Annotated in this window: 42 protein-coding genes and 1 tRNA gene; 29 read left to right on the top strand and 14 right to left on the bottom strand. The window is 71.1% G+C overall.

Annotation, left to right across the window (positions count from 1 at the left end; all coding sequences use genetic code 11):
* The 3 genes from ACTIE5_RS17825 to ACTIE5_RS17815 all read right to left on the bottom strand — a co-directional run.
* Positions 1-1190, bottom strand: a 1190-nt coding sequence (locus ACTIE5_RS17825) for a hypothetical protein (RefSeq protein WP_439551057.1), incomplete at its 3' end; no start/stop codon positions are given.
* A gap of 126 nt (positions 1191-1316) precedes the next feature.
* Positions 1317-4601, bottom strand: a complete 3285-nt coding sequence (gene treS / locus ACTIE5_RS17820) for a maltose alpha-D-glucosyltransferase (RefSeq protein WP_439551056.1) — start codon at positions 4599-4601, stop codon at positions 1317-1319.
* Between the two features lie 335 nt (positions 4602-4936).
* Positions 4937-5647 (bottom strand): response regulator transcription factor, encoded by a 711-nt coding sequence (locus tag ACTIE5_RS17815; protein WP_439551055.1) that lies wholly within the window; start codon positions 5645-5647, stop codon positions 4937-4939.
* Positions 5648-6005: 358 nt separating this feature from the next.
* Between ACTIE5_RS17815 and ACTIE5_RS17810 the strand changes: the two genes are divergently transcribed.
* The 3 genes from ACTIE5_RS17810 (at position 6006) to ACTIE5_RS17800 (ending at position 9420) form a co-directional block, all read left to right on the top strand.
* The gene (locus ACTIE5_RS17810) at positions 6006-7190 is read left to right on the top strand and encodes a response regulator (protein ID WP_439551054.1); all 1185 of its coding nucleotides are present in this window, start codon (positions 6006-6008) and stop codon (positions 7188-7190) included.
* A 217-nt stretch (positions 7191-7407) separates the two neighbouring features.
* On the top strand, positions 7408-8148 hold the full coding sequence (locus ACTIE5_RS17805; RefSeq protein ID WP_439551053.1) for a hypothetical protein: 741 nt from the start codon (positions 7408-7410) through the stop codon (positions 8146-8148).
* 54 nt (positions 8149-8202) lie between these two features.
* On the top strand, positions 8203-9420 hold the full coding sequence (locus ACTIE5_RS17800; RefSeq protein WP_439551052.1) for a glycosyl hydrolase family 8: 1218 nt from the start codon (positions 8203-8205) through the stop codon (positions 9418-9420).
* A gap of 34 nt (positions 9421-9454) precedes the next feature.
* Here the strand turns inward: ACTIE5_RS17800 and araD are convergent, their stop codons facing one another.
* The gene (gene araD, locus ACTIE5_RS17795; RefSeq protein WP_439551051.1) at positions 9455-11185 is read right to left on the bottom strand and encodes an L-arabinonate dehydratase; all 1731 of its coding nucleotides are present in this window, start codon (positions 11183-11185) and stop codon (positions 9455-9457) included.
* Positions 11186-11374: 189 nt separating this feature from the next.
* Here araD and ACTIE5_RS17790 point away from each other — a divergent pair, with 189 nt between their 5' ends.
* From ACTIE5_RS17790 to hemN, 21 genes are all read left to right on the top strand, one after another.
* Positions 11375-12622, top strand: a complete 1248-nt coding sequence (locus ACTIE5_RS17790; protein WP_439551050.1) for a glycosyltransferase family 4 protein — start codon at positions 11375-11377, stop codon at positions 12620-12622.
* Between the two features lie 182 nt (positions 12623-12804).
* Positions 12805-13416 carry a dTDP-4-dehydrorhamnose 3,5-epimerase gene (gene rfbC / locus ACTIE5_RS17785; RefSeq protein WP_439551049.1) on the top strand — a complete coding sequence of 204 codons (612 nt, stop codon included), beginning with the start codon at positions 12805-12807 and terminating at the stop codon, positions 13414-13416.
* On the top strand, positions 13416-14324 hold the full coding sequence (rfbD, locus tag ACTIE5_RS17780) for a dTDP-4-dehydrorhamnose reductase (RefSeq protein WP_439551048.1): 909 nt from the start codon (positions 13416-13418) through the stop codon (positions 14322-14324). Before rfbC ends, rfbD begins: the two co-directional genes overlap by 1 nt.
* A complete protein-coding gene (gene rfbA / locus ACTIE5_RS17775; RefSeq protein ID WP_439551047.1) occupies positions 14321-15199 on the top strand; it encodes a glucose-1-phosphate thymidylyltransferase RfbA in 879 nt (292 codons plus the stop codon). The genes rfbD and rfbA overlap by 4 nt, the downstream gene beginning before the upstream one ends.
* Positions 15199-18642, top strand: a complete 3444-nt coding sequence (locus ACTIE5_RS17770; protein ID WP_439551046.1) for a glycoside hydrolase family 99-like domain-containing protein — start codon at positions 15199-15201, stop codon at positions 18640-18642. Before rfbA ends, ACTIE5_RS17770 begins: the two co-directional genes overlap by 1 nt.
* 392 nt (positions 18643-19034) lie before the next feature.
* On the top strand, positions 19035-19598 hold the full coding sequence (locus ACTIE5_RS17765) for a calcium-binding protein (protein ID WP_439551045.1): 564 nt from the start codon (positions 19035-19037) through the stop codon (positions 19596-19598).
* 157 nt (positions 19599-19755) lie between these two features.
* Entirely contained in the window at positions 19756-21882 is a 2127-nt protein-coding gene (locus ACTIE5_RS17760) for a glycosyltransferase (protein ID WP_439551044.1), read from the top strand.
* A 134-nt stretch (positions 21883-22016) separates the two neighbouring features.
* Entirely contained in the window at positions 22017-23330 is a 1314-nt protein-coding gene (locus tag ACTIE5_RS17755; RefSeq protein WP_439551043.1) for a glycosyltransferase family 4 protein, read from the top strand.
* Positions 23314-24003, top strand: a complete 690-nt coding sequence (locus tag ACTIE5_RS17750; RefSeq protein ID WP_439551042.1) for a hypothetical protein — start codon at positions 23314-23316, stop codon at positions 24001-24003. The genes ACTIE5_RS17755 and ACTIE5_RS17750 overlap by 17 nt, the downstream gene beginning before the upstream one ends.
* Positions 24003-25754 (top strand): ATP-binding cassette domain-containing protein, encoded by a 1752-nt coding sequence (locus ACTIE5_RS17745; RefSeq protein WP_439551041.1) that lies wholly within the window; start codon positions 24003-24005, stop codon positions 25752-25754. Before ACTIE5_RS17750 ends, ACTIE5_RS17745 begins: the two co-directional genes overlap by 1 nt.
* The gene (locus ACTIE5_RS17740) at positions 25751-27436 is read left to right on the top strand and encodes an ATP-binding cassette domain-containing protein (protein ID WP_439551040.1); all 1686 of its coding nucleotides are present in this window, start codon (positions 25751-25753) and stop codon (positions 27434-27436) included. Before ACTIE5_RS17745 ends, ACTIE5_RS17740 begins: the two co-directional genes overlap by 4 nt.
* Entirely contained in the window at positions 27433-28785 is a 1353-nt protein-coding gene (locus tag ACTIE5_RS17735; RefSeq protein WP_439551039.1) for an HlyD family type I secretion periplasmic adaptor subunit, read from the top strand. Before ACTIE5_RS17740 ends, ACTIE5_RS17735 begins: the two co-directional genes overlap by 4 nt.
* Positions 28786-28809: 24 nt before the next feature.
* Complete coding sequence (locus ACTIE5_RS17730; protein ID WP_439551038.1) at positions 28810-30012, top strand: FAD-dependent oxidoreductase; 1203 nt, start codon at positions 28810-28812, stop codon at positions 30010-30012.
* A gap of 101 nt (positions 30013-30113) precedes the next feature.
* The gene (gene ugpB, locus ACTIE5_RS17725; protein ID WP_439551037.1) at positions 30114-31472 is read left to right on the top strand and encodes a sn-glycerol-3-phosphate ABC transporter substrate-binding protein UgpB; all 1359 of its coding nucleotides are present in this window, start codon (positions 30114-30116) and stop codon (positions 31470-31472) included.
* 101 nt (positions 31473-31573) lie between these two features.
* Positions 31574-32455, top strand: coding sequence for a sn-glycerol-3-phosphate ABC transporter permease UgpA (ugpA, locus tag ACTIE5_RS17720; protein ID WP_439551036.1), 882 nt, complete (start codon positions 31574-31576; stop codon positions 32453-32455).
* The gene (ugpE, locus tag ACTIE5_RS17715; RefSeq protein WP_439551035.1) at positions 32455-33348 is read left to right on the top strand and encodes a sn-glycerol-3-phosphate ABC transporter permease UgpE; all 894 of its coding nucleotides are present in this window, start codon (positions 32455-32457) and stop codon (positions 33346-33348) included. Before ugpA ends, ugpE begins: the two co-directional genes overlap by 1 nt.
* A 16-nt stretch (positions 33349-33364) precedes the next feature.
* Positions 33365-34429, top strand: a complete 1065-nt coding sequence (ugpC, locus tag ACTIE5_RS17710) for a sn-glycerol-3-phosphate ABC transporter ATP-binding protein UgpC (protein ID WP_439551034.1) — start codon at positions 33365-33367, stop codon at positions 34427-34429.
* Positions 34430-34466: 37 nt separating this feature from the next.
* A complete protein-coding gene (locus tag ACTIE5_RS17705; protein WP_439551033.1) occupies positions 34467-35426 on the top strand; it encodes a bifunctional helix-turn-helix transcriptional regulator/GNAT family N-acetyltransferase in 960 nt (319 codons plus the stop codon).
* Between the two features lie 11 nt (positions 35427-35437).
* Positions 35438-37615 carry a glycosyltransferase gene (locus ACTIE5_RS17700; RefSeq protein WP_439551032.1) on the top strand — a complete coding sequence of 726 codons (2178 nt, stop codon included), beginning with the start codon at positions 35438-35440 and terminating at the stop codon, positions 37613-37615.
* A 305-nt stretch (positions 37616-37920) separates the two neighbouring features.
* Positions 37921-39885: an ATP-binding protein gene (locus ACTIE5_RS17695; protein ID WP_439551031.1), complete on the top strand. Its 1965-nt coding sequence runs from the start codon at positions 37921-37923 to the stop codon at positions 39883-39885.
* 230 nt (positions 39886-40115) lie between these two features.
* A complete protein-coding gene (gene hemN / locus ACTIE5_RS17690) occupies positions 40116-41477 on the top strand; it encodes an oxygen-independent coproporphyrinogen III oxidase (protein ID WP_439551030.1) in 1362 nt (453 codons plus the stop codon).
* 191 nt (positions 41478-41668) lie between these two features.
* On the opposite strand, the gene ACTIE5_RS17685 is transcribed toward hemN, so the two are convergent.
* The 8 genes from ACTIE5_RS17685 to ACTIE5_RS17650 form a co-directional block, all read right to left on the bottom strand.
* Positions 41669-42025 carry a response regulator gene (locus ACTIE5_RS17685; protein WP_439551029.1) on the bottom strand — a complete coding sequence of 119 codons (357 nt, stop codon included), beginning with the start codon at positions 42023-42025 and terminating at the stop codon, positions 41669-41671.
* 147 nt (positions 42026-42172) lie between these two features.
* Complete coding sequence (locus ACTIE5_RS17680) at positions 42173-42517, bottom strand: gamma-glutamylcyclotransferase family protein (RefSeq protein ID WP_439551028.1); 345 nt, start codon at positions 42515-42517, stop codon at positions 42173-42175.
* Positions 42518-42527: 10 nt separating this feature from the next.
* Positions 42528-43940, bottom strand: coding sequence for a phosphoglucomutase/phosphomannomutase PgmG (pgmG, locus tag ACTIE5_RS17675; RefSeq protein ID WP_439551027.1), 1413 nt, complete (start codon positions 43938-43940; stop codon positions 42528-42530).
* A gap of 24 nt (positions 43941-43964) precedes the next feature.
* Positions 43965-44834, bottom strand: coding sequence for a UTP--glucose-1-phosphate uridylyltransferase GalU (gene galU / locus ACTIE5_RS17670; RefSeq protein ID WP_439551026.1), 870 nt, complete (start codon positions 44832-44834; stop codon positions 43965-43967).
* A gap of 66 nt (positions 44835-44900) precedes the next feature.
* On the bottom strand, positions 44901-45590 hold the full coding sequence (locus ACTIE5_RS17665; RefSeq protein ID WP_439551025.1) for a hypothetical protein: 690 nt from the start codon (positions 45588-45590) through the stop codon (positions 44901-44903).
* Positions 45591-45606: 16 nt separating this feature from the next.
* A complete protein-coding gene (locus tag ACTIE5_RS17660) occupies positions 45607-46305 on the bottom strand; it encodes a VWA domain-containing protein (protein WP_439551024.1) in 699 nt (232 codons plus the stop codon).
* Between the two features lie 25 nt (positions 46306-46330).
* Positions 46331-47014: an endonuclease/exonuclease/phosphatase family protein gene (locus tag ACTIE5_RS17655; protein WP_439551023.1), complete on the bottom strand. Its 684-nt coding sequence runs from the start codon at positions 47012-47014 to the stop codon at positions 46331-46333.
* Complete coding sequence (locus ACTIE5_RS17650; protein ID WP_439551022.1) at positions 47014-47571, bottom strand: hypothetical protein; 558 nt, start codon at positions 47569-47571, stop codon at positions 47014-47016. Before ACTIE5_RS17650 ends, ACTIE5_RS17655 begins: the two co-directional genes overlap by 1 nt.
* 56 nt (positions 47572-47627) lie before the next feature.
* Here ACTIE5_RS17650 and ACTIE5_RS17645 point away from each other — a divergent pair, with 56 nt between their 5' ends.
* The 3 genes from ACTIE5_RS17645 (at position 47628) to ACTIE5_RS17635 (ending at position 51301) form a co-directional block, all read left to right on the top strand.
* On the top strand, positions 47628-48122 hold the full coding sequence (locus ACTIE5_RS17645; RefSeq protein ID WP_439551021.1) for a hypothetical protein: 495 nt from the start codon (positions 47628-47630) through the stop codon (positions 48120-48122).
* Entirely contained in the window at positions 48107-48853 is a 747-nt protein-coding gene (locus ACTIE5_RS17640) for a metallophosphoesterase family protein (RefSeq protein ID WP_439551020.1), read from the top strand. The genes ACTIE5_RS17645 and ACTIE5_RS17640 overlap by 16 nt, the downstream gene beginning before the upstream one ends.
* Positions 48854-49219: 366 nt before the next feature.
* The gene (locus tag ACTIE5_RS17635; RefSeq protein WP_439551019.1) at positions 49220-51301 is read left to right on the top strand and encodes a methyl-accepting chemotaxis protein; all 2082 of its coding nucleotides are present in this window, start codon (positions 49220-49222) and stop codon (positions 51299-51301) included.
* A 60-nt stretch (positions 51302-51361) separates the two neighbouring features.
* Here the strand turns inward: ACTIE5_RS17635 and ACTIE5_RS17630 are convergent, their stop codons facing one another.
* Both ACTIE5_RS17630 and ACTIE5_RS17625 read right to left on the bottom strand, forming a co-directional pair.
* Positions 51362-53641, bottom strand: a complete 2280-nt coding sequence (locus ACTIE5_RS17630) for an NADP-dependent malic enzyme (RefSeq protein WP_439551018.1) — start codon at positions 53639-53641, stop codon at positions 51362-51364.
* A gap of 163 nt (positions 53642-53804) precedes the next feature.
* Positions 53805-53890, bottom strand: a tRNA-Leu gene (locus ACTIE5_RS17625).
* A gap of 29 nt (positions 53891-53919) precedes the next feature.
* Here ACTIE5_RS17625 and lipB point away from each other — a divergent pair.
* Both lipB and ACTIE5_RS17615 read left to right on the top strand, forming a co-directional pair.
* Positions 53920-54603, top strand: coding sequence for a lipoyl(octanoyl) transferase LipB (gene lipB / locus ACTIE5_RS17620; RefSeq protein WP_439551017.1), 684 nt, complete (start codon positions 53920-53922; stop codon positions 54601-54603).
* 373 nt (positions 54604-54976) lie between these two features.
* A partial coding sequence (locus tag ACTIE5_RS17615; protein WP_439551016.1) for a leucine-rich repeat domain-containing protein occupies positions 54977-57257 on the top strand: 2281 nt, incomplete at its 3' end.

The raw sequence follows: 57257 nt of genomic DNA, 5'->3' as shown, positions 1-57257 counted from the left end.
GCGCCGCCCGCCAGCGCATCATCGCCCGCCGTGCCGGTCAGCGTCAGGTTGGTGATGACGGGCGTCGGCGTGACGGGCGGGGGCGTCACTGTCGTGCCGATCTTCAACCCATCGGCGGCGACCCAGATGGGCATTCCCTGGTCGTCGTAGACCGCGTTGCCCCGGCCCGATCCATCCGCCCCCGCCAGGCGGCCATAGCCGTAGCCGTAGAACAGCGTGCCGCCGGCCGGGACGGGGCCGGAGAAGGTGACGAGCAGCGTATCCCCATCCACCAGCGTCGCCGCCGTGCCGTACACGGTCCCGCCCGCGCCCTGCACGCACCAGCCCAGCCCCTTGGCCGCATCGGCATCCAGCGCCTGGAAGCCCGTGGCGTGGTCATGCGCGACATCGATGCGCAGTTGGTTGGCGGCAGCGAGACTGGCGCGGATGACCTGCGGCCCCTTGTCATCGATATCGCCACCGGATTGCGCGACGATGGACCCCGACTTCGCGTAGTCCGCAAGGCTTTCGGCGATGCCGAGCGCGGCGCGCAGCACGGTCTGCGCCGCATCCCCGCCATCGATATGGCCGCCACCATATTCGATGGTGTTGGGGTTGCTGTCCCAGTCATCCGTCGTCGCGTTGATGTCCTGCATGCGGGCCGCGATGCTGGCATTGAAGGACGCATCCGCCGCCAGCTGTTCCATGCCGCGGCGGATCGCCTGGTGGCCTTCCTCCGTGCCCCAATAGGGCATGGCGGAGACGAAGTTGTAGGAGACGGTGGCAGCGCCCTGCCCCAGCGCCGCGCGCACCAGCGCCGCGTCGTAGCGCACGGCGGAGACCCATTGCTCCGTCGTCAGGGACGCATTCGCGCTGTCGTATTCGCTGTGCAGCCACAGCACCGCGGTCGGGTCGGCGCGCTGAGCGGCGGACAGGTCCGCGATCTCGTTCAGCAGGGCCTGTTCCTGCGACCCCACCTGCCAGCCGGACCCGTTCGGCTTCAGCCAATCCCCGATCAGCGAGGTGCCGCCGAAGGCGGTGCTGCTGTTGGCGTCGAACCGGTCATAGACCAGCGACACCGTGTCCTTCACCCCATCGAAGCCGAGCAGCCGCTGGACTTCCTGGGTGATGGTCCCGGCACCAGACCAGCCATTGCTTTCCATCAGCAGGATCGCGTTGGACTGGCCGCGGACGAGCAGGTTGATGTTCATGGCGGGCTCCCGGCCTGGATGCAGGGACGCCGCGGGACGGGAGCGGCGCCAGCGCCTCACGGGAATGAGAGGCGCCGCGCTCACGTCTAAGTGTATACTTTAATCACGTCAAGGTGAGTCTTCCCGTCAGGGTTGCAAATCCTCCATCGGTGGCACCAGCCGGTCGAGAACCGCGGCCAGCCCGAGCACCGGCACCGGCAGCCAGGGCGGCCGGTTCGCGAGTTCGTACCCGACCTCATAGGCCGCCTTTTCCACCAGGAAGAGGTCGAGCAGCGTCGCCGCCCCCGCTGGCGCCGCACCCGCCTCCCCCTCCCACGTCGCGCGATAGGCGGCGAGGAAGGCGGCCTCCGCCGCGCTGCGCCAGCGCGTGATCAGCGCCGCGCGCCGGGTGGAGGAGGCGGCCGTCGCCGTCCCGCTTTCCTCCGTCGCGGCCGCCACCGCCGCCGCGTAGTCCAGGCTGCGCAACAGGCCCGCCACGTCCCGCCAGGGGCTGGACTTGGCGCGGCGGGCGGCGAGCGGCCGCGCGGGCTCGCCCTCGAAATCCAGGATCACCGCATCGCCGGTCGCGACCAGCACCTGGCCCAGGTGGAAATCGCCATGGCAGCGCGTGGCCAGCAGCCCGGCCGGGTCCGGCGCCAGGGCGCGGATCGCCTCCACCAGCCGGGCGCGATCCGCCACCAGCCGACGGGCGGCATCGGCCGCCGGCCCCGGTGGCAGAAGGCCGGGACGGTCGAGCCGCCCGAGCGCGCGATCAAGGCTCGTCGCCGCTTCCGCCGCGAAGCCGCGCCCCATGGCGGCGTCGAGCGGCACGGGGGCGAAATCCGGATCGTCGCTCGGCCGTGCCAGCACCAGGTGAAGCTGCGCGAGCCGCCTGCCGATGGCCTCCGCCACGGGCAGGTAGCCAGCCAGCGGGTCCTCCGGCTCGGCTTCCGTCAGCGCGGCGTCGTCCACGCTGCGGGCCAGCCAATCCAGCGTCCAGGCCCAGGCATCGCCCTGGTTGCGGGCGAAGGCCTGCAGCAGCATCAGCGTATGGGGCGTGCCATCCGGCGCTACCCGCACCACCTGGCCGAGCAGGGCGGGCGTGCCGGGATAGGCAGCTGCCGTCAGGTGGCGCGCCATCTCCGCTTCGGGGTGCAGCCCGGGCTGGACGCGGCGCAGGAGCTTCAGCACCACCGCCTCCCCCAGGATGACCGTCGTGTTGGATTGCTCGACGCCGAGGCGCCGGACCTCCGGCGGTTCGGGCAGGACCAGGTCGGCCAGGGCCGGGGTCGGCTGGAAGCGCAGCTCCCCTTCCGGGGTCGCCAGCACGCGCCCGGCCCGGCAGGCCGCCAGCACGGCGCGGGCGAAGCCATCGGTGGCGACGGCATCCGTCAGCAGCCCGATGCGCGATCCGTGGCGCAGCCGCGCCAGGGCCAACTGCCCGGCGGGTTTCGCGGCATCCTCCTCCCCGATCCTCGCCAGCGGCAGGGCCCAGCTTTCGCCCGCGGCCTCCACCTCCGCCAGCAGCAGCGGTTCCAGCCCCGCTTGCAGCGGCACGGCATAGGCGAAGCGGGCGACGAGGCCGGCGGGCTGGGCATCCTTCGATCCGAACCAGCGGCGGAGCGGCAGCCAGGCGGGCAGCACCTCCCGCTCCAGCACCTGGCGGGCCTCGGCGGGCAGCCAGTCGCCGCCGGGGCGGCCGACCAGGGTGCGGAGTTCCGGCAGCGGTTCCGGCGGCGGCACGTGCCAGGCCGGCAGCGCGGCGCCTTCCGCCAGCAGGAACCAGTGGAAGGCATAGGGCGGCAGCGTCAACTGGTAGGGCAGCGGGCCAATCGGCGGGAAGGGCGTGCCGCCGAGCATCTCCACCGGCACGCGGCCGAGATGGGCGGCGAGATCCAGCTCCACCGCCTGGGCGGCGCGGGAGAGGTTGAAGACGCAGAGCGCGACCTCCCCCTCCCATTCCCTCACATAGGCCAGCACCTTCCGGTTGCCGGGATAGAGAAGGCGCATGACGCCACGGCCGAAGGCGCGGGTGCGGCGGCGCACGGCCAGCATCCGGCGCGTCCAGTTCAGCAGGCTGTGCGCGTCGCGGGATTGCGTCTCCACATTGACGGCCTGGTAGCCATAGGTCGCATCCTGGATGACAGGCAGCACCAGCGCCGCCGGATCGGCGCGGGAGAAGCCGCCATTGCGGTCGGGCGACCATTGCATCGGCGTGCGCACGCCATCGCGGTCCCGCAGATAGACGTTGTCGCCCATCCCGATCTCATCGCCATAGTAGATGACAGGCGTGCCGGGCATGGACAGCAGCAGGCCGTTCATCAGCTCGATCCGCCTTCGGTCGCGCTCCATCAGGGGGGCGAGGCGCCGGCGGATGCCCAGGTTGATGCGCGCGCGGCGATCGGCGGCATAGACGGACCAGAGCGTGTCGCGCTCCGCATCCGTCACCATCTCCAGCGTCAGTTCATCGTGGTTGCGGAGGAAGACGGCCCATTGGCAGCCATCGGGCACATCCGGCGTCTGACGCAGGATGTCGGTGATGGGGAAGCGGTCCTCCTGCGCCACGCCCATGTACATCCGCGGCATCAGCGGGAAGTGGAAGCACATGTGGCATTCGTCGCCGGCGCCGAAATAGGCCTGCACATCCTCCGGCCACTGGTTCGCTTCCGCCAGCAGCATCCGGTTCGGGTAGTCGGCATCCAGCGCGCTCCGGATGCGCTTCAGGATGTCATGCGTCTCCGGCAGGTTCTCGTTGTTCGTGCCGTCGCGTTCCACCAGGTAGGGCACGGCATCGAGCCGCAGGCCATCCACGCCGAGGTCGAGCCAGAAGCGCATGACGCGCAGCACCGCTTCCAGCACGCGGGGATTGTCGAAGTTCAGGTCAGGCTGGTGGCTGTAGAAGCGGTGCCAGAAATAGGCCTTGGCGACCGGGTCCCAGGTCCAGTTCGATTTCTCGGTATCGATGAAGATGATGCGCGTGCCGTCATAGCGCCTGTCGTCATCGGACCAGACATAGAAGTCCCGCTGCCAGGACCCGGGCGGGGACCGGCGGGCGCGGCGGAACCAGGGGTGTTCGTCGCTGGTGTGGTTGATGACGAGTTCGGTGATGACCTTCAGGCCACGCGCATGCGCTTCCCGCACCAGGCGCTTGAAATCGGCGAGCGACCCGTAATCCGGGTGGACGGCGCGGTAGTCGCTGATGTCGTAGCCATCGTCCCGGCGGGGTGACGGGTAGAAGGGCAGCAGCCAGATCGCATCCACGCCAAGCCCGGCGGCATGGTCCAGCCGCGCGATCAGCCCCGCGAAGTCGCCGACGCCGTCGTCATTCCCGTCCATGAAGGATTTGGGGTGGAGCTGGTAGATGACCGCGTCGCGCCACCAGAGCGGCTCCCGCGCCGTCTCCTCGCCCTGCTTCCTGCGTCGCCTCGGCATCCGGATCCCCCTTCGGTCGCGGGGGGCAACGCCGCTGGCGGCGTGCCGTTCCGGTTGCAGGGGTGCCCGCACGCCCGGAAGGGGCGAAAATCATCACCAGGAATATCGCCGGAATGTTGAGCGGATTGTCGCCGCGCCCGGTGATTGTCGCCGCGGGGCCGGAATCCGGGGCCGGGCGGGGGGATTTGTCGTCCCGGGACCGACGGTGCGCGCTTTGTCGCCGCCCGTCCCCCCGCGGCCCCGCCGTTCAGCCGGCTTTGTCGCGCCGTGTCGCGTTGGGCGCGACGCCCCACAACCCCATGGCGAATATCAACATACTGATAACCTGAGAAAAATCAGGAATTCGGGAAGCCGATGAAGACGTAGCCGACCTGACGGATGGTGACGATGCAGCGCTCCCCCAGCTCCGGCGCCAGCTTCTGGCGGAGGTGCAGGACGGCGTTGTCCACCGCCCGGTCGCCTGGCCGCCAGGGACGGCGGAAGACCAGTTGGGTCAGCGCCTCCCGCGTCTGCACCTCCCCGGGCTGGGATGCCATGACGGCCAGCAGGTCGAATTCCGCCGTCGTCAGCTCCAGCACCGTCCCATCGGGGCGCAGCAGGCGCCGCTCCACGGGCTGCAGGCGCCAGCGGTCCCGCCGCGGGGCTGCGGCGGCGGCGTTGCCGGGCCGGCGGATGCGGGCGCGCAGCCGCGCCACCAATTCGCGGCCGGAGACCGGCTTCACCAGGAAATCGTCGGCGCCGAGTTCGAGGCCCAGCACGCGGTCCGTCTCCTCCCGGTTGCCGGTGACGATCAGGATCGGCGCATCGGTCAGGGCGCGCAGTTCCGGCAGATGCGGCAGCGTGTCCACCGGACCCAGGCGCTGGTCCAGGATGATGGCATCCGGCCGATGGGTATGGAGGATGGCGAGCGCCGCCTGGAAGGAATTGGCGACCAGCGTGCGCAACCCATAGCGCTGCAGGTAGGCCGCCATTTCATCCGTGAGTTCGCGTTCGTCGTCGGCCAGCAGCACCAGCGGCGTCAGCGCCGTGCCCGCGGATTCCGTCATCGCGGCATTCGATTCCGTGAAGGATGCCTGGCCTTCGGCGAAGCCTCGGCCAGGCGCGCCGCGCCCTAGGCCTACCGGCGCGGGGCGCCCTGGCCCGCCAGGCCGACCCCCTGTCTGCGACGTCATCCTTCGTCTCCCCAGACGCAGGATGTCTCCGCCGATGGAGACCCTCCTCGACATTGAGGTTTACCGGAAGACGCTGGCTGACGTCGAGAGACCGTCTCAATCAGTAGGCGATTAGTTAACACGAAAGGCGACAACACGGCGACGCGGCCCTGTCCCATTCATCGGTCCGACACCACGGGACGGCGCCGGACCACCGGCCCCCGCCCCACCCGATGAAGAACGGAGCCGCACGATGACCATGCCGATCGGACGATGCAGCGCCACCGACCAACGAAGCTTCGCGCCGGGCGTCGGCCTCCGCCTTCCCTTCGCCACCCCCGCCCGGGAAGCGCTTTCCGTCCTGGTGGTGGATGACGAGGCCGAGGTGCTGGAGGAGCTGACGGTCGCGCTGGGGCGACGGGGCCTTTCGGTGCTGTCGGCGGGTTCGGCGCGCATGGCGCTTTCCATCCTGGCCAGCCGGCCGGATGTGGGCGCGCTGGTCACGGATATCCGGATGCCGGGCATGGATGGCATCGCGCTGGCGGAAGCCGCGCTGTCCGGCAGGCGGGATGCCGATGCGCTGGAGGTGCTGCTGGTGACCGGCTACGCCTCCGTCGCCCAGGGGCTGGCGGCCAGCCGGATCGGCGCCTTCGGGGTGCTCCGCAAGCCGATGCGGGGTGCCGACCTGGCCCAGTTGGTGGCGGAGGCGCTGGCCAGCGCCGCCCAGCGCCGCGACGCCGACCATCCCCGCACGCCCCAGACGGTGGGAGCCCTGGCCGCGGCGCCATCCCCGATGGCGATGGCCGGCCTGCCGCTGGTCCATGCCCAGGCAGGGCAGGCCTTCCCGTCCCTGTCGATGGGCAAGGCCGAGCCCCGCACCCATCCGGCGGAACGCCGGGCCACGCCGCGCCCCGCCCAAGATGGCCGGGCGGATAGCCGGGGGGACGGCCAATGGGATGATCAGTTGGCCGACGGCCTGGCCGATGACCTGGCGGATGCGCGGGCGCTGGAGGACGGGCGGGACCGCCCGCGGCGGGATCCGGTCTCCGCCCACGCGCTGATGGGGGCGGTGGCGGCGCAGCTTCGGGCCCGCGGCGCCGCCTGTTCGCGCCGTATCACGCTGCAGCCCGATGCCGACCTGGCCTTCTACATCGACAGCGCCCGGCTGCTGCGCGTGATAGACCTGCTGGGCCGCCGCGCCTTCGGCAGCCAGCCGGGAACGGCGGTGCTCTCGCTGGATGCCGGGGCCGGGCAGGCGCGGCTCGACCTGCTGCTGCGGCCTGACGCGCCCGAACCGGTGGAGCCGGAGCCGAGGCCGGAACGCGGCCTGCCCGTTGCCGTGGCGCGCCGCCTGGTGGCCGCGCTCGGCGGGCAATTGGATGCCTGGACCATCCCGACTGGCGGGCTGCGCGCGCGGCTGCTGCTCCACGCGGAATAGCCGCCAGCCCCACGCGGGGCCGCCCCCACCACCACCGCATCGATGACGACGAGGGAGAACACCCATGTTCGCCGACGCCCTTTCCATGTCCGCCACCCCAGCTTCCCTGGCATCCTCTTCCCTTCCTCCCGCTTCCCTGGCCCCCGCTTCCCGGGCCCCCGCTTCCCTGGCCCACCCGTCACCCGCATCGGATGGCGCCGGTTCCACTCAGCCCGGGTTGCTGCCGCGCCAGGCGCTTCACCCGGCCCGCCCCACCTATGGCCGGCGCCGGTCGGACGGGCCGCGCCTCGGCTGGGTGGAACCGCCGCCCGGCGACCGCCGCGTCCAGCTGCCCATGCCGCGGACGGGGTCCGAACCCGGCCTGCAGGCGATGATGCAGCGGCTGCGGGGGGAGATGGCGGCAGTGCTGGACGCCGCGGGGCGTGAGGAAGCCGAGCCTCTCGCCATGACGGAATGGGACCAGGAGGCGCCCCGCCCCAGCCTCTTCTCGCTGGTCGAGGACCTGCTCGGCGCCGCCGTCGATGCCGCGGCAGAAACGCCCCTGGCGGTGGTGCCGACCCTGCTGCGCGTCCTGGCCTGGGACGTGGTGGCGGGGCTGGCGGACCAGGGCATCCGCTGCGGCCTGCGCAACCTGGCACCGGCGGAACAGAGCTGCGGCGTCGATGCCACCCGCGTGCTGCGGGCGCTGGAAATGCTGGCCCTGCACGGCCAGGCGAATTGCGCCGGCCCCGCGCGGGCGGAGCTGTGCATCACCGCTGGCCGGGACGAGACGGTGATGGACCTGGTCATCCAGCGCGTCTCCGTCGGCACGCTGGAACAGGGCCACCGGTCGCGGCTTGTCCGCGAACTGCCGATGGCGATCGGCCGCCGCCTCATCCAGGCGCAGGGACACCGGATCGACATCTGGGCCCCGCCCGGCACCGGGCTCCGCGCCCGCATCAGCTTCCGCGTCGCCTGACGCGCCCCCGACGCACGCCACCCCCCCCCACACGCCATCCCGAGGATCGACCCCATGCTCAGCGAAGCCCTGACCCTGCCCGACCAGGATGCGGCGCCGCCGGCGCCCATGTCCCGCCTCACCCGCCGCCTGGCCCTGGCCGGCGCGACCGCGGCGCTGGTGCTGACGCCCGCCTGCGGCGCCGCGACCAGTGGGGAGGAGGCGGCGACCGGGCCGGACGATCCCGCCGCCCAGTACCGCGCCTTCCGCGACCGCTACGTGCTGAGTGACGGGCGGGTGGTGGATACCGGGAACCAGGGCATCTCCCATAGCGAGGGCCAGGGCTACGCCATGCTCTTCGCCGAGGCCTTCGACGACCGGCCGACCTTCGACCGGGTCCATCAATGGGCACGACGCACGCTGCGGCGCCCCGACGGCCTGCATTCCTGGCGCTTCCGCCCGGATCAGCGGGTGCGGGTGGATGATCCTAACAATGCGACGGATGGCGACCTCTACATCGCCTGGGCGCTGCTGCGCGCGGCGGATCGGTGGCGGGAGCCCGAGTACCGGCGCGACGGCATCGCCATCGGCCAGGCGATCCTGTCCCGCCTGGTGATGGAGGTGAATGGCCGGATGGTGCTGCTGCCGGCGGCGCAGGGCTTCAACCACGGCGACCGCGTGGTGGTGAACCCGTCCTACTACGCCTTCCCCGCCCTGTTCGCGCTGAGCCGCGCGGTGCCGGACCGGGCCTGGCAGCGGGTGATGGGCGATGGCGTGCAGATGCTGCGCGGCATGCGGTATGGCCGCTGGGGCCTGCCGGCGGATTGGGTGGAGATCACCCGCGGCCCCGGTGGCCAGGCGCGGCCTGCGGCAGGCTGGCCCACGCGCTTCAGCTACGATGCGGTGCGCGTGCCGCTGCACCTGGCCTGGGCGGGGATGACGGACGAACCCGCCGTGCGCGCCGCCAACAACTTCTGGAACGACCCGGGCTTTTCCATCCGCCCGGCCTGGACGGACCTCCGCACCGGGCAGGTCGCGCCCTATGCCGCGCCATCGGGCATCCATGCGGTGGCGGAAGTGACGACGGCCACCGGCTGGCATCGCGGCATCTCAAGGCAGTTGCCGACAGTGGCGCGGAGCCCGGACTACTACTCCGCGGCCCTCGCCATCCTGTCCCGCATCGCGCTGCGGGAGAATCCCCGCAACCTGATGGCGGGCGGCCCGCCGCCGCCCGCACCACCCCCGCGCAACTCCGTCGCGGGCGGCCTCAGGCGGATGTGGAACGGCGCGTGAGGCGCCGTGCCAACCGGGCGCCCGGGGATGGGCTTCAGTAGATGTCGGGCTCCGGCGTCGGCGCCCCGGCTTCGAGGAAACGCAGGTCGCATCCCTCATCGGCCTGCGTCACCTGGTCCAGGTACATGGACGTCCAGCCGCGCTCATAGCGGCGCACGGGTGCCGTCCAGCCGGCCCGGCGGCGTTCCATCTCCGCCTCATCCACCAGCAGGTCGAGCGTGCGGTTCGGCACGTCGAGGCGAATGAGGTCGCCATCCCGCACCAGCGCCAGCGGCCCGCCGACATGCGATTCGGGTGAGACGTGGAGGACGCAGGTGCCGTAGCTGGTGCCGGACATCCGGGCATCGGACAGGCGCACCATGTCCCGCACCCCCTGCTTCAGCAGCTTCTGCGGGATCGGCATCATCCCCCATTCCGGCATCCCCGGCCCGCCCTGCGGCCCCGATGACCGCAGCACCAGCACGCTGTCCGCCGTCACGTCCAGGTCCGGATCATCCAGCCGCTTCTTGAGATCGGCGTAGTTGTCGAAGACCACCGCCGGCCCGGTATGGGTCAGCAGCCTCGGGTCCGCGGCGGAGGTCTTGATGACCGCCCCCTTCGGCGCCAGCGTCCCCTTCACCACGGCAAGCCCGCCTTCCGCCTGGATGGGCTTGTCGAGCGGGCGGATCACGTCGTCGTCGAACACCTCGGCATCCGCGATGTCGTCACCCATGGTGCGGCCGCTGACCGTCTTCGCCGTCAGGTCCAGATGCGGGGACAGGCGCTTGAGGAAGGCGCGGCTGCCGCCGGCGTAGAAGAAATCCTCCATCAGCGCCTCACCCGCATTGGGGCGGAGATTGGCGATCAGCGGCACGCGGCGGCTGATGGTGTCGAAGCGTTCCAGGTCCAGTTCCAGCCCGGCGCGGCGGGCCATGGCGATGATGTGGATGATGGCGTTGGTGGAACCGCCGAAGGCCATGGTGGCGGCCACCGCATTGTCCACGCTGCCCTGCGTCAGCATCGCGGAGGGCGTCAGATCCTCCCACACCATGTCGACGATCCGGCGGCCGGAATCGGTGGCCATGCGCGGGTGGTTGGCGTCGGGGGCGGGGATCGAGGATGCGCCGGGGAGCGTCAGGCCCATCGCCTCGCAGGCCAGCATCATGGTCGCCGCCGTGCCGGCGGTCATGCAGGTGCCGAAGGACCGGGCGATGCCGGTTTCCATGTCCTTCCACTGGGATTGCGTGATGTTCCCGGCGCGGAGTTCCGCATTGTACTTCCAGACATCGGAACCCGAGCCCAGCGTCTTGCCGCGCCAATTGCCGCGCAGCATCGGCCCGGCTGGGACGAAGATGAAGGGCAGGCCCATGGACAGCGCGCCCATCACCAGGCCCGGCGGCGTCTTGTCGCAGCCGCCCAGCAGCACCAGGCCGTCACAGGGCTGGCTGCGCGCCAGTTCCTCCGTCTCCATGGCCAGCATGTTCCGGTACAGCATGCTGCTGGGCTTCATGTACTGCTCGGTGACCGGGTGCGCCGGCAGTTCCACCGGGAAGCCGCCGGCCTGCCAGACGCCGCGCTTCACCTCCTCCGCCCGGGTGCGGAAGTGGAAGTGGCAGGGGCTGAGTTCGGACCAGGTGTTGATGATGCCGATCACGGGCTTGCCGCGGAAATCGGCCTCGGAGAACCCCATCTGCAGCATGCGCGACCGGTGGCCGAAGGCGCGGAGGTCATCCACCCCGAACCAGCGATGGCTGCGGAGTTCCTCCGGCCGCTTGCGAGTGCCCATGATGCTGCAATCCCCCCTTGGTCGAGCGGCGCGCAGCCTGCCATCCACCGTCCGGCCCGACCAGCCCGCCAGGCGGTGGCGGGGTTGCCCGTGGCGCGCCTTGACCGGGGACGGATGCTCCACCACCGTCCCGCCACCGACACCGGAGACATGATGGCCGCGCTACCCCTGAAACGCCCCCTCCGGGTGATGTTCATCCATCAGAATTTCCCCGGGCAATACGCCCACCTCGCCCCGGCCATGGCGCAGCGGGAGGGGGTGCAGGTCTGGTGCGTGGGGGAGAAGCCTGGCTACGAGGCGCCGGGCGTCACCTACATCGCCTATGGCCCGCCCAAGGGCGCCGGGGAGCAGACGCATCGCTATCTCCGCCCCTTCGAGGGTTCGCTCCGCCGCGGGCAGCACCTGACGAATGCACTGGTGAAGGCACGCGATGCCGGGGTGCGGCCGGACATCATCGTCTGCCATCCCGGCTGGGGCGAAGGGCTGTTCCTGAAGGACGTCTTCCCGCAGGCGCGCACCCTGTTCTACTGGGAGTTCTTCTACAACGCGCTGGGCCAGGATTTGGGCTTCGACCCCGCCCAGCCGCTGACGCTGGACGATGCGGCGCGGGTGCGGGTGCTGAACGCGGCGCAACTCGTCTCCCTCCAGGTCGCCGATTGGGGCGTCTCCCCCACCCGCTGGCAATGGAGCCGCTACCCCGCCTGGGCGCGCCGGCGCATCTCCGTGCTGCATGAGGGGGTGGACACCGACCGCTGCGCGCCCCGCGCCGGGGCGGTGTTCCGCACGCCGAAGGGGCGGGAATTCCGCCGGGGCGATCCCGTCATCTCCTATGTCGGGCGCAACCTGGAACCCTATCGCGGCTTTCCGAGCTTCATGCGTGCCCTGCCGCGGATCCAGCGCGAAAGGCCGGACCTGCACACTGTCATCGTCGGCGGGAATGAGGTCTCCTACGGCAAGAAGCCGCCAGACGCGGAGAACTGGAAGGCGCTGCTGCTGGAGGAACTCCACGGCCAGCTCGACCTCAGCCGCATCCACTTCACCGGGCGCGTCGCGCATGATGCGCTGCACGATCTGTTCCGCGTGACGCAGGCGCATGTCTACCTGACCTACCCCTTCGTCCTGTCCTGGTCGATGCTGGAGGCGATGGCCTGCGGCGCGCTGGTGGTGGGCAGCGACACGCAGCCGGTGAGCGAGGCAATCCGCCACGGCCATAACGGCCTGCTGGTGCCCTTCTTCGATCCGGATGCGATCGCGCGGACGGTGCTGTCGGTGGTGGCGGACCCGGATGCCCATGCCCCCCTGGCGGCGGCGGGCCGGCAGAGCGTGATCGACCGCTACGACCTGAAGACGATCTGCCTGCCCCGGCAGATCGAGCTGCTGGAAACCATCGCGGCCGGCGGGGAACCGGCGCCGGAGCCCGATGCCGGCCGCTGGTGACGCCCCCCCTGGCAGCCTGCTTACGGAGTTGAAAGACTTTCTGGTCATTCCACCTGCGGCACGCCGCGGGCCGACGGCCTTTCGCGGGGCTCTACCTTGGATTATGCAGGGGCCGGAGATTTCAGCCCCTGGGGGTGACCCTGGGGGGTGCCCCTGGGGGCGATATCGGAATGAGGGCGGGGATGACGGCGATGCTGGATGAGCTGCGCGCGCCGGCCACGGAGATCCGCTGCGCCGGCAATGTGGAGGCGCAGGGCTTCGCCATCGCCGGACCGCTGTTGCTTTCCGTCCGCCGCTTCGAGGATTCCCGCGGCGTCTTCATCGAGACCTACAACCGCCGGGACTTCACCGCGGTGGGGATCGCGGAAGAGTTCGTGCAGGACAACCAGTCCCTTTCCGTCCATCCCGGCACGGTGCGCGGCCTGCACTTCCAGGTGCCGCCGGCGCCGCAGGCCAAGCTGGTGCGGGTGCTGCGGGGACGGATCATCGACATCGCGGTGGACCTCCGCGCCGGCTCCCCCAGCTTCGGCCGGCATGTGGCGGCGGAACTGTCGGCCGAGAACGGGCTGATGTTCTACATCCCCGTCGGCTTCGCCCATGGCTTCGCCACGCGGGAGCCGGATACGGAAGTGGCCTACAAGGTCTCCGCCCTCTACGCCCCGGGCTGCGACAGGGGCGTCGCGTGGGATGACCCGGCGCTCGGCATCGATTGGGGGATCGACCCCGCCACGGCCCGGCTTTCCGACAAGGACCGGGTGCTGCCGCGCCTGGCCGACCTCGGACCCTGCTTCTGATGCGCCTGCTGATCGCGGGGCGGGAGGGACAGGTGGCGCGGGCCCTCGCCGCGCGCTTCGCGGGGCATGACGTCACCGCGCTGGAACCGCCGGCGCTCGACCTGACCGATCCGGCCTCCATCCGGGCGGCCCTGGATGCCGCCGCGCCCGAGCTGGTGGTGAATGCCGCGGCCTATACGGCGGTGGACCGGGCGGAGGATGACGCGGCGCTCGCCTTCGCGGTCAACCGGGACGGGGCAGCCCGGCTGGCGGCCGAGGCCGCCGCGCGCGGCCTGCCCTTCATCCACTTCTCCACCGACTACGTCTTCGATGGCCGCAAGGGCGCGCCCTATACCGAGGATGACGCCCCCTGCCCACTCGGCGTCTATGGAAGCAGCAAGGAGGAAGGGGAGAGGGCGGTGCTGGCGGCCAATCCCCGCAGCGCCATCCTGCGCACGGCCTGGGTGTGCAGCGCGACCGGCGGCAATTTCCTGAAGACCATGCTGCGCCTGGCGAATGAACGGGAGGAGTTGCGCGTGGTGGCGGACCAGCACGGTGCCCCCACCTTCGCCGCCGACCTGGCCGATGCCGTCTTCGCCATGGCGCCACGGCTGCTGGCCGCCAACCCGGGTGACGACGCCTTCGGTCTGTTCCACCTCTCCGGCGCGCCGCACACGACCTGGCATGGCTTCACGGCGGAGATCCTGGCGCAGGCGGCGTCGCGCGGCCACAAGCGGCCGCGTCTGACGCCGATCGCCACCAGCGACTATCCGACGAAGGCGGCGCGCCCGGCGGATGGGCGGCTCGATTGCGCGAAGATCACGCGCGTGCATGGCATCGCGCCCGCGGATTGGCGCATTTCGCTGTCACGCTGCCTCGACGAACTCATCGGGCCCCCTGAAGCGGGGCTGAAGGAACAGACGCCATGAAGGGCATCGTCCTGGCCGGAGGATCCGGCACGCGGCTGCATCCCGCGACTCTCGCGGTCTCCAAGCAGCTGCTGCCGGTCTTCGACAAGCCGATGATCTACTACCCGCTGTCGGTCCTCATGCTCGCGGGCATCAGGGAGATCATGATCATCTCCACGCCGCATGACATGCCGCTGTTCCAGCGGCTGCTCGGCGATGGCGCGCGCTGGGGGCTGCGCTTCGGCTACACGGTGCAGGAGAAGCCGGACGGCATCGCCCGCGCCCTGACCCTGTCGGAGGATTTTCTCGAAGGCGCGCCAAGCACCCTCGTCCTCGGCGACAACCTGTTCCATGGGCACGATCTGGAACAGCGACTGAAGGAAGCGCGCGAAGCGGCCAACCATGGCGCCGGCGTCTTCGCCTATCGCGTCGCCGATCCCGAACGCTACGGCGTGGTGGAATTCGATGCCGATGGCCGGGCGCTGAGCCTGGAGGAGAAGCCGAAGGCGCCGAAATCCAACTGGGCGGTCACGGGCCTCTATGTCTATGACGGCCGCGCCCCCGGCATCGCGCGCGCGCTCAAACCCTCCGCGCGCGGGGAGCTGGAGATCACGGACCTCAACCGCGCCTATCTGGATGAGGGATCGCTGCGCGTCACGCGGCTCGGCCGCGGCTATGCCTGGCTGGATACGGGCACGCATGACAGCCTGCTGGAAGCCGGCGAATTCGTGCGCGCGATCGAGAAGCGGACAGGGCAGAAGGTGGCCTCGCCGGAGGAGATCGCCTGGCGCATGGGCTTCATCGATGCGGAGCAGCTGCGCGCGCTGGCCAAGCCGCTGCGCAACAGCGGCTACGGCACCTACCTCGAGGCCCTGCTGGCGCGCGAGGACCAGTGATGGACGACGCGCCGGCTGGGGAAGGGCTGGCGCCGGACCTGCAGGCGCTGGTGGATAGCGGCATCCTGGATGCCGAATGGTATGTCGCCAACAACGCCGATGTCGCCCATGCCGGCGAAGACGCGGCGCTGCATTTCCTGACGCGCGGATGGCGGGAAGGGCGGCGGCCTAACTACTACCTCGACCCCGCCTGGTACCTGGCGCAGAACCCGGATGTGCGCGACGCCGGCTTCGACCCCGTGCTGCACTACGTCATGCACGGGGACCTGGAGAATCGCCAGCCAAGCCCGCATTTCGACCCGGGCTGGTACCGCGTGCGCAACGGGCTGGACCCCGCGGAGCCGGCGCTGGCGCATTACCTGCGCAGCCGCCCCTATGGCGCCGCGCCGATCCCGGAATTCGACGCCGAATTCTATTTGGCCACCTACCGCGACGTGGCCCGCGCCGGCGCCGATGCCTTCGAACACTACATCACCATTGGCTGGCAGGAAGGGCGCGAACCCTCGCCCGATTTCGAAAGCCGCTACTACGTCAAGCGCCACATGGGCGGCGCGGCGGAGATGGCGCCCCTGCTGCACTGGCTGGCGCATCGGCATGAGCCCGGCGTGCACCCGCGCATGCCGCAGGAAACGCCGACCATCCCGCGCATGGTCAAGCGCAACACGCGCCCCGGCGAGGATTTCGAGGATGCGAAGCCACTGCCGGATGGGGCCAGGCCGCGCGCCAAGGTGCTGACCTACTACCTGCCGCAATTCCATGCGATCGCGGAGAATGATGCCTGGTGGGGCAAGGGCTTCACCGAATGGACCAACCTGCCCCGCGCCCTGCCCCGTTTCGCCGGCCACTACCAGCCGCGCATCCCGCGCGACCTCGGCCCCTATGCGCTGACGGACATGAACGTCATGCGCCGCCAGATCGAGATGGCGAAGCGCGGCGGCGTGCATGGCTGGATCTTCTACTGGTACTGGTTCAACGGCCACCGCCTGCTGGAAAAGCCGGTCGACGCCTTCATCGGCGACCGCAGCCTGGACATGCCCTTCGCCCTGATGTGGGCGAATGAAAATTGGACCCGGCGCTGGGACGGCGCCGAGAACGACGTGCTGATGAGCCAGGACTACCGGCCGGAGGAGGAGGCGGCGCTGATGGCCGAACTCGCCCGGCACTTCCGCGACCCCCGCTACATCCGCGTGCAGGGCCGCCCGCTGCTGATGATGTACCGCGCCGGGCTGATGCCGGAGCCGAAGGAGATCGTGGCGGGCTGGCGACAGCGCTTCCGCGACGACCACGGGGAGGACCCGGTCTTCGTCATGGCGCAGAGCTTCGACGACATCGACCCGCGGGAGGTCGGCTTCGACGCCGCCATCGAATTCCCGCCCCACAAGGTGACGAAGCGCGCGATGCCGATCAGCGCGTCACTCGACTACCTCGACCCCGACTTCACCGGCACCGTCTTCAGCTATGACGACATCGCCCGCGTGTCGCTGGAGGAGCCGGAGCCGCCCTTCCCGCTGATCAAATGCGCGGTGCCGGGCTGGGACAATGACCCGCGCAAGCAGGGCACCAACACCGTCATCATCCATGGATCGACGCCCGCGAGCTACGAGGCCTGGCTGGGCGAATTGGTGGAGCGCGCAGCGGCGAAGCCCTTCATGGGCGCGGAGCCCTTCGTCTGCGTCAATGCCTGGAACGAATGGTGCGAGGGCGCCTATCTGGAGCCCGACCTGCATTACGGCCACGCCTTCCTGAACGCGACGGCGCGCGCGGTGGTCGGCCGCGCCTCGCAGGAAGCGCCGGCCCTGCTGCTGGTGGCCGGCGATGCGGAGGAGCGGGAGGAGACGCGCCGCCTGATCGCCTCCCTCCAGGCCATCGCGCGGCGCACGGGGCTGCGGATGGAGGTGCTGCTGCTGGCAGGCGGGCCGCTGGAGGCCGATTTCGCCCGGCTCGGCCCCGTGGGCGTGGCGACGGCGGCGCCCGAGGCGGCGCTGGCGAATGCCCGCGCCGCCGGCATCCGCCACGCGGCGATGGATGCGGCGGCCGCTTCGCGCCTCGCACGGGCCGCCCGGCGCGTCGGCATCCACACCACCCTGCTGCTGGAGGAAATGCCCGCTTCCCTGCGGGCGCGCGGCCTGACCGGCGGGCTGCGGACGGCACTCGGCCTGGTCGATGCCTGCCTGGTGCCGGCGGCGGCGGTGCGGGACGCGCTGGCGGAGGAATGGCGCGGCGCCGGGACGCCGGAAGTGCTGGAACCCGGCCTGGCGGAGGCCACCGATGCCAATGCCGATGCCAATGCCGATAGTGGCGCCGCCGCGGCGGCGCGGGAGGCGCTGGGCATCGCGCCCGGCGATCCCCTGCTGCTGGGCGCCGGGCCGGGCGACCTGCGCCACGGGATCGACCTGTTCCTGCAGCTGTTCCGCCGCCTGCGCGCGGATCGCCCCCGGCTTGCCGCCGCCTGGGTCGGGCCGCTCGACCCCGCCATCCGCGCCTGGATGGGCAGCGAGATCGCGGCGGCGGCGCGGGAGGGCTTCCATTTGGTGGAGCACCTGGCGCAGCCCGGCGCCCTGCTGCTGGCCGCTGATGTGCTGGCCCTGACCGCGCGGGAAGCGCCCTTCCCCCTGCTCGCGCAGGAAGCCGCCTGCACCGGGCTGCCGATCCTGGCCTTCGAGGGTGCCGGCGGCGCGGCGGCCCTGGCGACGGAATTCGGCGGCGCGGCCGTGCCGCTGGGCGATGTGGAGGCGATGGGCCGGGCGGCGATGCGGCTGCTGGACCCGCCCTTGGCCGCGACGGCACGCCTGGCCAGCCAGGCCAAGGCGCGATCGCGCTTCGACGAGGGGCACCATGCCCGCGCGCTGCTCGCACGCCTGGTCCCGGGCCTGCCGGCGATCGCCGTCGTGGTGCCGGGCCAGGGGCGCGGCCGGATGTTGGCCAGCCGGCTGGACGCCATCTTCCGCCAGGACCAGCCGGTGGCGGAGGTGCTGGTGCTGGAGGATGGCACGGACCCCCGGGTGGCGGCCGGCGCGGCGGAAGCGGGCCTGCGCTGGCACCGGCACTGGCGCCGGGTGGAAGCGCCCGCCGCGCCCTGGCCCGCCCTGGTGGCCCAGGCGCTGGCGGAATCGGATGCCGGGCTCATCTGGCTGGCCGATCCCGATCTGGCGCCCGGCAGCGCCTTCCTCCGCCGCGCGGCGGAGTCGCTGGAGGGCGCCCCGGATGCGCCCTTCGCCGCGCTGCAGGATGCGCCGGGCCAGCCCGTGGCCGGGGCCGTGCTGTGGCGGCGCGCGGCGCTGGCGGCGGCATTGGCGGCCGGCTCGCCACCGGCATCCGAGGCCGCGGCGCTGGCGGGCCGGCAGGGCGTGGCGGTGGAGCAGGTGGCCGCGGTCCGCCTGGCTGCCCCGCCGCCCTCCGGTCCGACGGCCGCAGCAAGGCGGCGGCGGGGCCGGGGGCAGTGACCGGAGAAATGCCGGGGGCTCGCACCGCGAATACTGTCACGCGGCGCGACTATTCACGAATTGTTGATAAGGGACTATTCCTGCCCGCGATGCGCTCGGCGGCCGGGGCCGTTGGGGCGCGGATCGGTGGAATGCCTGTCCCGGCCTTGGTGCGCGGGGCTGATGGTGGCGCGCAGCGCCGGGCATCCAACCAACATGGACATTTTGTTATGTTTGTATTCGGCGTCCAAAATTCTATCAAACATTGAATATCAACGGCCTGGGTGTCGCACGCTCCGACTGTATTGGACTCGCATCATTCTCCTTTTCGTTGACTTCGTGCGCGTTTGGTTTCATTTCAGGGGTGGGCGAAAACGTGCCGGTCGAGTCCAGTCGGGCACGTGGAGGTATTCATGTCAGGTTTCGCGTCGATCTATGGTGGCGGCAGCGATGGGATCACCACCGGCAGCGGGGACGACACCATCTCGTCCGGCAACGGCAATGATACCGTCAACACCGGCTCCGGCGACGACTTCGTCCTGGCAGGCACGGGCGATGACAACGTCATGCTGCGCAGCGGCGACGACACCGCCTTTGGCGAGAACGGCGACGACACGCTGAATGGTGGCTCCGGCGACGACTACCTGGCCGGTGGCCGGGGCGACGACCTGCTGGTCGGCGGCAGCGGCGACGACACGTCGCTGGGCGGCACGGGCGACGATGTCTTCGCCTTCGATGACGGCTTCGGCCATGACCTCATCATCGGCTTCGCCATCGGCACGGATACCCTGCAGATCGCCACCGGCATCAACGGGTCCGGCGTCAGCGCGGCGACCGACCTGCTGACGGGCGGCCATGTCACCGCCGACAGCTTCGGCAACGCGGTCATCACCCTCGGCAGCGATACGATCACGCTGCAGGGCGTCTCCGTCACCGACCTGACAAACCACATCGACACCATCGTCCAGGTGGTCTGAGTCCGGGTGGCCTGACGCTTCCCCGGACGACGCGGATGGCTGACACGGCGGCGTGGCCGCCGGGCGTGCCAGGCATCATTGCCCTCCTGCCTCGCCGCTTGCGCTGGATCACATCCCCGTCATTGATGCCGCCCGGCATGAGGGCTGATCCGTGACCATGACCACGCCACTGCCCATGCCGGAGCCCGGCGCCTGGTGGGCCCGCCTCGGCTCCGATGCGGGCATCGTCTTCCTGCCCGGCACATCGGCCGAGGCCCAGGCCGCCGAATTCCGCCTGGATGAAGGCGCCCCCTTCCGCCCCCTGTCCCAGCTGCCCCTGCCGGAAGCCACGCCCGGCGGGACCATCCTGCTGCTGCGGGTCCGCGGCGCCACCGCGATCGGCTTGCGCATCGCCGATGGCGCCTGGTTGCCGCTCGGCCCCGCCCGGAACCTGGATGCGCTGGGGCCGCTGGTCCAGGCGGCGCCGCGGCTGCTCGCGCTGCTCGCCGGCAAGGCGGCCGGCCCGCTTCGCGCGGCCTCCGACGCCCTGCTGGCGTCCGATCTGCTGGCGCTGGCAAAGCCGCTGCTTCGCCCTGCGCCGGATGCCGTGCGGCCGCTCGTGATGCTCGGCCACGGGCGCAGCCTGTGGCGGGTCGAGGCCGGCGGCTGGCTGGTGACGCCGCAGGGCGTGGCCCGCGCGCCCGATCCGGAAGGTGGCCTGGCCCCGCTGCCCGCCGGCGCCGCGGGCGCGGTGCTGCTGCGCGCCGATGGCGTTGCCCAGCACCTGCCGGGCCATTCGCCCCCCTGCCCCACGCTGGTGGAACTTGCCCGCCAGACCTCCGGGCCGCAGCGCGGCCTGCTGCGCCAGGCCTTCATCGCGCTGCGGCGCCATGTGCAGGAACCCTGGTGCCGCGACGCGGTGCGGGATGCACAGGTGCTGGCCATGGCGCCGCCCCGCGCGGCGGCGGAACCCGCCAATGCCGTCGGCGCCGCGGTGGACCGCGCGATCTCCGACCATGGCGGCGGCGTCTTCCTGCTGGGCTGGCTGCATGACCCCCTGCGCCTGACCCGCGGCATGATGCTGCGCGGCCCCTTCGGCGCCATTCCTGTCCCGCCCGAGGCGATCCACCGCGTCAGCCGCCCCGATGTCGTGAAGAAGTTCGAACAGGCGCCCTTCGGCGACTGCGACCCCCGCCCCGGCTTCGTCGTCCATGTGCCCGATGCGGGCCCCGGCCCGGTGGCGCAGTGGCGGCTGGAAATCGCGCTCGGCTCCGGCGATGCCATCGAACTCGTGGCCGGCCCCGCCCTGATCCCCGCCGCGCAGGCGAGGGAGGTGGTGCTGCGCAGCGTCAACCCGCTGGATGTCGGCCCGGCGATGCTGGACCAGGTCCTGGCCCCCGCCGCCGCGCGCCTGCACGCCGCCGCCTCCGCCGACCCCGAGGGGCAGGAGGTGGTGCAGATCGGGGAGAGACCGTCCGCCCCCACCGTCTCCTTCGTCATCCCGCTCTACCGGAACCTCCGCTTCATCCGCCACCAGGTCGCCGCCTTCGCGCGGGACCCGATGCTCCGGGACGTGGAGATCATCTACGTGCTCGACAGCCCGGAGCAGCGGGGGGAGGCCGAGCATCTGCTGCGCGGCACCTGCGGCCTGGCGGGCCTCGGCGTGACGCTGGTGCTGCATGGCCGCAATGCCGGCTACGCCACCGCCTGCAACAGCGGCGCCGCGATCGCCACCGCGCCGCTGCTGCTGATGCTGAATTCGGATGTGGTGCCGGACCGGCCGGGCTGGCTGGCGCCGCTGGCCGCGCGGCTCGACGCCGATCCGCGCATCGCATGCGTCGGCCCCAAGCTGATGTTCGACGATGGATCGCTGCAGCATGCGGGCCTGTATTTCGCCCGCGGCCCCGGGAATGACTGGTTCAACTGCCACTACTTCAAGGGATTCCCGCGCCACTACCCCGATGCCAACCGGCCGCGCGACGTGCCGGGCGTGACGGGCGCGGCCATGCTCATCCGCCGCCAGGCCTGGGACGAGGTCGGCGGTTTCCATGCCGGCTACATCGTCGGCGACTATGAGGACAGCGACCTCTGCCTGCGGCTTCGCCAGGCCGGCGGGACCATCTTCTACGAACCGGCGGCCGAGTTGTTCCACTTCGAACGCCAATCCATCGCCCAGCACGGCGGCTACGCCGGCACCGTCGCGGCTGCCTACAATCGAAGGTTGCACCATCGCCGCTGGGACTCGACCATCGAAGCGCTGATGGACGGGTTTTCACGCCACGGCGAGACCTTTGCGGCCGCCTGACCCCAGGCGCGCGGCCCGGAACAACCCGGACGGGCGTCGATTGTCGTATCCCCCTTCCCGCGGACATGTTTTTGCGGCATCGGGGCGAAGAGGCCCGCCCCGTGATCCACTTAAGGTGCTAGCGTCCCCGAACCATGCGCCTTCTCGTCCTCTGTCATAACCATCCCGACCTGCAGCCCGGCGGCACCGAGGTGGTGGCGCGCGGCCTGTTCCGGGAATTGCGTGACCGGCATGGGGTGGAGGGGCTTTTCCTCGGCGCCGTCACCGGGCAGCACCGCGAACGCCGCCCCGGCACGCTGTTCCAGGCCGCCGGCCGCCAGGCGGATGAGATGCTGGTCTGGCTCAGCCATTTCGACCGCTTCCACCTGGCACAGCTGGATACCTGGGGGTTGCAGGAACTCGGCCCCTTCGTCGCCGGCTTCCAGCCGGATGTGATCCACTTCCACCATCTGCTTTATTTCGGGCTGGAGACGCTGGACCTCGTGCGGCGGGTAGCACCGAAGGCGAAGATCGTCGTCACGCTGCACGACTTCTTCGCCATCTGCCCGCAGGAAGGCCAGTTGCTGACGGTGGATGGCAGGCTCTGCCCCGGGCCTTCGCCGGATGGCTGCCGGCGCTGCTTCCCCGGCCGTGGCGGCACGGACCTCGTGCTGCGGGACCTCGGCGTACGGGGCGCCTTCGCGGGGGTGGACCTGATCCTCTCGCCCTCCGACTTCCTGCGCGACCGGTTCATCGAGGCCGGCTGGGATGGCGCGCGGATCGAGGTGCTGCGCAACGGCATCGCGCTCGGCGCCCCCGCCCCGCATCGCATGGCGCCGGAAGGGCGGCGCGACCGCTTCGGCTTCTTCGGCCACATCAACCGCTTCAAGGGCAGCATGGTCGCGCTCGGCGCCTCCGCCCGGCTGACGAAGCAGGGCGTGGCGCATGATTTGGCGCTGCATGGCGGCACGGCCTGGCAGCCCGATGAATTCCTGGCGGAGTTCAAGGCGGCGCTGGAAGCGGCACCCGATGCGCGGCACCACGGCCTCTACACCGCGCGGGACATGGCGGCGCGGATGGCCGCGGTGGATTGGGTGGTGATGCCCTCCATCTGGTGGGAGAACGCGCCGCTGGTGGCGATGGAGGCCTTCCGCCACGGCCGCCCGGTGATCTGCGGCAATGTCGGCGGCATGGCGGAAGCGGTGCGCGACGCCGTCGATGGCCTGCATTTCCCGATCGGCGATGCCGCCGGCCTGGCCGCCGTGATGCGCCGCGCGGCGGAGGAGAAGGGGCTGTGGGAGAGGCTGGCGGCCGGCATCACGCCGCCGCGGCTGATCGACCAGGCGGCGGCGGAGCACCTGGCGCTGTATCGCCGCCTGCTGGCGCCCCCCGTCGTGGCGGCCGCGCCCGAAGCGGCCGAGGCGCCGCGGCGCAGGGCGGGAGGGAAGGCGCTTGTCCGGGCAGGCTGAAACCCGCGCGGCGCCGGAAATCCGCGGCTTCATCGATGGCCTGAGCGGCAACCAGATCGATGGCTGGGCCTTCGAGCCCGCCCATCCAACGGAACGCGTCATCGTCGAATTGCGGCTGGACGGCCAGGCGGTGGCCACCACCGTCGCCGACCGGCACCGGACGGATCTGGTGCGCGCCGGCATCGGCGATGCCTTCCACGGCTTCCGCTTCCCCCTGAAGCCCGAATGGGCCGAACGCCGGTCGGACCTGGCGGTGGTGGCGCGCGGTGCCGCGGGGGGGGAAGCATCCCTCCAGATCTTCCGCCGCCCGCCCCCTGCCGAGCCGCGCCCCCCCGCCCCTTCCGCCCCGCCGCCCGCCAGCCCGCAGGTCATCAAGGCGATCGAGCAGCTGGTCGCCGGCCAGCGCGCGCTGGAACAGCGCCTGCAGGACGTTGCCGCGCGCGCACCGGCGGAAGCCGCCGGCGCCATGCCGGAGGAAGCGGAGCAGCGCATCGCGGTGCTGGAAGCCTGGGTGGCGCGGCTGGATGAACGCCTGGCCGCGCTGCAGGCGGAAGCGCCGCCGCCACGGGCCGGGCGGGCGGGGCCGGACACCTGGCAGGTGGTGCTGATGGCGCTCCTCGGCCTGACCAGCTTCGGCGCGCTGACGGCCTTCGCGTTGATCCTGGCGCTCTGATGGCCGCGCGGCGCCTGCCAGCCCCGCAGGGTGCCGCGCCAGCCCCGCAGGGCGGCGGCGCGGCGCCACAGGGCGTGATGGATGTCGCGCGCGGGGAAATGGGCGTCGCGGCACGCTTCACGCTCTGGCTCGGCATCGTGCTCGCGCTGACGGGCTTCGCCGTCACGGTCAGCAAGATGATGATCTGGCAGGTGGTGCTGCCCACGGGCAATCCCTGGACGCTGGCGGGGCTTTCGATCCTGCTCGGCATCGCCATCGCCATGAATGTGGCGCTGGACCAGTTGCGCGAAGTCGGGCTGCTGGCGGTGTCCCACCGCCTGGCGCGCCGGATGGCCGCGCCGCTGGTGATGGCGGCGGCGAAGCAGCCCGGCCGGTCCGACATCAGCGCCGGCCAGGCGCTGAGGGATGTGGAGGAGCTGCGCCGCAACCTGGCCGGCCCGGTGCTGACCGGCGTGGTGGATGCGGTGATCGTGCCGCTGCTGATCCTGCTGCTGCTGTATTTCCACTGGGCCTTCGCCGTCCTGGCGCTGGCGCTCTGCCTGCTGGCCGCCATCCTGTCCCTGGTCGGCGAAAGGCTGACCCGCCGCGCGCTCGTCGCCTCCAACGACGCCCATGCGCAGACCAGCGGCCTGGTCGCGGATGCGATGCGCTGCGCGGAAGCGGTGGAGGCGATGGGCATGCGCCGCAACCTCGCCATCCGATGGGAAGCGCGGATGGATGACAGCGCGGAGGCGCTGCGGGGCGCGCAGAATGCCGCCCGCTGGATCAGCGCGGCGCTGAGCACGGTATCGGGCATCGGCACGGGCGGCGCGCTGGTGCTGGGCACGGTGCTGGCGGCGAACGGGGCCAATATCGGCATGGGCGCCCTCGTGACGATGCTGCTGATGTGGCAGATCATCGGGCCCTTCACCCGGCTGGGCGGGGCGGCGGCGGATTGGGCCGGCGCGCTGGCATCCTGGCGCCGGCTGCAGGCGCTGTCCCAGGCCGATCGCGGGCCGGATACCGGCATCGCCTTTCCCTGCCGCGATGCCCGCCTGGTGATGGAACGGGTCAGCTACGCCCATCGCGGCGCGCCCCGCGCCCTGCTGCGGGACGTGCAGCTGGTGGTGGAACCAGGCCGCGCCGTGGCCATCGCCGGCACCGCGGGGGCGGGCAAGACCACGCTGCTGCGCATCGCCGTCGGCATGGTGAAGCCTTCCGCCGGCGGCTGCTTCCTGGATGGGCAATCCACCAGCCAGTGGCAGCGGGAGGATTTCGCCCGCCATGTCGGCTACCTGCCGCAGGACCCGCTGCTGACCGACGGCACGGTGGCCGAAGCCATCGCGCGCCTGGCCGCGCCCGACATGCAGGCGGTGATGGAAGCCGCGCGGCTGGCGGATGCGGCATCGATGATCACGGCCCTGCCGCTGGGCTATGCCACGCCGATCCGGGCGGAGGGCCCGCTTTCCGCCGGGCAGCGGCAGCGCGTGGCGCTGGCCCGCGCGCTCTATGGCCGGCCGAAGCTGCTGGTGATGGACGAACCCGCCGCCTTCCTGGACGCGGAGGGGGAGCAGCGGCTGGTCCGCCTGATCCGGCGCCTGGCGGCGGAGGGGATGGGCATCCTCTTCACCTCCCACCGCCCCGCGCTGCTGGCCGCCGCGGACCGGGTGATGCTGCTGCGCGGCGGCCAGCTGGCGCCCGCCCCTGCCACGCCCGCCATCGCCGGCCCCGTGATACCCGGCCGGGGCCGCCGTGCCGGTGAAGCCGCATGATCCGCGCCGGCACCATGGCCGGGGAGGTCGCGCAGGCACTGGCGCGCGCGCCCGCCTTCAGCGGCGTGCTCGGCACCGCCTTCGGCCTGTCGATCGCCCGCCAGGCCTGCCTGCTGGGCATGCCGCTGCTGACCATGCATGTCTTCGATGGCGTGATCGAGGGCGGCAACCTCGACACGCTCACGGTCCTGGCGCTGTGCTTCTTCGTCGCCCTGGTGATGGCCGGGGTGATGCGCGCGGTGCGCGCCATGCTGATGGCGGCGCTGGCCGAAAGCCTGGCGCGGCGCCTGACGGTGGAGGCGCTGGAAGCCGCGGTGCGCAGCGCGCTGGCCGGCAGCCGGCGCCCGGGCCTGGCGGCGCTGCAGGATACGGCGGAGCTGCGGCGCTTCCTCGGCGGCGGCACCATCGCCGACCTCTTCGACATGACGGCGACGCCGATCGGCCTGCTGGTGCTGTGGATGATGCACCCCGTCTATGCCGTCATCGCCTTCGCCGCCTGCCTCACCATCGCGGCGCTGGGCGTGGTGCTGGACCGCACGACGCGGGGGATGATGCGCAGCGCGTCGGACCGGCAGGTGAAGACCTCCGCCGAATTGCAGGGGCGGCTGCGGCAGGCGGACATGCTGGAGGGCCTCGGCATGCTGGGCGCCGTGGTGCGGCGGTGGGAACCGGCGCAGGGCGCGGCGCTGGCGGAAGGCGACCACGCCCAGGCGCGCGCGCGGGCCGTGCGCGGCATCACCGAATACAGCTCATACCTCGCGCAGGGGACGATGGTGGTGGCGGGCGTGATCCTGGCGACGCACCACCAGGTCTCCCCCGGCAGCATCATCGCGGCCACCATGCTGGCGAATACGGCCACCGCCCCCATCGCGCGCGTCGTGCTGTCCTGGCGCGACTGGGCGATGGCGGCGCTGGCCTGGCGGCGGATGCAGGAACTGTTCGCGGACCACGCCGTGCCGGACGCGCTGCCGCCCGCCGCCGATGGCCATCCCGGGCTCTGGCTGCGCGACCTGACCTGGACGCCGCCCGAGGCCAGCCGCCCGGTGCTGGATGGCATCACCGTCTATTGCCCGCCCGGCACCATCACCCTCGTGCTCGGCCCGAACGGCACGGGCAAATCCACGCTGCTGCGCCTGGCGCTGGGCCTGATGCAGCCGGATTCCGGCACCGCGGAGCTGGAGGGGCAGGATACGCGGCAGGTGGAGCGGGACGTGATCGGCCCGCGCATCGGCTACCTGCCGCAGGATGTGCAGCTGCTGGATGGCAGCGTGCTGCAGAATATCGGCCGCTTCGGGCCGGAGGATGCGGAAGCCGTGGTCGCCGCCGCGCGGATGGCCGGGGCGCATGACATGATCGGCCGCCTGCCCCAGGGCTACGCGACCGAAGCCGGCCCCACCGCCGGCCTGTCGATGGGCCAGAAGCGGATGATCGGCCTGGCCCGCGCCTTCTACGGCACCCCTTCCCTGCTGGTGCTGGACGAACCGGAAGCGGGGCTCGACCGCGAGGGCCGGCAGGCGGCGCTGGCCGCGGTGCTGGCGGCGCGGGCGGCCGGCGCCGCCTGCCTCGTCGTCAGCCATGATCCCGGCCTCTGGCACGGCCAGGTGGACCAGTTGCTGCGCCTCGGCCCCCGCGGCGCCTGGCAGACGGAGGCGCCGGATAAGCCGGCGGCACGCGGCGCATGAACACGGCACGGCTCACCGGCCCGAAATCCATTTCCCTCAGCTTCGCCGAAGCGGATGAGGCCGCGCGCATGCCGAGCGTCCGGCGGATCGGCGTGGCGGCGCTGCTGCTGCTATTCGTGGGCTTCGGCGGGCTGCTGTTCTGGGCGGCCATCACGCCGATCGAGCGCGCCGTCGTCTCCCGCGGCTCCCTCGTCGCGGAAGGGCGGCGCAAGTCGATCGTGCTGAGCGAGCCCGGCATCCTCCAGCAATTGCTGGTGCGGGAGGGGGAGCGCGTGCAGGCCGGCGCGGTGCTGCTGCGCCTCGACCCCACCACGGCGGAAGCGGCCGCCGCCCAGGCCCGCGCGCAATCCCGCGCGCTGGCGGTGCGCGTGGCGCGGCTGCGGGCGGAGCAGCAGGATGAACGCCGCTTCGTCGCGCCGCCGGAGATTCTGCGCGCGGCGGAACGCGACGCGGGCCTCGCCACCATCGTCATCTCCGAACAGCGGCTGTTCACCGCCCGCTGGCAGGCCTTCGACAGCAACATGGCGGTCTATGAGCGTCGCGTGGCCGTGCAGCGCGAACAGCTGCAGGCCACGGCCTCCCAGCGCACATCGGTTGCCAGCCGCATCGGATCCGTCCGCACGGACCTGGCCGGCCAGCGGCCGCTCGCGCAGCAGGGCTTCGCGCTGATGAGCCGGGTGCGGGAGCTGGAGCGGATGGAGGCGGAGCTGGTCGGCTCCGCCGGGTCGCTGGCCGCGCAGGAAGCGCAGTACCGCCAGGCCATCGCCCAGGCGGAGGCGGAGATGGCGACCTTCCGCCTGAACCGCGCCCAGGACATCGCCCGGGAATTGCAGGACAACCAGCAGCTGTTGCTGGATGCCGAGCAGCGCGTGCTGGCGGCCGAGAACGTCCGCAGCCGGCGGGACCTGGTGGCGCCGGAAGCCGGCATCGTCACCGATATCCGGTTCGTGACGCCGGGCAGCAGCATCAGCGATGGCGTGCCAGTGATGGACCTGCTGCCGATGGACGACCGCCTGGTGATCGAGGCCAAGGTCCTGCCCGCGGATGTGGAGCAGCTGCATGTCGGCAGCCGCGTGAACATACGCCTTTCCGCCTTCCGCCAGCGCAGCACGCCGCTGCTGGCAGGGCGCCTCACCTACGTCTCCGCCGACCAGCAAACGGATGCGCAGGCAAACCAGTTCTTCCTGGCACGCGCCGAGATCCACGAACCGGAACTTGCCGCCATTCCGGGCCTGCAATTGCAGGCGGGCATGCCGATCGAGATGTTCGTGCTGGGCGAGACGCGAAGCGCGCTGGCCTACATCCTGTCGCCCATCCGCGACTCGCTCCGCCGCGCGTTGCGGGATTGAGGGGGCCGGGGCACGATCCCCGGCATGACAGACCGTATCGCTATCGTGGGTGCCGGGCCGGTGGGCCTGGTGCTGGCCCTTCGCCTCGCGACGCTGGGCATCCCCTCCATCGTGCTGGAAGCGGAGGCCGATATCAGCGAGGCGCTCCGCGCCAGCACCTTCCATCCCCCCTCCCTCGACATGCTGGACGAACTCGGCCTGGCGGAGCCGCTGATCGCCCAGGGCCTGGTGACGCCGACCTGGCAGATCAGGCGCCACGCCGACGGGGCGCGGGCGGTCTTCGACCTCGGCGTGCTCAGCGCCGACACGGCCCATCCCTACCGGCTGCAGGCGGAGCAGTGGAAGCTCTCCCGCCTCATCCTGGCGAAGCTGGCGGCGGAGCATCCCGGCACGGTCGATCTGCGCTTCGGCTGCAGGGTGGAGACCGTGGCGCAGGACGGCGATGGCGTGACCATCACGGGCACGGGCTTCGATCCGCTGCGCGCCCCCTATGCCGTCGGCTGCGACGGCGCCCGCAGCGCGGTCCGCCAGGCGATGGGGATCGAGTTCCCCGGCGACACCTATCCCGAGACCACCATCCTCGCCACCACCACCTTCCCTTTCCATGAGGCCTTCGAGGGCCTGTCCAACGTCAACTACATCTGGACCGAGCACGCCGCCTTCAGCGGCACCTTCAGCCTGCTGCGCGTGCCCGGGAAATGGCGCGCCAGCCTCTACCCCGCGCCGGGCGAAACCATCGAGCAGGCGCTGGAGCCCGCCGCCATCCAGCGCAAGCTCCAGGCCATCCATCCCAAGGCGGGCGAGTATGACGTGCCGGACCTGCGCCCCTATCGCATCCACCAGCGGATCGTGGAGACCTACCGGGTGGGGCGCCTGCTGCTGGCCGGGGATGCGGCGCATCTGAACAGCCCCTCCGGCGGCATGGGCATGAATGGCGGCATCCACGACGCCTTCGAACTCGCCGCCACCCTGCTGCCGGTGCTGCGGGGGGAGGCTCCCGATTCGCTGCTGGATCGATACACGCGCCGCCGCCAACCCATCGCGAAGCGGGAGATCATCGCCCAGGCGGATCGAAACCGTGCCAGGATGAGGGAGACGGACCCGGCGAAGCGCGCCGCCCTGTTGGCAGACCTGCAATCCGTGGCCGGCGACCCCGTGCGGGCGCGGGACCACCTGCTCAAATCCTCGATGATCGCGGGGCTGCGGGCGGCGGCGATGGTCGGGTAGCGCGCGGAGCCCCTTCACCGGGCTGTCATATAACTGTAAAACAGTCGCAACGCGGGCCGGTTACGTGCCCGTCACCAACGCATCACGGGGAGAGTGATACCATGTTCCGCCGCACCATCATGGCGGGCGCCTTCGCGCTCGCAGCCGGTATCGGGGCCCCGGCCCAGGCCCAGGGGCCGGCCACGGCGCCGACCGACATCCAGTTCTGGCACGGCCTGACCCAGCCACTGGGCGGGATGCTCGAACAGATCGCGGCGGATTTCAACGCCACCCAGAACCGCTACCGGGTCCAGGCGACCTTCCGCGGTTCCTACCCCGAGACGATGGTGGCCGCGATCGCCGCCTTCCGCGCCGGCCAGGCGCCGGGCATCGTGCAGATGTTCGAAGTCGGCACGGGCACGATGATGGCCGCCGGCCGCGCCATCAAGCCGCTGCATGAATTGCTGGCGGAAACCAACACGACCATCAACTTCCAGGACTACCTGCCCGGCGTGCGCGGCTACTACAGCCTGACCGACGGCCGCATGATGTCGATGCCGTTCAACAGCTCGACCTCCGTGGTGTTCTACAACAAGGACGCCTTCCGCCGCGCGAACCTGAACCCGGATGCCTTCCCCGAGACCTGGGAAGGTGTCGAGGCCGCCGCGCGCGCCCTGAAGGCCGCGGGCCATGCCTGCCCGATGACCTCGGCCTGGCCGACCTGGACGCAGGTGGAACAGTTCAGCGCCATCCACAACATCCCGCTGGCCACGCAGGCCAACGGCATGGGCGGGCTGAACGCGGAACTTCGCATCAACAACCCGCTGATGGTCCGCCACTTCAACAACCTGGTCGCCTGGCAGCGCGACGGCCTGTTCCGCTACGGCGGGCGTGACGGCGCGGCGGATGCGCTGTTCCCGAACGGCGAATGCGCGATGATCTTCGCCTCCTCCGGCCTGCGGGCGCGCATCCAGCGCGAGGCGCAGTTCCAGTGGGGCGTGGGCATGCTGCCGGTCTACCAGGGCACCACGCCGCTCAACTCCATCATCGGCGGCGCCAGCTTCTGGGTGATGAACCGCGGCCCGAACGCGGCGCGCAGCGCGGCGGAACTGCAGGGCATCGCCGCCTTCTTCGCGTACATCGCGCGGCCGGAAGTGGCCGCCAAGTGGCACACGGACACGGGCTTCCTGCCGGTGACGCGCGCGGCTTTCGAACAGGTCCGCGCGACGGGCTTCTACAACCTGCCCGCCAATGCCGGCGCCGATGTCCCCATCCAGCAGATGCTGCGCGGCGGCGGCCAGATGACGGAAAACTCCATGGGCATCCGCCTCGGCGGCTTCGTGGAAATCCGTACCATCATCCAGGAGGAGCTGGAGCGCGCCTTCCAGGGCCAGCAGACCGGCGAACAGGCCCTGGCCAATGCGACGACGCGCGGCAACGTGGTGCTGCGCAACTTCGAACGCCAGAACAGCGCCCGCTGATCCTGGTGGCGTGATCGCGGGGGGCGGGCCATGCGCCTGCCCCCCGCTTTGTTTTGTGCCGCTTTGTTATTGATGGCCCATCGGGTGGCGGGAGGCTCGGTTTGCGCAAGAAGGTGATCTTCAAGGGCATCGCCCTGCCCTGGCTGCTGCTCCTGCCGCAGCTCGTCATCACCGGCGTCTTCTTCTTCTGGCCGGCCGGCCAGGCCATCTACGGGTCCTTCCTGCGTGAGGACGCCTTCGGCCTGTCCCGTGAATTCGTGGGGCTGGAGAATTTCCGCGACGTGCTGGCGGACCCCAACTACCTGGCGGCGGGCTGGAACACGGTCGTGTTCTCCTCCTCCGTCGCCATCGGCGCTCTGGGCGTTGCGCTGTTCCTGGCCGTGCAGGCGGACAAGGCGATCCGCGGCGCGGATGCCTACAAGACCATGCTGATCTGGCCCTATGCCGTGGCGCCCGCGGTGGCCGCCGTGCTGTGGCTGTTCATGTTCCACCCGCAGATCGGCCTGTTCGGCAAGGCGCTGAACGGCATCGGCATCCGCTGGGACTACAAGGTGAATGGCGACCAGGCGATGCTGCTGGTGATCATGGCGGCCGCCTGGAAGCAGGTCTCCTACAACTTCATCTTCTTCCTGGCGGGGCTGCAATCCATCCCCCGCGCCGTGCTGGAAGCCGCCGCCATCGATGGCGCGCGCCCGGTGCGCCGCTTCTGGACCATCATCTTCCCGCTGCTGGCCCCGACAAGCTTCTTCCTGCTGGTGGTCAACATCGTCTACGCCTTCTTCGACACCTTCGGCACGATCCACGCGCTGACGCAGGGCGGCCCGGGCCAAGCGACATCGACGCTGATCTACAAGGTCTATGTCGATGGCGTGCAGAACCTGAATTTCGGTTCCTCCGCCGCGCAGAGCGTGATCCTGATGGCGATCGTGGTGGCGTTGACCGCCGTGCAGTTCCGCTTCGTCGAACGGAAGGTGCATTACTGATGGCGACGCTCGACGACGCCGCCCTCCTCCGCGCCACCGCCCGCCGCCAGGCGCGGTCGCGCTATGTCGCCCACGCCGTGCTCGTGATGGGCGTGCTGGTCTTCGCCTTCCCCATCTGGCTGACGCTGGTGGGATCGAGCCACGATGCCAACACCATCGGCCGCGGCGACGTGCCGCTGTGGTTCGGCGCGGAGGCCATCACCAACTACATCAGCGCCTGGACCACCGGCGGCAGCGCGGTGCGCACCACCGGCCAGGTGCCGGCCTGGCTGATGCTGTGGAACAGCCTGAACATGGCGGTGATGATCGCGCTCGGTAAGATCGCGATCTCCCTGCTCTCGGCCTATGCCGTGGTGTTCTTCAGCTTCCCCGGCCGCATGGTGGCCTTCTGGCTGATCTTCATCACCCTCATGCTGCCGGTCGAGGTCCGCATCATCCCGACCTTCGAGGTGATGGTGAATCTCGGCCTGATCAACACCATGTCCGGCCTGGTGGTGCCGCTCATCGCCTCCGCCACCGCGACGCTGCTGTTCCGCCAGTTCTTCCTGACCATCCCGGACGAATATGTGGAAGCGGCGAAGATCGATGGCGCCGGGCCGCTGCGCTTCTTCAAGGACGTGGTGATGCCGCTGTCCGTGACGAACATCGCGGCGCTCTTCGTCATCCTCTTCATCTATGGCTGGAACCAGTATCTCTGGCCGCTGCTCATCGTCTCCGACAAGGACCTGGAGACGGTGGTGGTCGGCATGTCGAAGATGATCGGCACCTCCGACAGCCAGAATGAGTGGAACATCATCATGGCGACCGCGGTGCTGGCGATGCTGCCGCCCGTGGCCGTCGTGGTCTTCATGCAACGCTGGTTCGTCAAGGGCCTGACGGAGACTGAAAAGTGACGGAGACGGAAAAGTAATGGCCACCCTCACCCTTTCCGCCGTCCGCAAGCAGTTCGGCAGCACGCAGGTCCTGCACGGCATCGACCTGGAAGTCGCGGATGGCGAGATGATCGTCGTCGTCGGCGCCTCCGGCTGCGGCAAATCCACCCTGCTGCGCATCGTGGCGGGGCTGGAGACGCCCTCCTCCGGCATCGTCCGCATCGATGGGCGGGACGTGACGGCGCTGGAACCGGCGGATCGCGACATCGCCATGGTGTTCCAGAACTACGCGCTGTATCCGCACATGTCGGTCTTCGAGAACATGGCCTATGGCCTGAAGATCCGCGGCATGAGCATGCCCGAGATCAGGAAGCGCGTGGCCGAGGCCGCGGAGATGCTGGAAATCGGCCCGCTGCTGGACCGCAAGCCGCGCCAGCTTTCGGGCGGCCAGCGCCAGCGCGTCGCCATGGGCCGCGCGGTGGTGCGGGAGCCCAAGCTGTTCCTGTTCGACGAACCGCTCTCCAACCTCGATGCCAAGCTGCGCGTGCAGATGCGCGCGGAAATCCGCCGCCTGCAGAAGCGCCTCGGCGTCACCAGCCTCTTCGTCACGCATGACCAGGTGGAGGCGATGACGCTGGGCGATCGCCTGGTGGTGATGCATGCCGGCCGCGCCGCGCAGGTGGCCTCCCCCATGGAGGTCTGGGGCAGGCCCGCCGATACCTATGTCGCGGGCTTCATCGGATCGCCCGCGATGAATTTCCTCCAGGCCACCCTCGCCGCCGGCGGCACCGCCGCCACGCTGAAGGCGGGCCCGACCATCGCCTTCGCCGATGGCGCGCGCCCTGGCGACGACGGCACGCCGCTGACCATCGGCATCCGGCCGGAACATGTGGCGGTGCATGAGGCCGGCCTGCCCCTGACGGTGGATCTGGTGGAGCCGCTGGGCTCCGAGACCGTCATCCATGGCCGCCTGCCGGGGAATGAGGTGCTGGTGGCGCGCCTGCCCATCGCCGCCAGCGACATCGGCGCGGTGCTGCCCCTGATGCTGCCCGCCGGCGCCTTCCACGTCTTCGACGCGGCCGGGGTGCGGATGGGCGGCTGATATTTGCTTTTGGCAAGTATTTCGTTAGAATCGGGGCATGTCCGATGCCCCGAAGGCCGACCCGGTCGCCGCCATCCGCCGCTTCAGCCGCTTCTACACGCGGCGGATCGGCCTGCTGCATGAACGATACCTTGGCGCCGCGCTGACCCTGCCGGAGGGGCGGCTGGTGTGGGAACTGGCGGATCGCGGCACCGCCGCGCCGGGCAGGCTCGCGGCCGAACTCGGGCTCGATGCCGGCTATCTCAGCCGGCTGGTGAAGGGGCTGGAGGAACGCGGCCTGATCGCCCGTCGGCCCGACCCCGGCGATGCCAGGTCCAGCCTGCTGACGCTGACGGCCGCCGGCCAGGACGCCTTCGCCACCATCGATGGCCAGTCGCGGGCGGAGGTGGCGGGGCTGGTCGCGGGGCTTCCCGCCGTGGAACAGGATCGCCTGGTCGCGGCGCTCGGCACGGCCGAACAGCTGCTGGGCGGCGGTGCCCCCGCCTTCGTCCTGCGCCCGCCGCGGCCGGGCGATATCGGCCATGTCGTCAGCCGCCACGGCGCGCTCTACGCCGCCGAGTATGGCTGGGACGGCAGCTTCGAGGGGCTGGTGGCGGAGATCGCCGCCGGCTTCATCCGGGATTTCGACCCGGCGCGGGAAGCCTGCTGGATCGCGGAGCGCGGCGGCGCCGTCGTCGGTTCCGCCTTCCTCGTGAAGCACGGCGAGGACACGGCGAAGATCCGCCTGGTCTATGTGGAGCCCTCGGCGCGCGGCCTCGGCATCGGCGCGGCGATGGTCGCGGCCTGCATCGCCTTTGCCCGCGCCCGCGGCTACCGCCGCGTCACGCTCTGGACCCATTCCATCTTGGTCGCGGCCCGTCGCCTTTACGAGCGCGCGGGCTTCCGGCTGGTGGCTGCCGAACCCCATCGCAGCTTCGGCCATGACCTGGTGGCGGAAACCTGGGAACTGGTGCTGGAGGATGTGCCGGTGATGGCCGGTCAACCCATCACGGGTTAGCATCCCCCCCGATGGACAGCCCGCAACCCACGCCGGAAGCGATCCGCGCCGAAGCCGATGCGATGCGCGACCAGCGCCGCTGGGCGGAAGCCGAGCACGCCTATCGCGCCTACCTCGCCGAACGGCCGCGGCACTGGGAGATCCTGGTCCAGCTCGGCCATTGCGTGAAGGAACGCGGGGATTTCGAGGGCGCGCTGGCGATCTACCGCGAGGCGGAAGCGCTGGAGCCGCGCGACTTCGACCCGCCGCTGCAGGTCAGCCAGGCGCTGCGGATGCTGGGCCGCGGCGGCGAGGCGGCGGAGGCGATCGCCCGCGCCCTGGCCTGCGCGCCCTACAACACCGTGCTGAAGCGCGCCGATGCGCTGGTGCGGCACCGGCGGCACCAGGCCGGCGACGGGCCGGTGGAGGCTTCGCCGCCGCGGCCCGGCGGCGTGCCGACGCAACTGGCCTTCGACGTCACCGACCTGCTGGCCTATCTGCGGGAGGCCCGCACGCCGACGGGCATCCAGCGCGTGCAGATGGGCATGCTCGGCGCCCTGCTGGCGGCGGCGCGCGGCCCGGGGCGGCCAGCGCTGCTGCTGATGGCCTATGAGCCCTCCACCTGGCGCTGGTGGCATGTGGAGGAAGGCGCCTTCCGCCAGGTGCTCGGCCTGGCGCGGCTCGGGGCCCGGGCGGATGAACCCGCCTGGCGCGCCGCGACCGCCACGCTCTGCAACGCCGATGCCCGGCCCGATGCGCCGCTGAAGCCAGGGGCGACGGTGGCGACGCTGGGCAATGCCTGGGGCGTGGAGGATTACTTCCGCGGCCTGCGCATGCTGCGGGCGCGGGTGCCCTTCCGCTACGTCGCCTTCGTGCATGACTGCGTGCCGCTGGTGATGCCTGAACACTGCCTCGACATCACGGTGCGGCTCTATGCGCGGTGGTTCGCCTCCCTCTCCCTCCATGCCGATGCGCTGCTGGCGAATTCGGAGAGCACGCTGCGGGACGTGCGGCAATTCGCCGCGCCGCTGGGCCCCGAACTGCCCGCCACGGTGGTGCGGCTCGCGGCGGAAGGGATCGGCCCGCCGGCGGAGGCCGGTGCCGCCCGCGCGGCGGCGGAGGCCCTGCCCGCCCCCCTGCCCGGTGAGCGCTTCGTGCTGTTCGTCGCCACGCTCGAATCGCGCAAGAACCACCTGATGGTGTTCCAGGCCTGGCTGGCGCTGATCCGCCTTCTGGGGGCGGCCGCGGTGCCGCGACTGGTCTGCGTGGGCAAGCCGGGCTGGCATGCGGAAGCGGCGCTCGGCCTGCGCGAACGATCGCCGGAGCTGCGCCGCGCTGTCGCGGTGCTGCATGACGTCTCCGACCTGGCGCTGGCCGGGCTCTACGCGCGCTGCGACTTCACCATCTACAACTCCTTCCACGAAGGCTGGGGCCTGCCGGTGAGCGAGAGCCTGGCGGCGGGCAAGCTGGCGGTGGTGCCGGCGCAGTCCGGGTTGCTGGAATCGGGGGCGCCAGGCGCCGTCTTCTTCCCGCCGCAGGATGAGCCCGCGCTGGTGGAGGTGCTGGCCAGGCTTGTGACGAACCCCGCCCATCGCGCCGCGCTGGAAGCCGGCATCGACCGCAAGGCGGCAGGACGCAGCTGGCACCAGGCGGCCGGGGAGGCACTGGCGGCGCTGATGCAGCAGGGCGAGAGCCAGCCGGAGCCCAGCCTGCCGCTCGGCCAGCGCCTGCCCCTCGGCACCGCCGGCCCGCCCGACGCCACCAGCGCGGCGGCCTGGGCGGAACGGGTGCGCCAGGGGCTTGGCTGGTGGTGGCAGGAGGCCTGGGGCTGCTGGACGCGGGACGGCGTCGCCACGCTCGGCCTGCCCGCCGCGGTGCCTGCCGGGACGGCGATGCGCGTGGTGCTGGAACTGCGCGGCCCGCCGGGCGGAATCACGATCCGGCTTCGCCTGCGCGGCGCGGGCGGGGAAGCCTGGCGCCACCTGGCGATCGGCCCCGACCAGCGCCTGGCCTGCGTGCTGCGGGGCCAGGCCGGGCACGGCGGGCTGGTGGCCGAAATCGACGCCGCGGATGGCGTGAAGCTCGGCGACCGGGGCAACCGGCTGGTGGGGGTGGGCGTCGTCGCCGTGATGGCGTGCCGGGAGGATGATCTGGCGTCGCGCCTCGCTGCACTGGAACGCGCGGAAGGCGTGCTGGAAGGCGCGGGCTGACCTTCCGGTTGCAAGGTCGTGATGCAGGAAAGCCACGCTCGACTGGACGTTATCGTAACGTTTGCTCGTTTCGAGCGGCATCCGATGCCACCCCGTGGCGCCTGCCGTAAGTTTCTTTCCGAATCGGGACGGTCTTCATGCCGGGTGCGGCTGGGGTGCGCCGATTCGCCAGGCTCGGGGGCTTCCCCCATCCAAAAGGTGGCGTTCCCATCAAGCGCGAAAGGCAGCCCGAAGCGACAGGAACCCGGGGCTATGGCCTCGTGGCTGGTGTGGTCGTGGCTGGCCTCGCCCTGGGCGCGGCGTGGATGCAAGCGGAATCGCAGGCCGAGGCGCGGGCGGCGGCGGCCATCGCCACCGCGGAACGCGCCGCGCGAGGGGCCCGGGCCCTCGTCTCCCAACCCATCGACGGGCTTTCGGAAGCCCTTGGCGCGGCGGAACAGCGGCACCAGGCCGCCGCGCGTGGCGACCGCGCGGCGCTGCAGGTCGCAGAACGGCTGCTGGCGGAAGCGGCGCGGCGCGATGGCCTGCAATTCGCGGCGGTGACGGATGCGCAGGGGCGCATCCTCTGGTCCACCCATGCGGCGCTGGTCGGCACCTCGCTCGCGGACCGGGAAAGCTTCGGCCTGCATCGCGGCGGGCGGGCGGAGGCGCTGATGGCGCCGGCGCTGCTCGATTTGCCGGGCGGGCCGCGCAGCCTGCTGGCGACGCGGCCGCTGACCGATCCGCGCGGCTTCACGGGCATCGCTGTGGCGGCGATCGATCCGCGGCGACTCGACCGGGCGCTGGGCGATGCGGCGGTGGTGCCGGGGCTTCGGCTCGCGCTGCTGCGCGCCGATGGGATGCCGCTGGCCACCGGCGGGGATGCGCTGCCGGCGCCGCTCTGGCCCCTGCCCGCCCCGGCCAGCGCCGTGTCGCGCCGGGCAGCCGGGGATGGGCTGCCGGCCCTTACCCTCGGCGCCGCGCCCGTGGCCGGCGACCTGCTGCTGGTCGCGGCGCTGGAGGATGCGCCGGCGCAGGGCGCCTGGTTCCCCTATCTGCTGGCCGCCATCATCGGCCTGGGCGCCATCGGCCTGCCGCTGCTGCGCCGCCCGGCGCCGGTAGCACCGCCGGATGCGGAGGATGATGCGCTGCCCGCCATCACCTATCGCGCCGTGATCGAGCCGGGCGGCGCCATGCGGCTGACGGAGATCGGCCCCGGCGTCGAACGGCTGACGGGCTGGACGATGGAGGCGGCGCTGCGCCCGGGCTGGCGGCAGCGCGGCCTGGATGCGCAGACCCTGCCGCTGGGCCCGGACCTGCCGGACCGGCTGCGGCGCGACACCCAGGCCAGCGCCGAATACCGCTTCCGCCGCGCCGACGGCGCCTGGATGTGGATGCGGGAGACGACGCGCGTCACCGGCCGCGGCGCCGCGGGGACCGAAGTGGCCGGCGTGCTGGAGGATATCACCGCGGAGCGCGAGCTGGCGCTGCAGGCCGCCACCGCCGCCAAATTCGCGACACTCGGTGAGATGGCTGCCGGGCTGGCGCATGAACTCAACCAGCCCATCGCCATCATGTCGCTGGCCGCCGAGAATGCGGCGGAGGCGCTGGAGGCCGGCGAGGATGGGGTGGAGGAGGCGCTGACGCGGCTCCGCCGGATCATGGCCCAGGCGGACCGCGCCAAGGCCATCGTCACCCAGCTTCGGGCCTTCTCCCGCGTCGATGTCTCGGCGCTGGAGGCGATCGACCTCGGCGGCGCGGTGCATGGGATGATGGTGCTGGCGGGGCAGGCGCTGCGGGATGCGGGGGTGCAGGTGCAGCTGCGCCTGCCGGACGTGCTGCCCCCCGTGATCGGCCAGGTGATCCTGGTGGAGCAGGTCCTGCTGAACCTGGTGCTGAACGCCCGCGACGCGCTGCTGGACCGCCCGGCGGAGCGCCGGCGCCTGCGGATCGAGGCGGAGGTCGGACCGCTGGCCGATGAGGTGACGCTGCGGGTGCAGGATAGCGGCCCCGGCCTGCCGCCGGAGGTGCGGGACAAGCTGTTCGAGCCCTTCTACACGACCAAGCCGCCGGGCTTCGGCACAGGGCTCGGCCTTTCCATCTCCCGCACCATCATGCGGGGCATCGGCGGGCGGATCAGCGCCGACAACACGCCGGAGGGGATGGAGATGGGGGCGGAGTTCACCCTGACCTTCCGCCGCGCGCCGCTGACGGAGCCGGAGGAAGCGCCGCCGCCCCGCGCCGCGCCGCGCGCCCCGGCACCGGCGCCCCGCTGGCCGGCGGCGACCTGACGGGCGGCACCGCTAAAGCGCATTTAGCCGTTTTAGCACTTTTAGCACTTTTAGCACTTTTAGCACCGATTTCGGGGGCTTCCCGCCGCCCCGCGGGCACGGTGAACCCGCGGCCGAAAGAAACATACCGGGAACAAACGCGCCTTGCAAGCACGCCGTCGCCGCGGAATCGATCCGGGAACTTGATCCTGCGCAAGGCGGCCAGGCTGCCAGATGGGGAAGCATGGGCCATGGACGCTCTTCCCCCCGCCGGTCTCCACCCCTCCCGCGCCGTGCTGGCCCGCTACGCGCGCCAGAACCTGCCGCGCTACACCTCCTACCCCACCGCGCCGCATTTCGGCGCGCTGGAGGAAGCGAGCTACCGGCAATGGCTGGCGGGTGTCGCGCCGGGGGACCGGCTTTCGCTCTATCTCCACATCCCCTTCTGCAAGTCGCTCTGCTGGTATTGCGGCTGCCACACCAGCGTGACGCGATCCGTCGCGCGCACCGCCCGCTATGCCCGGGGCCTGGTGTCGGAGGCGTCGCTGCTGGCCGCCGCCCTGCCCTTCGCCGCGCCGGTGGAGGCACTGCACCTCGGCGGCGGCACGCCTTCGGCCCTGGGGGCGGAGGCGCTGGAGGGCGTGATGGAGGGGCTGCGCCAGCGCTTCGCCTTCCTGCCGGAGGCCGAGCTTTCCGTCGAACTCGACCCGCGGCTGCTGGATGATGCCATCGTGGCCGTGCTGGCGCGGCAGGGCTTCGGGCGCGCGAGCCTCGGCGTGCAGGACATGGCGGCGGAGGTGCAGACGCTGATCGGCCGGATCCAGCCGCCGGCGCTGGTGGCGGGGGCGGTGGCGAAGCTGCGCGCCGCCGGCATCAAGGGCATCAATTTCGACCTGATGTACGGCCTGCCCGGCCAGACCACCGCCCATGTGGAGGCCAGCGCCCGATTCGCGGCCGATGCCGGGGCGGATCGCGTCGCGGTCTTCGGCTATGCCCATGTGCCCTGGATGAAGCCGCACCAGAAGGCGATCCCGGAGGCGCTGCTGCCCGATTCCATGGCGCGGATGGACCAGGCGGAGGCGGCGGAACGGGCGCTGCTGGCGGCGGGCTATGTCGCCATCGGGCTCGACCATTTCGCGCGGCCGGATGACCCGATGGCGGTGGCGGCGCAGGCCGGCGCGCTGCGGCGCAACTTCCAGGGCTACACCACGGATCGCGCGCCGGTGCTGCTCGGCCTCGGCGCTTCCGCGATCGGGTCGCTGGCGGAGGGCTATGCGCAGAACCTGCCGGATGAACGCGCGTATCTGGCGGCGGTGGAGGATGGGCGCCTGCCCATCGCCCGCGGCCTGGCCCTGACGCGGGAGGACCGGCTGCGGCGGGGGATCATCGAGGCGGTGATGTGCGACCTGTCGCTGGACCTGCGGCGCGTGCCGCTGAAGGTCTGGCGGGCGGCGGAGGCGCGGCTGGAACCGCTGGTGGCGGACGGGCTGGCGGTGGTGGCGGATGGAAGACTGGTGACGACGGAGGCCGGCAGGCGCTTCGTGCGCCACATCGCCGCGGCCTTCGACGCCTATCTCGGCGGCGGGCCGGCGCGGCACAGCGCGGCGGTGTAGGATTGCCTGAACGCGCGGTCGGGGCGGCCAGGCGGCGCGCGGACTTCCAGACGCGCCGCCCCTACCCTCCACGCATCGTGCTGCAGGCAGTCCGACGACGCGCGAGCCGAGGTTCGGTGCCGCCGTCGCCTGGAGCACGGGGGGGGACAAGGGCGGCACGGCGCGTCAGGCGTCGCGCCGGCCCGGCCTGATCACGCAGGCGTGCAGATGCGGCCCAGCATGGCGGTCAGCTCGCTCGGGTCGTAGGGCTTGGCCAGTACCATCGCCTGCTGGTGGCCCGCCGGCAGGCCGGAAGCGCCATAGCCCGTGGCGATGACATAGGGGATGCCGCGGGACGCCAGCGCATCCGCGACGGGGGTCGAGGTCTCTCCGGCCAGGTTCAAATCCAGCACCACGGCATCGGGCCGTTCGGCGGCGAGGAAGCCCATCGCCTCCTCCACCGTGGCGGCGGGGCCGATGACGGTGAAGCCGGCATCGAGCAGCGCATCCTCCACCAGCATGGCCACCAGCGCCTCATCCTCCACGACGAGGATACGTCTTCCATCCACTGGCATCCCAAGACCCTCCATCCCCGTGGTTACCGATGCCAACGCGACATTGCCGCGACGGGTTCACCATGCACGCGAAGATGGCCGCGGCGCCAGCACCGAGGGCATGGGAAAGGTTCTCACTATTTCGCGTGCTTCACGTGATCATCATGGGAAGGTTTGCCAGGCGCTGCCGGCTGCGGCCAGGGTCGGCTGGGCGATCCAGGCGAGGGCGGCCAGGCACCCGCGCGGCAGGCGGAGCCGGACCGGCCGGAGGCGGTAGGCGGCACCCTCATAGGCCTGAAGGTTCCGGAGCGGCGCGCCGGCCAGGGTGACGACCAGGCCACGGACGGAATGGCGGGGGGCGCGGATCAGCGTCGGGTAGGGCTGGCCGCGCAGCGCCACGCGCTTCCAGCCCGGCAGCGTGGCCGGCACCCCGCGCAGGCCGCGGCGGCCGGCGCGGGCGGCAAGGACCCTGGGGTCCAGCAGCGTGCCGTACAGGAAGACCCGCACGGCACCCTGATCAGTGCCCGGCGTTTTCACCCGTGAAGTCCGGGGCGGCGAGGCCGGAGGCCTGGAGCTGCCTCGCGATGCCGGCCTTGAGGCGTTCGAGACCGGCCTCGCTGGAGGCTTCCGCGCGCGCCACCAGCACGGCCTGGGTGTTGGAGGCGCGGAGCAGCCACCAGCCATCCTCGGTCAGCACGCGGACGCCATCGACGTCCTGCACCTTCGCACCCTCCGCCGCCAGGCGGGCCTTCACCTCCGCCACCACGTCGAATTTGCGGGTATCCGGGCAATCGAAGCGCAGTTCCGGCGTGTTGATGACCTGCGGCAGCGCGGCACGGACATCCGACAGCGTGCCGGACATGCGCGCCACGATGCCGAGCAGGCGGATGGCGGAATAGGGCGCGTCGTCGAAGCCGTACCACTTGTCCGCGAAGAAGATGTGGCCCGACATCTCCCCGGCCAGGGGGCTGCCGGTCTCGGCCATCTTGGACTTGATGAGGCTGTGGCCGGTCTTCCACATCAGCGGCGTGCCGCCGGCCTTGGCGACTTCGTCGAACAGGACCTGGCTGGCCTTCACATCGGCGATGATGGTGCCGCCCGGCTTCGACTTGAGGACATCGCGCGCCAGCACGATCAGCAGCTGGTCGCCGAACAGGATGTGGCCTTCATTATCCACCACGCCGATGCGGTCCGCGTCGCCATCGAAGGCGATGCCGAGGTCGGCGCCGTTCTTCGCGACTTCCGCGATGATCTGTTCCAGGTTCTTGGCGACTGTGGGGTCCGGATGGTGGGCCGGGAAGGTTCCGTCGATGGTGCCGTTGATGACGTAGTGCGTGCCCGGCAGCTTCGCGACCATGCGCTTGGTGATCTCGGCGCCCGAGCCATTGCCCGGGTCCCACACCACCTTGAGGGCGCGATCCCCGCCGTCCCAATCCTGCAGCATGCGCGTGATGTAGTCCTCGGAGACATCGACCTGACGATCGGTGCCGACGCTGCTGGGGACGACATCGCCCTCGGCCGCCATGCGGCCGATCTGCTGGATCTGCGGGCCGAAGAAGGGCTTCTTCCCCAGCATCATCTTGAAGCCGTTGTAGTTGGGCGGGTTGTGGCTGCCTGTCACCATGATCGCGCCATCGGCCTTCAGCGCGTAGGACGCGAAGTAGAGCATCGGTGTCGGCCCGCAGCCGATGCGGAGCACTTCGAGGCCGCAGGCGCGGAGCCCCGCGACGAGCTGCGCTTCCAGTTCCGGGGATGACAGGCGGCCATCATAGCCGACCGCCACCTTGGTGCCTTGGCCGCGGGAGACGATGGAGCCGAAGCAGCGCCCGATCGCGAAGGCGTCCTCGGGCTTGAGCGTTTCGCCGACGATGCCGCGGATGTCGTATTCGCGGAGCGAGGTGGGGTCGAAGCGGTGGTTGAAGGCCGTCATGTCCTGCGTCGTCTCCGCTTTCGCTCAGCTATACTTCTTGATGATGGACTGCATGGCGGGCGCCATGTCGGGGCGCGAGAGCGCGAAGGCGATTTGCGCTTCGAGGTAGCCGGCCTTGTCGCCGCAATCGAAGCGGCGGCCTTCATAGCGCACGCCGTGGAAGGGCTGGGTGCCGATCAGCTTGGCCATGCTGTCGGTCAGCTGGATCTCGCCCCCCGCGCCCTTTTCCATCTTGGAGAGATGGGCGATCACCTCCGGCATCAGCACGTAGCGGCCGATGACGGTGAGGTTGCTGGGCGCATCCTCCTGCTTCGGCTTCTCGACCAGGCCCTTCACCTCGACCAGGTTGCCGGTGGTCGCGCCCGGCGCGATGACGCCGTAGGAGGAGACGCGCGCCATCGGCACTTCCTCGATCGCGACGACGTTGCCGCCGGTCTCGTTGTAGGCATCCGCCAGCTGCTTCGTGCAGGACACGTCGCAGAGCATGAGGTCATCCGGCAGCAGGATGGCGAAGGGCTCATCGGCGATGAAGGACCGCGCGCACCAGATGGCGTGGCCGAGGCCCAGCGCCGATTGCTGGCGCGTCGAGACGATTGAACCCGGCGGCAGGGCCTGGGCGCGGAGCATGTCGAGCTCCTTCGTCTTGTTGCGCTCGGTCAGCGTGCGTTCGAGTTCGTAGGCGACGTCGAACTGGTCCACCAGCATGGTCTTGCCGCGGCCGGTGACGAAGCAGAACTGCTCGATCCCCGCGGCGCGGGCTTCCTCCACCGCGTACTGGATCAGCGGCTTGTCCACGACGGGCAGCATCTCCTTCGCCATCTGCTTGGTGGCGGGCAGGAAACGGGTGCCGAGACCGGCGACGGGAAGGACGGCCTTGCGGAGCGGCTTGCGCACGGGTGGGAAATCCCTTGGCGGTGATGGACGAAGCCATGCCATGGACCGGCTGAACCGTCCACCGCCTCACGCGCCGAGGAGGAGATCCCGCGCCTCGTTCAACCGGGCGGCGAGCCAGTCGGAGCCGCCCTGGTCGGGATGGGCGCTGCGCATCAACCGGCGATGGGCGGATTTGATGGCATCGGGGGTCGCGCCCTCCGCCAGGCCCAGGATGGCCAGCGCTTCCGCCCGCGTCAGGGGGCCGGCGGCGGTGGCGGGCGCGGCGTCGCGCCATTCGGGATGGGCGCGGTCGAGCCAGGCCTCCAGCAGGGGCACGCCATCGGGATCGATGGCGGCGAGGTCGGCCATCAGCGCCAGCAGCGCGGGCAGATCGAGGTCGGCCAGGTCGGCGCCGGCATGGCGGCCAGCCTTCACCCGGCCGGTCATCCGCCCGCTGTCGTGGTCGAGCGTCATGGCGAGGTGCGAGGTCTCGACATCCGATGCCTGGCCGGGGTTGGCGGCGCCGCCGCGGGCGAAGGTGGCGGCGGCCGCCCTGCCCTTCCACCAGCGCCAGATCGCCGGCCCGAACAGCACCAGCGCCCAGAAGGCCTGGCCGCCACGACCGGTGACGAGCATCAGGACAAACAGGCCAAGCCCGAGCGCGCCGCCGCCCCAGATCAGCGCGGCCTTCACCTGGCCCGGCTTCGCGCTGACGAACAGCTGCAGCAGGCCGAGGGCGAAGACCAGCGCCAGGGCGCCGAGGGCAATTGCGGCCATCAGAGGGGGGCGGCCATCAGGCGGGCGCGGGCAGCTGGCCCGCGATGCCGCGGGCGGCGGGGCTGGTGAGGCGCGCCAGCGCCCTTCGCCCACCGGCGGCATAGACGGCGACCGCGCGCAGCAGGTCCCGCAGCGCGGTGGCGCTGGCGGCGTCGAAGGGGGCGAAGGCGCCGCCGGACAGCTTCGCCATCTGGCGGAAGGCATTGGCGGCGACGGGGTGCTGGCCTTCCAGGAAGCAGAACAGCGGCAGGCCGCGCAGGCCGCATTCGCCGGCCAGGTGGCAGGCCTCGTCCACCTCCTCCTCGAAGGCATCGCCGATGAGGATGAGGGCGTTGACCCGATCCTGCTTCGTCTGAGCCAAAGCGTGGCGCAGCGTCCGCACCACCTGGGTATGGCCGCCGAGGCAGGTGACGCCCGCCATGCGGCGCGCCAGTTCCTCGGCGGAGGTCAGGAAGGGGGTCGCGGCGAATTCACCGTGGCCGCGGAAATAGGCGAGGCTGACGGCCAGGCCGCCGGTGTCCCGCACGGCGTGGAACATCTCCGCCTGCAGATGGCAGGCGCGGTCCCAGCTGGGCTGGCGGCTGGCGGTGGCGTCGATGGCGAAGAGCAGCCGGCCGGCACGGCCAGGCGCCACCGCCACGGCGGGCAGGGACGCGACCTTGTCGAGGAAGGCGGCGACGGCGGCATTCCCGGTCTTGGCGGGCAGGTTCGGCATGACCGCAAGATGGGCGCGCGGCGCCTCAGCCGGAAGGGGTGAAGCGCGCGACAAGCGGCAGGTGGTCCGAGGCCCGGCGCGCGGCCGGGGTCGCATGCGCGGCCACCCCCGTCACCAGCCCCCGGGGGTGGGACAGGATGTGGTCCAGCGCCAGCAGGGGGCGAAACGCCGGGAAACTCGGCACCCCGGCGGGGTGGCCGAAGGCGGGGGCGAGGACCGCCAGCGCGCTGCCGCCAGGACGCCACTCATTCAGGTCGCCCATCAGCAGCACCGGCAGGCCGGGCCTGATGGCAGCCAGCAGCGCCGTCGCCTGGGCGCGGCGGCGGGCGGGGCCCAGGCTCAGATGGGCGCAGAGCAGGCGGAAGGGGCCAAAGCCGAGGTCAAGATCCGCCTGGATGCCGCCGCGCGGCTCCCACCCGCCCAGGCGCAGGCCGCGCGGGGCGGAGAGCAGCCGCGCATCGCGCCGCACCAGCAGGACATTGCCGCGCCAGCCCTGCTGCAAGGGATCGACGCGCAGCGGCACCAGGCCGGTCGCAGCCTCGATCGCCGCCAGGTCCAGCATGGCGGCGCGGCGGCGGAGGTGGTGCTGCGCTTCCTGCAGCGCCATCAGGTCCGGCGCGATCTCCGCCACCACCGCGGCGATGCGGTCGGGCCGGAAGCGGCCGAAGGCGGCGCGGCCGCGATGGATGTTCCAGGTGGCGACGCGCATCACCGTCCCCCTCGCCACAGGGCGGCACCGATTGCGGCGCCGAGGGTCGTGAGGATGGCGTCGGAGATCGTGTCGGTCGTGTCGCCGATGATGCCGAGCAGGGCTTCCAACCCCTCCCACCCCAGGGCCAGGGCGATCCCGAAGACCAGGCCGAGGGTGGCCATGCGGGCGGGGCGGCGGGGCGTGCCATCGGCCAGGACCAGCCCCGCGAAGACGGCGCCGGCGAGCAGGCCGGAGACCAGGTGAACCACCTCGTCATAGGGGTTGGCGCCGTGGAACCAGTTCAGCCCATGGCCCGGCGTGCTGAGGATGGTCGCCAGGACCGGCGCGGCGTCGAGGCTCCTCGGCAGGCGGCGGAGCCGCATCGGCAGATGGGGCATGCGTTCGCGGGGCGGGAGGATGACGGCGAGCAGCCCCAGCATGGCGAGGATGGTGGCCAGGGCGGCGCTGCGCCTGTCGAGCCACCAGAGCAACAGGGCCACGCCTGCCAGCGCGGCCAGGCAGGCCCAGGCGAAGCGGGATTGGTGGCGGAGGTCGTCGCGGGTCAGCGGGGCCATGCACCGTCAACGCCGCCGCTTCCGCCGGGCTTCATGCGCCGGTAGGAACGATGGCGTTGGCAGGGGTGCGGCGGGTGGCAGGCTGGGTGCGGGTGAGCGAGGCGGAGGCGGAGGCGCACCCCCTGTTCGGGCTGGGCGGCTGGCTGCGCGTGGTCTCCGCCCTGATGGTGCTGGCGGTGCCGGGCGGCGTGGCGGTGGGCTGGCAGCAATGGATGGATCCCTCGCTGGGGGGCGCCGCGCTGGCGTCCAACCTGCTGTCGCTGCTGGTGCTGGGGGTGCAGGTCGGCATGGCTGTGCTGTGGTTCCGGCGCTGGCCGGGCTTCCGGCTGGGCTACGCCGCCTTCGCGGTGCTGGGCACGGCGCTGCTGGCGCTGGCGGACCAGGCGATCGGGCCGCCGCCCGGGCCGCCCAGCACCGATCCGGTGGGCGATGTGGTGCTGGAAGTGGCCTTCCACCTGACCTTCCTGGCATCCATGCAGTTCAGCCGGCGCTTCCGCGTGACCTTCGAGCACCGGGTGAGGCCAGGAGAGGTTCCATGCGCCTCGGCGTGATCGCGGATATCCATGGGAATGTGGCGGCGCTGGAGGCGGTGCTGGCGGCACTGCGGCAGCGCGGGGTGTCGCAGGTGGTGAACCTCGGCGATCTGGTGTCCGGCCCGCTATGGCCGGCGGAGACGCTGGCGATGCTGCGGGCGGCGGGCATCCCCTCCCTGCGCGGGAACCATGACCGCTGGGTGGCGGAGGGCGGTGGCGGGGCGTCGGACCGCTTCGCGCGGGACGCGCTGGCGGAGGCAGACCGCGCGGCGCTGGGCGCGCTGCCGGTGCATCTGCGGCCGCTGCCGGGGGTGCGGGCCTTCCATGCCAGGCCCGACAACGACGATGCCTATCTGCTGGAAGATGTGCGGGACGGGCGGATGGTGCCCGCGCCGGTCGCCGATGTGGCGGCGCGGCTGGGGGAGACGGCGGAGACGCTGATCCTCTGCGCCCACAGCCACCAGGCAGCGATCCGGCAATTGCCGGATGGGCGCGTGGTGGTGAACCCCGGCAGTGTCGGCATGCCGGCCTATGAGGACCCGACACCCCCCGCCCATCTCTGCGAGACCGGCGCGCCCCATGCCCGCTTCGCGGTGCTGGAGGTGGCGGACGGGCGGTTGGTGGACGCGGCGCTGGTGGCGCTGGCCTATGACCACCAGGCCGCGGTGGCGCGCGCGGTGGCGAATGGGAGCGCGAAGTGGGCGCGGTGGCTGGCGACGGGGGAAGCGGGGGCCGAGGCAGCGGGCTAGGGTCAGCGGACCTCTGGTCCGCAATGCGATCAGCGAGTGGCTTTTCGTGCCCGGCAGGCGGGGTCAGGGCGGCGATGGGGTCCCATCATCGCCCTAACCCCGGCGCCGCAGTCGCGGAACGACGCCGCCACCCCGCGGCCTCCGCGGCATCGAGGAAGGTATCGGCAAGCCCCCTTTCGTGGAGATCGAAACCGGGCACCCGCGCCTGGAACAGGCGATTGCCGGCTGATGCCGCAGTGCTCCGCGGGTCGCGGCGCCGGTCCGGCCGATCGCCAGCCGGCTGCCGCCTCATCGACTTAAGCCTCCGGCAATCGGGGTCGCCCTATCTTCCTGGCGAAGTCTTGAACAGCGCCGGAAACCGGATGGATGTCGATACGGAAGCGTGTGCTTGCCGCCATGGGCGGGGTCTTCGCGATCGGCGTCGCGGTGGCGGCCGTGGTGTCGCTGCGTGAGGCGCAGAACCACAGCGCGGCGACGGCCGCGCTGCAGCGGACCGAACTCGCCGCCGCGCTGATGCGCCTCGGCCGGGAGGTCGGGACGGAGCGCGCCTTCTCGGTCATCCGCACCAGCCTGCCTACGCCAACGAGCGCGGAGCACCTGCGCGACCTCGAAGGCTTCGCCCGCACCAGCGACAACGCTCTGGAAGCGGTGCGCGCGGCCTATGCCGCGGTGGCCGCGCCCGCGCACGCCCCCCATGCGGCGGCGCTGGAGAGCAGCATGGCCCGGCTGCGCGCCGCCCGACCCGTGATCCTGGCCCAGGCTGCCCGGCCCGGCCCGGAGCGCGCCTTGCCGCCGGAACACGCCCCCGCGCCCATCTTTGCCGCCATAGCGAGCGCAGTGGACGCAGGGCTGGACCTGGCGCATGGCGAGATCACGCGGCGATCGGACGGCATGGGCAGCACCATCGCGGTGGCGCGCGCCGCATGGGAACTCGCCCAGGCCAATACCTCCGCGATCCTGCCCATCAGCGCCGCGATCCGGAGTGGCCGGCCCCTGACGCCGGCCGAGATCGAGACCGTGCTGACGCATGAGGGCGCGAAGGCGGTCCACTGGGCCAGCATCCAGCGCATGATCGAGCTTCTGGGCCGGCCCGAACGGCTGGCGGCAGCGCAGGCCGAGGTGCAGGCCCGCTTCTTCGACGACGCGAACCGCCGCATCGCCGCGCTTTTCGCGGCAGGGCGCGCCGGCACCGCCTATCCCATGGGCCTGGACGAATACAGCCGATTCGGCCCTGCCGCGACCGCAATCCCCTACGTCCTGCGTGACGCCGCCCTGCTGGAAGCGGTGGAGCACGCCCGGCGTGAGCGCGGCGCGGCCGCCTGGGCGTTGGCTTTCGCGATCATGGTCGGGCTGGCCTATGCCGGGCTGATCGGGGCCACCGCCCTGTTGATGCTGCGCCGTGTCGTCGCCCCCGTGGTGGCGCTGACCGGCACGGTCGAGGCCCTGGCCGAGGGCCGCCACGACGTGACCGTTCCTGGCAGCGCGCGGCGCGACGAAATCGGCCACATGGCCCAGGCGATCGAGGTGCTGCGGCGCAATGCCATCTCGGCGCGCGAGGTGGCCGCCGCCGCCGCGGCCGAGCAGGCCAGCAAGGTCTCCCGCGCCGAACGCGCGGAAGCAATGATCCAGAGCTTCGAAGCGGAGATCGCGACGGTCCTTCGCGACCTCTCGACCTCCGTCGCGCCACTGGACGCCACCGCCGATCTCATCGGCCGCACCTCGGCCGAGGCTAGGGAGCGCGCCGCGGATATGAGCGAGGCAGCAGGCGTCGCCGAGCGCGACATGCACACCATTGCCGCCTCCACCGAGGAATTGTCGGCCTCCATCGCCGACGTGTCGCGCCAGGTGGCGGAAAGCGCCAATTTGGCCCGGCGCGCCGCCGACAACGCGCGGTCAACCGACCGCGTGGTGGCGGGCCTTGTCGAGGTCAGCACCCGCATCGGCGATGTCAGCGGCATCATCGCCTCCATCGCGGGGCAGACCAACCTGCTCGCGCTCAACGCCACGATCGAGGCGGCACGGGCGGGCGAGGCCGGCAAGGGCTTCGCCGTGGTGGCCGGGGAGGTGAAGTCGTTGGCTGCGCAGACCGCGAGGGCGACGGAGGAGATCAGCGGGCAGATCAGCGCCATGCAAGCCGAGACAGGCCGCGCCGCCGAGGCCATCCGTGGGATCGGCCGCGTCATCGAGGAGTTGAGCGACATCGCCGCGCGCGTCGCTGGCGCCGCCGAGGAGCAATCGGCTTCCACCCAAGGCATCGGCCGGGCCATCGCCAGCGCGGCGGAGGGGACCCAGCAGGTCACGCGCCGCACGGCGGAGGTGCTGGCGGGCGCGGGAGCGGTGGCGAACGCCGGGACGGGATTGCGCGAGGCGTCGCAGCATCTCACGAGCCAGGCGGAGTTGCTGCGCGGCCGCGTCGGCACCTTCCTGGACGGGATCCGCGCCGCCTGACGGCGCGGTGGGCAGGGGCGAAGGGCGGATTGTCCCCGCCGCTTCGCCGACCTGGCCCCCCTATCCCGCGACGAGCATCCCATTCGCCTGCGCGGCCGCCAGCGCCGTCATGTTGACGATGCCGCGCGCGGTCACGCTCGGCACCAGCACATGGATGGGCTTGGCCATGCCGAGCAGCATGGGGCCGACCTGCAACCCCTCCCCCGCCGCCTTCAGCAGGTTGAAGGCGATGTTGGCGGCGTCGAGGCTCGGCATCACCAGCAGGTTCGCCGCATCCGTCAGCGTGCTGTCCGCCACGGCGCGGTCCCGGATAGCGGGGACAAGGGCGGCATCGGCGTGCATCTCGCCATCCACCTCGAAATCCGTGCCGCGGGCACGCAGCAGGCGCAGTGCCTCCCGCATCTTGCGGGCGGATGGCGCGCCGGAGGCACCGAAGCTGGAATGGGACAGCAGCGCGGCCTTGGGGGCCAGGCCGAAGGCGCGGATCTGCTCGGCGGCCAGCAACGTCATGTCCACGATCTGCTTGGCACTCGGGTCCACCGTCAAATGGGTGTCCACGAAGAACAGATGGCCATTGGGGACGATGAGGGCGGAGAGGGCATAGACGCGGTCCACCTCCGCCCGCTTGCCGATCACGTCGAAGGCGTGGTGCCAGTGGCGGAACCAGTCGCCGGTGCCGCCACAGAGGCAGGCATCGGCCAGGCCGGCTTCCAGCAGCAGCGCGGCGGCGACGGTCGGGCGGTTGCCGATGCGGCGGCCGGCGGCATCGGGCGGGATGCCGCGGCGGCCCACCTTCTCCTGATACAGTTTCACCAACGGCGCGAAGGTCGCCTCATCCGCCTGCGGGTCCATGATCCGGACGGACTCGGAGAAATCCATGCGCAGGCCCATGGCGCGGGCCTTGGCGGAGATCACGTCGCGCCGGCCGATGACGATGGGCTCGGCCAGGCCTTCATCCAGCACGGTCTGCACGGCGCGGAGCGTGCGTTCGTCCTCGCCCTCGGCATAGACGACGCGGGAGAGGCGCTTGCGCGCGGCCTCGAAGACCGGGCGCATGAGGTTGCCGGAGCGGAAGACGAAGCGCTCCAGCTCATGCCGGTACTTCTGCATGTCCGCGATAGGGCGGCGGGCGACGCCGCTGTCCATCGCCGCCTTGGCGACCGCGGGGGCGATTTCCAGGATCAGGCGCGGGTCGAAGGGCTTCGGGATGATGTAGTCCGGCCCGAAGGTCGGCGCGCTGCCGCCATAGGCCGCGGCGACGACCTCGCTGGCCTCCATCCGTGCCAGGGCCGCGATGGCGTCGGCGGCGGCGACCTTCATCGCCTCATTGATCGTGGTGGCGCCAGCGTCCAGCGCACCGCGGAAGATGAAGGGGAAGCAGAGGACGTTGTTGACCTGGTTGGGATAGTCCGTGCGGCCCGTGGCGACGATGGCATCCGGGCGGGCGGCGCGGACGGCTTCCGGCAGGATCTCGGGCTCAGGGTTGGCCAGTGCCAGGACCAGCGGCTTCGGCGCCAGCAGGGGCAGCCATTCCGCCTTCAGGATGCGGGGCGCGGAGAGGCCGAGGAAGACATCGGCGCCAGGCAGCGCGTCCTGCAGCGTGCGGGCATTGGTGTCCTGCGCATAGGCGGCCTTGTAGGGGTCCGTGTTCGGGCGGCCCTTCCAGACGACGCCGTCGATGTCGCAGATCGTCACGTTCTCCCGCTTCAGGCCCATGGCCACCAGCAGGTCGAGGCAGGCGATGGCGGCCGCGCCGCCGCCGGTGTTGACGACGCGCACATCCTCCAGCCGCTTGCCCTGCAGCAGCAGGCCGTTGCGGACCGCGGCGGCGACGATGATGGCCGTGCCGTGCTGGTCGTCATGGAAGACGGGGATGTTCATCCGCGCCCGCAGCGTGCGCTCGATCTCGAAGCACTCGGGGGCCTTGATGTCCTCAAGGTTAATGGCGCCGAAGCTGGGTTCCAGCACCGCGACGGCATCGATGAACTTCTGCGGGTCGCGTTCCTCGATCTCCAGATCGATGGAATCGATGCCGGCGAACTTCTTGAAGAGGACCGCCTTGCCTTCCATCACGGGCTTGGAGGCGAGCGCGCCGATGGCGCCGAGGCCGAGCACGGCCGTGCCATTGGTGATGACGGCGACGAGGTTGCCGCGGGATGTGTATTCGAAGGCGGCGTTCGGGTCCTTCGCGATCTCCTCGCACGCCGCGGCGACGCCGGGCGAATAGGCGAGGCCCAGGTCGCGCTGGGTGGCCATGCGCTTGGTCGGCTCGACGCTCAGCTTCCCCGGCCTTGGCAGGCGGTGATAGTCCAAAGCGGCCTTGCGGAAATCCTCGTCCATCAAATCACCTCCGGCATCACCTTAGGGGAGATGCGCGCGGGAGGCGACCGGGGTTCGCGCCAGTTGAGGGGCGATGCAAATGGTGGTGGCCCCAGGAACGGCGAAGGCCCCGACCGGTGTCCCGGCGGGGCCTTTTGCGTGATGACCATGCCCGGGAGGGCGATGGTGCGGTCGAGAAGATTCGAACTTCCACGGGGTTGCCCCCACCAGCACCTCAAGCTGACGCGTCTACCATTCCGCCACGACCGCATATCGGGTAGAGGCCCGGCGTATAACCGATGACAGCGCACCCGACAACGCCCCCTCCGCCCGGTTCCGCACTCGAATGGCGAATCACGCCGGGAAGGCTTCCCTATGCGGAGGCGCTGGCCGCCATGGAGGCGCGCGTCGCCGCCATCCGCGCCGGGGAACAGCCGGAAGCGGTGTGGCTGGTGGAGCATGAACCGACCTACACGGCCGGCACCTCCGCCCGCCCGGAAGACCTGCTGGAGACGCGATTCCCGGCCGTCGCCGCAGGACGCGGCGGGCAATGGACCTATCACGGGCCGGGACAGCGGACGGGCTACGTCATGCTCGACCTGAACCGGGACCATGGGACCGTGAAGGCGCGGGATGTGCGGGCCTTCGTCCAGGGCCTGGAGGAATGGATGATCCGGGCGCTGGACCGCTTCGGCGTGAAAGGCGAAAGGCGGGAAGGCCGCGTCGGCATCTGGGTGGTGGACCGGGCGCGCGGCACCGAAGACAAGATCGGCGCGATCGGCGTGCGCGTGACGCGCTGGGTGAGTTGGCACGGGGTGGCGCTGAACGTGGACCCGGAATTGAGCCACTTCGGGGGCATCGTCCCCTGCGGGATCGCGGAACAGGGGCTGGGGGTGACGAGCCTGCATCGGCTGGGCGTGCTGGCGACGATGGAAGAGGCGGACAGCGCGCTGATGACGGCCTGGGGCGAGGTGTTCGGGTAGGGGGCGGATTTAGGACATTTAGCCGATTTAGCGGTTTTAGCACCGAATCGAGGGGCGGCGTTTTGGACAAATTCCCCGCCCGAGGGGCTTGGGCGCTGGGGTGCGGCGGATGAGCGGGTTCAAAGAGCTATGGGAAGATAAGCCTTTCGGAGTGCGGAAGTCCAGGGATGGTTGAAGGCCAGGGGCGCTGCCCCTGGACCCCGGCCGGGGGGCGTGACGCCCCCCGGACCCCGTCATCAATGGAGCCATTTGCAGAAGGCCAGCGCCACATAGGCGGCGGCGAGGATGAGGTAGAGGGCGGGTTCGAGCGGCACGGGGGAACCTCCTTTCGGCTTGTGCGAACGGAGGCTTCAATCCACCCTCGGAAAGGGTCGTGACGCATCGCCTTTCCGGGTTTCCGGGCGGAAAGGCCGGCAAGGGCGGAAAGCAGGTGGCGGAAAGGGCCTTTCATGAACTGCTTGCCGGGCACCTGGACGCGGGAACGCGGCCGGGGCTGACAGCGGGCGCCGTGGGGGGCAAGTGGACGGCGGTGGCGTTCGGCAAGGCTGTTCGCGTGAGCGACCGCACCGTCCGCAACTGGCGCACCACGGGCAAGGGCACGCGGCCAAGTGCGGAAACGCTGGAATTCATCCTGGACGCGCTGTTCGGCGATGATGCAACGCTTCGCGCCGAACGCCTTGAGCTTCAGGACGCCTGGGACAGGGGCGCGCTGGCGGATGCGGAGCCGGAGCCGGATGGCGCGATCTTCGTCGAGGGCGAGGAACGCCTCGAACTCCAGCAGGGCACAGCCGACGACGACGCGGTGGCCCGGCAGCCCGGGATCGCTCGGCGGCAGGCGCTGATTGTCGAGAAGCTTCAGGACCTGGTGGAAGCACTCGGGAACAGGCTGGACAACCAGCGGGGCTGGCGCCCGCTGCCGCGCACGGCGCAGCGCCTGCTGGCCGCGCTGGAGAACATGCCGCCCGAGGCGATCCCGGCGCAGTTGGTGGAACTCTACGACCGCACCATGTCGCTCGCCTCCTTCGTCGATCAGGACGACGCGCTGGGGTCGGCGCAGGGCGCGACCGATGATCCGCTGGAACCGGATCTGCGCCGCGCCCTGGCGGATGCGTTGTCGAGCCTCGCGCCATGGCTGCGGAGCTTTCCGAGTGTCGTGCAGTGGGACAGCGCCAGGCAGGATGCGCTGACGAGGCCGGAGCTTTTCGCAGCGGTGCGCGCCCAACTCGACGATGCCCGCGCGCTGATCCGCCTTGCCGGGGAAGCCAATGCGCTGTCGGCCGAGGACGTGGCCCTGGCCAACGAACCGCTGGAGACAGCGAGGCGCGACGGGTTCCAGGCGGAGAAGGCGGCCTATCGCGGGCTGGCGACGGCGCGGAACCTGCTGACCCGAGCCACGGGGATTAGGGCGCTGGCCCTCACCGCGGCGTTCTATTCGGGCGCGGTCGCTTCGGATTTCTCGACGAAGTCCACGGTAGCACAGACGGTCAGCACGTTTCTGGCAACGGCAGAGGGACACGCATTGCGCCTCGCTAAAGGCATGCCGGGCGAGGTTGCCGCCGCCATTCGGCATGTTCTGACGCGGCGTGCGGACGATGAGGGGCGTAGCGACGGGGAGCCGGCACTTCCCGCGACCGAACAGCGTCAGCGGCCCGAGGGGTTCGACCTTGAGGCCGTGAAGCGACTTGTTCTAGCGAGCGAGGCGCCGCCGGCTGAGTGGAGGCCCTTCATTGTCGAGTTGGACTTGAGCCAAACCCAGATTGCCGATCTGTCGCCGCTCTCCGGCCTCTCCAGCCTGAAATCGCTCGATCTGAGGGGCACGCAGGTCGCGGATGTGTCGCCGCTCGCCGGACTCGCCAGCCTGCAATCGCTCAACTTGATGACCACACAGGTCGCGGATGTGTCGCCGCTCGCCGGCCTCTCCAGCCTGCAATCACTCAAGCTGTGGGGCACAAAGGTCGCGGACTTGTCGCCGCTTTCCGGCCTCTCCAGCCTCCAATCGCTCGACCTGATGGATACGCAGGTCGTGGATGTGTCGCCGCTTTCAGGCCTCTCCAGCCTGCGATTGCTCAACCTGTGGGGCACATTGGTCGCGGATATATCGCCGCTCTCCGGCCTCTCCAGCCTGCAATCGCTCGACTTGATAGGCACGCAGGTCGCAGACGTATCGCCGATCTCCGGCCTCTCCGGCCTGCAATCGCTCAACCTGTGGGGCACATTGGTCGCGGATGTATCGCCGCTCGCCGGCCTGTCCGGCCTGCAATTGCTCAACCTGTGGGGCACAAAGGTCGCGGATGTGTCGCCGCTCTCTGGCCTCTCCAGCCTGCAATCGCTCAATCTGTGGGACACGCAGGTCGCGGATGTGTCGCCGCTCTCCGGCCTCACCAGCCTGCAAACGCTCGACCTCGCGGGCACGAAGATCGCCGATGTGTCGCCGCTCTCCGGACTCTCCAGCCTGCAATCGCTCAACCTGAGGGACACCCAGGTCTCGGATGTGTCGCCGCTCTCTGGCCTCTCCAGCCTGCAAACGCTCAACCTGTGGGGCACAAAGGTCGCGGATGTGTCGCCGCTCTCCGGCCTCTCCGGCCTGCAATCGCTCAATCTGTGGGGCACAAAGGTCGCGGATGTGTCGCCGCTCTCCGGCCTCACCAGCCTGC

The sequence above is a fragment of the Falsiroseomonas sp. genome, assembly GCF_051859025.1.
Lineage (GTDB): Bacteria > Pseudomonadota > Alphaproteobacteria > Acetobacterales > Acetobacteraceae > Falsiroseomonas.
Note: the sequence above shows the minus strand (reverse complement) of the source record. Positions and strands in the feature narration are given on the sequence as shown.

What these genes read in the sequence shown, in the direction of transcription:
- treS (WP_439551056.1), bottom strand. Translation starts at nt 4,601, where the DNA reads ATGCCGAGGCGACGCAGGAAGCAGGGCGAGGAGACGGCGCGGGAGCCG.
- ACTIE5_RS17815 (WP_439551055.1), bottom strand. Translation starts at nt 5,647, where the DNA reads ATGACGGAATCCGCGGGCACGGCGCTGACGCCGCTGGTGCTGCTGGCC.
- ACTIE5_RS17810 (WP_439551054.1), top strand. Translation starts at nt 6,006, where the DNA reads ATGACCATGCCGATCGGACGATGCAGCGCCACCGACCAACGAAGCTTC.
- ACTIE5_RS17800 (WP_439551052.1), top strand. Translation starts at nt 8,203, where the DNA reads ATGCTCAGCGAAGCCCTGACCCTGCCCGACCAGGATGCGGCGCCGCCG.
- araD (WP_439551051.1), bottom strand. Translation starts at nt 11,185, where the DNA reads ATGGGCACTCGCAAGCGGCCGGAGGAACTCCGCAGCCATCGCTGGTTC.
- ACTIE5_RS17790 (WP_439551050.1), top strand. Translation starts at nt 11,375, where the DNA reads ATGTTCATCCATCAGAATTTCCCCGGGCAATACGCCCACCTCGCCCCG.
- rfbC (WP_439551049.1), top strand. Translation starts at nt 12,805, where the DNA reads ATGACGGCGATGCTGGATGAGCTGCGCGCGCCGGCCACGGAGATCCGC.
- rfbD (WP_439551048.1), top strand. Translation starts at nt 13,416, where the DNA reads ATGCGCCTGCTGATCGCGGGGCGGGAGGGACAGGTGGCGCGGGCCCTC.
- rfbA (WP_439551047.1), top strand. Translation starts at nt 14,321, where the DNA reads ATGAAGGGCATCGTCCTGGCCGGAGGATCCGGCACGCGGCTGCATCCC.
- ACTIE5_RS17770 (WP_439551046.1), top strand. Translation starts at nt 15,199, where the DNA reads ATGGACGACGCGCCGGCTGGGGAAGGGCTGGCGCCGGACCTGCAGGCG.
- ACTIE5_RS17765 (WP_439551045.1), top strand. Translation starts at nt 19,035, where the DNA reads ATGTCAGGTTTCGCGTCGATCTATGGTGGCGGCAGCGATGGGATCACC.
- ACTIE5_RS17760 (WP_439551044.1), top strand. Translation starts at nt 19,756, where the DNA reads ATGACCACGCCACTGCCCATGCCGGAGCCCGGCGCCTGGTGGGCCCGC.
- ACTIE5_RS17755 (WP_439551043.1), top strand. Translation starts at nt 22,017, where the DNA reads ATGCGCCTTCTCGTCCTCTGTCATAACCATCCCGACCTGCAGCCCGGC.
- ACTIE5_RS17745 (WP_439551041.1), top strand. Translation starts at nt 24,003, where the DNA reads ATGGCCGCGCGGCGCCTGCCAGCCCCGCAGGGTGCCGCGCCAGCCCCG.
- ACTIE5_RS17740 (WP_439551040.1), top strand. Translation starts at nt 25,751, where the DNA reads ATGATCCGCGCCGGCACCATGGCCGGGGAGGTCGCGCAGGCACTGGCG.
- ACTIE5_RS17735 (WP_439551039.1), top strand. Translation starts at nt 27,433, where the DNA reads ATGAACACGGCACGGCTCACCGGCCCGAAATCCATTTCCCTCAGCTTC.
- ACTIE5_RS17730 (WP_439551038.1), top strand. Translation starts at nt 28,810, where the DNA reads ATGACAGACCGTATCGCTATCGTGGGTGCCGGGCCGGTGGGCCTGGTG.
- ugpB (WP_439551037.1), top strand. Translation starts at nt 30,114, where the DNA reads ATGTTCCGCCGCACCATCATGGCGGGCGCCTTCGCGCTCGCAGCCGGT.
- ugpE (WP_439551035.1), top strand. Translation starts at nt 32,455, where the DNA reads ATGGCGACGCTCGACGACGCCGCCCTCCTCCGCGCCACCGCCCGCCGC.
- ugpC (WP_439551034.1), top strand. Translation starts at nt 33,365, where the DNA reads ATGGCCACCCTCACCCTTTCCGCCGTCCGCAAGCAGTTCGGCAGCACG.
- ACTIE5_RS17705 (WP_439551033.1), top strand. Translation starts at nt 34,467, where the DNA reads ATGTCCGATGCCCCGAAGGCCGACCCGGTCGCCGCCATCCGCCGCTTC.
- ACTIE5_RS17700 (WP_439551032.1), top strand. Translation starts at nt 35,438, where the DNA reads ATGGACAGCCCGCAACCCACGCCGGAAGCGATCCGCGCCGAAGCCGAT.
- ACTIE5_RS17695 (WP_439551031.1), top strand. Translation starts at nt 37,921, where the DNA reads ATGCAAGCGGAATCGCAGGCCGAGGCGCGGGCGGCGGCGGCCATCGCC.
- hemN (WP_439551030.1), top strand. Translation starts at nt 40,116, where the DNA reads ATGGACGCTCTTCCCCCCGCCGGTCTCCACCCCTCCCGCGCCGTGCTG.
- pgmG (WP_439551027.1), bottom strand. Translation starts at nt 43,940, where the DNA reads ATGACGGCCTTCAACCACCGCTTCGACCCCACCTCGCTCCGCGAATAC.
- ACTIE5_RS17665 (WP_439551025.1), bottom strand. Translation starts at nt 45,590, where the DNA reads ATGGCCGCAATTGCCCTCGGCGCCCTGGCGCTGGTCTTCGCCCTCGGC.
- ACTIE5_RS17660 (WP_439551024.1), bottom strand. Translation starts at nt 46,305, where the DNA reads ATGCCGAACCTGCCCGCCAAGACCGGGAATGCCGCCGTCGCCGCCTTC.
- ACTIE5_RS17655 (WP_439551023.1), bottom strand. Translation starts at nt 47,014, where the DNA reads ATGCGCGTCGCCACCTGGAACATCCATCGCGGCCGCGCCGCCTTCGGC.
- ACTIE5_RS17650 (WP_439551022.1), bottom strand. Translation starts at nt 47,571, where the DNA reads ATGGCCCCGCTGACCCGCGACGACCTCCGCCACCAATCCCGCTTCGCC.
- ACTIE5_RS17640 (WP_439551020.1), top strand. Translation starts at nt 48,107, where the DNA reads ATGCGCCTCGGCGTGATCGCGGATATCCATGGGAATGTGGCGGCGCTG.
- ACTIE5_RS17635 (WP_439551019.1), top strand. Translation starts at nt 49,220, where the DNA reads ATGTCGATACGGAAGCGTGTGCTTGCCGCCATGGGCGGGGTCTTCGCG.
- ACTIE5_RS17630 (WP_439551018.1), bottom strand. Translation starts at nt 53,641, where the DNA reads ATGGACGAGGATTTCCGCAAGGCCGCTTTGGACTATCACCGCCTGCCA.
- lipB (WP_439551017.1), top strand. Translation starts at nt 53,920, where the DNA reads ATGACAGCGCACCCGACAACGCCCCCTCCGCCCGGTTCCGCACTCGAA.